Raw genomic sequence first — 53,332 nt, forward strand, 5'->3', positions numbered from 1 at the left:
ACTGCAAAAGCCAGACGTGATCTGGGCTGTGTCTACGCCGCTCACCACGCCTTGGGTGGCCGCACGGGTAGCGCGACTGCGTGGGGTGCCGTGGGTGTTTGAGGTACAGGATCTGTGGCCGAGCTTTCCGATTGCCATGGGCGCCGTGAAAGGCAGCTGGATAAAACAACGGCTGTACAGGATGGAAAAGAAGCTATATCACAGCGCCAGCCATATCATCACACTCTCTCCTGACATGACGGAGTATGTAGTGAGCCTGGGTATAAGCCGCTCAAAAATCACGACGAACTTTAATGGCACTGACCTGGATCTGGTAGCGGCCACCCATCCGGAAGAGGTGGAAGCGATGCGACGGCGGCATGCTCTTGTGGGCAAGCACGTTGTGCTGTACGCCGGCACGTATGGCCGCGCCAACGACATCCCGACGCTGCTGGCGGTAGTGGAAAAGCTGTCGGAACACCCGCACATCCACTTCGTTTTTACGGGCAGCGGCTATTATGAGCCGCAACTGCAGCAACTGTCGCAGAGGGTGCCCAACCTGCTGTTGCTCCCGCCGCAGCCCCGCACCGGGATATTCAAGTTGTTCAAGCTGGCTGACCTGTCGGTGGTCTCTTTCAACAACCTCCCTGTGCTGGATACCAACTCGCCCGCCAAGCTATACGATAGCCTGGCCTGTGGCACGCCCGTGCTGGTGACAAACACCGGCTGGACGAAAGCTTTCGTGGCGCAGCATGCTTGTGGGTGGTATACCCCCGCAGAACAGCCCGACAAAATGTGCCTGGCTATACAGGAGATACTGCAGGAGCAACACGCGCTGAAGGCCGCAGGAATACGTGGGGCCGCTATCGCCACGCAGCTTTTTGACCGGCAGCAGTTGGTGAAGCAAGTGGAAGACGTGCTTCTGAGTGCCGCACGATAAGGCTTTGCCTGCTGATTTCCTGGCGTATACCGCTGGGCTCCGTATTTCTGGCATAGCTTTGGCAGTATGCCGGAAAGCGGGGCGAAACGATTCGGCTTTTGCCCCTTTAACTGTTTTCACGCAAATTCAAAAGTCAAAGAAGATGAAAAAGACATTCGCAGCCCTGGTTTTAGGTATACTGGTAACAGGCAGCACCTTTGCCCAACAGGCACCTCAGCAAGAAAAGAAGGCCCGCACGGAGCAACACCATGGCAAACACAGACAAAGTAGCCTAAGCCCGGAAGAGCAAGCCTCCCGCCGCGCCGCCAAAATGAGCCAGGAACTTGGCTTGAACAAGTCTCAGACTAAAAAACTGCAAGCCCTCCATTTAAAGCAGATAGAACAGCGCGAGGCCATGCGTGCGGAATACAAAAACACGGATACGCAAAACAGGGCGCAGCGCAAACAGGAAATGAAGGCTGCGCAAACGCAATGGCAGGCAGAGCTCAAAGACATCCTCACTCAGAAACAGTACGCGCAGTATCAGGAGAAGCGTGAAGAAATGCGGGAAAGCCGCCGCGGGGACAGACCCGGTCGTGATGGCCACAAGAACAGGGAAAACTGGCAGCAGCAGAGAAGCTAATCCAAAGCTTATACATGCCGAAGCGCCAGCAAGCACCGTAATTTATGGCTTGCTGGCGCTTTTGCGTTTTACTAAGCGGGAATTATATATACTACCTTTCCTGGTAAAAGTATTTTGATGCCGCTAGTTCATTCAGCTTAAAGCATAAAGCTATATTTGGCGATCTGCCCAGTAAGCCCATACCACCAAAAGCCACTGCAACTGCCCGGCCCAGGCAACAGCCGTCATGTTGGTCGGGGCAGGACCAAATATATTGGCGAGGTATACCAGTACCAGAAAAGCAACCAGCACCCATAGCGCAACGGAAGCCTGTGTAGCCGCTGCACGCTTTGTGCGTAGGTATAGCCAGATGCCACCCGCAAACAGCAACCCCTCCAGTAGCACCGTGCCAGCAACAGAGTTCCAGAGGCCGAAACCCACTTTAGGGGAGTTCCCGGGGTAGAGCGGCAGGTCCGGCACGTGAACGATCAAATCCAGAAACCAGTGGCTGACCACAAGCAGGCCCAGCACCAGCGCTGCCCTGCCGTCCTTTTGCAGCCACCAATACACTAGCCCAAACAGCAGTCCCCAGCCCAGAACAGTCAGCAGGCTGTGGGAGATGGGATAATCCGTGAAATCGATCGGCGTCAGGTTGGCCGCGTCAGGCGCTACGGTGGCATGCTCCACGTTCAGGAGCAACAGGGTGGGCCAGAGCAGGTCCAGGAACTGGGCTGCTAGAAAGAGCGTGCCGAGCGAGGTTTTCGGGACTGCGGCTTTGCCTGCAAAGCCAACGGCAAAATGACCAATGAACATAGCAGTATAGAATTGATGAGGCCGTACAACAAAATAAATCATCAAAAACACAGAAGTGCCACTGTATTTATAGCCAGTGCCCGCGCGCCAGCATCTCCACAGGCTGATCGCGCGATTATTGCCTGCGATGTGGCCTAAGAGGATTTATGAAAACGAAGCACCTTTTTCTCTGTATGGCTTTGCATGGCAAGTTCAATTACCCGGATCGTGTTGCGTGCCTCCTCTGGTTTTACCGCCAGTTCCGCTGTGCCGGTTACGGCCTGGTATACATTCTCGTAAAAGCCAGTGTAGTCGCCGGTTTCGCTTTCCAGCTTGCCAGCAAAGTGCAGCCCGTGCAGCGTCGTGTTCAGCGTGCCCCAGAGTGCTTCGGGCTCTATACCCCAATCGGCGGTTCCTTTTGGTGCTTTGCCTTCTTTGAGGGCAGCCTCCTGCACATCCAGGCCATACTTCAGAAAAGAACCCCGGTCGCCGTGTAGGGTATACCGTGGCCCGGGCTCGCGCACCAGCATGCCAGCCTTCAGAATCACGCGCAGCGTAGGGTAATGCAGCATCAGTTGGAAGTTGTCAACAATCTGGCTGTTGGGGCGTTGCGTGCGGAGCTCCGCAGACACCTCTTCCGGGAGGCCAAACAGGCAGAGCGCCTGGTCGATCAGGTGCGAGCCGAGGTCGTAGAGGATGCCGGAGCCGGGAGCGCTTTCCTCTTTCCAGGTGTTGGGCTTCAGAAAATTGCGGAACCGGTCGAAGTGCGCCTCATACTCCACCACATGGCCCAGCAGGTTGCCGTCCAGTATCTTCCGGATGGTTTTGAAGTCGCTGTCCCAGCGGCGGTTTTGGTAAACGGTTAGCAGCTTGCCTTTGCTTTTGGCCAGTGCTGTGAGTTCGTCGGCTTCTGCGGAGGTAACCGTGAAAGGCTTTTCCACCACCACATGCTTGCCAGCGTTCAGCGCCTCCCTGGCCAGCGGCAGGTGCGACACATTGGGCGTAGCCAGCACCACCAGGTCAATGGCGGCATCTTCAAAAATAGCCTTTACATCCTGCACTATTTCGGCTTGCGGGTATCTTTCCTGGGCAAGGGCGATATTTTCCGGGCGGGTTTCCCTGATCTTGGCAAGGTGCAGCCCCGGCACGTTGGTAATGAAGGGCGCATGAAACACCTGCCCGGACATGCCGAAGCCGATCAAGCCTATATGTATGTTTCTTTCCATGAGAGAAATTTTAGCGTGAGGGAATATTTGCTGAAGTCAAGTTACTCATAAATTTCAGCTAAAGCAGCCCCTTCACTTGCCAAATGCCATTGATGTAGTGGTGGTGTTAAACACCTGAAACAGAATTGCCGCGCCAGGTGCTTCCTAAAGAGAGGGTAGCTGGCGCGGCAATTCTGGTATGTATAAGTTCTGGAAGTTAGCTCTTGGCAAGAAGCTAAGTGTGCGGATTTACTCTTTCAAAACCATGTCAATACATAGCACGGCGCCCAACAGAAGCACCCGCAGGTTATTATTTTCGGGCACCTGCTCGCCAATTTTCAGGATGTAATTGTCGGCGGAAGTGAAGATTTCTTTGCCGATGCCCGCCCATTTCTTGGTCACGCTGCCAAACTCGATGTTGTCTTTCACGAATTTGAAGTCCCAGCTTGTCCACTTGCCTTTCAGCGAGAACAGGAAGTTCTCATCGGCATCTAACACGCTGAACTTACCGCCAAACGAGAAGAACTTCTGCTGTAGCTTGCCCACCACGTTATCGTGCTCGTCGAGCACCTCTACCTTCGAGACAAAGAAGGTCGTGCCGCGCTTCACGCGCAGTACTTTCTCACCATCGGTGCTGCTGACCACTATATCAAACGGCGTCATGCGCTTGTAATCGGTGAAGCGGAGAATCCGGGTGAAGAAACCCAACTTTTCCTCCCGGCACATCATCAACTGCTGCTGGGTTTGCGGGTCGTATATATCGAAGTTGTTTGAAGCCTTGAACATGCCGACATGTTCCTTCACGAAGAATAAGTTGTTCTTCAGTATTGGGTGCATCGTAGGATTAAGTTTGTGTTGTTTTCGCCCACAAGCCGGTAGCTATTTGGGTTTTTAATATAATGATGCTCTAATATACTGATTTATACCTTATCTGTCGCCTGAATAAGTATAGAGTTAAGATTTTTGTAAGGCTTGAGGGAAGAGGTTGTTGTGGCGTGGTTAAACTATAGCGGTGAGTAACCATTTCAGCGCTATTCTGAGAAGCTCAAGAATAGCATCTTTTGATTTTAACGGTTTAAATAAACGCCTGCTTTAATGGCGTTTATTTTGTGTTAGAAACAGAATCTATCCAGTTTTCTATAGTCTTCAAATAATCAGGGTGCAATTTTGACCAATACGGGAAATCGCTTTCTCCAACATAGTGCATGGAATGAGAGGCACCCTCTAATAAAATGATTTTAAAATTATTATTACCTGATTTCGTAAGTGCATTAGAAATGAGCTCATGACTATTAGAAGGAATTATTTCATCCAATGTCCCTTGCAGAATAAGCACAGGTTGCTTAGTAGTTTCAAAGTACGGAATTGGACTATATAGAAGTTTTTTATCCATTTGAATTTCATCCAGATTTGGCACCCAAATATTGGAAAACCAAGATTCTGATTTTTCATTATCTAAAGCCTTTTCTAAATCTGTCCTTGATAGTTTGCCTGCTATAAATTCAAAAACCTTTCGTTGAAATGCAGTTGCGGCCTCAATTTCATTTCCGATTGCTTCTGTATTTATATTTATCCAATAGTTCAAATCACTTTTTAGTAAGCTAACGCCGGGACAACTTACGGCAATTCCAAATTTCAGATTCTCTAATTCACTTAAAATATATGGTATTTTGGTAGCCCCTTGACTACTTCCTTTTATTCCAATTTCCTTTAGTGGAATTCCAGACTTATCAGAAAAAAATTTTATAGCCTTGATATCATCTGCAGACAGTTCTTCAATTGTTGCAACTTCCCAATTGCCCTCAGAATTTCCAGTACCTCTTTTGTCGTAATGGAAAGTAGTAAATCCCATTCGTGCGAATAGTATGGCTTCTGCACGTGAGGCACTTCGGTCTGCGTTTCCAGAAGAAGTCACAATTACCAGTGCTTGACTACTTTTATTACTAGGGTACCAAATAGTTCCATCTAGGCTCAATCCATTGGACTCAAAACTAATTTCCTCACTTTTAGGAGTATTACTATTATCCAAAGATTCCTTTACTAAAGTGTAGTCGATTGTAATAGTATCAACAGAAAGTGAACCCCGAAGCTTGCTATTATTTTCAATCCATTTGTTTCTGAAGGAGTAAGTGTAAAAATCGCTTTGCAACTTAAAATTTATCGAATCACCGCTTACTTCAATATTTTGCAACGGAATTCGGTTGGCATTTTGCTCTAAACTCGTGAAGAAAACTTTAAAATTGATAGAATCACTTTCTATTTCAAAGAGTATCTTATCCGAAAAATTTCCATATTCAATTATGCCACTATAGTTTCCCTTCTTTTCACCTTCATTGGTTTCGGGGTTTCGCTTGCAAGAAAATATTGCAAATGCTATGAAGATGACAAAGATATTTTTCATATTAAATTGTTTCTAGCTAGTTGCTAACAGAAGTGGTCTACTGCTACTAGCTGCACTATGTATGGAGGTAGCATTCGCTCCTTAATTACTTGCAACTATATGAGTTAAGTTAGCAATTTCAACTCAGTTAACCACAAGCTTTACAGGAACAGATTTCTAACTAACATTACCCACCCAGCTTATTCTCAGGGTCGTCGGGGATGTTGGGGAAGTTCTTCTGGAAAAAGGCGCAGAAGTGGGTGAGGGGGCATTCCTCGCACTTGGGGCGGCGGGCCACGCAGATGTAGCGGCCATGCAGAATCAGCCAGTGGTGCGCCTTCGATACCAGGTCGTTGGGCAGGTTGGCTACCAACTGCTTCTCTACCTCCATGGGTGTTTTGGCGGTTTTTGTCACCAGACCCAGGCGCTTGCTTACCCGGAACACATGCGTGTCCACGGCCATGGCAGGCTGGTTCCAGATAACGGAGACGATGACGTTGGCGGTTTTGCGGCCAACGCCCGGCAGCTTCACCAGTTCCTCCACGGTGCTGGGCACCTCGGCGTTAAACTTTTCCACGAGCATTTTGCCCAGACCGGCCAGGTGCTTGGCTTTGTTGTTGGGGTAAGAGATGCTTTTTATATAGGGAAAAATCTCTTCTGGAGTGGCAGTAGCCAGATGCTCGGGCGTGGGGTAGGCCTCCAGCAGGGCAGGGGTCACCATGTTCACGCGCTTGTCTGTGCACTGGGCGCTCAGCACCACCGCCAGAATCAGCTCGTAAGGGTTGGTATACACCAGCTCGGTTTCCGGCTCCGGGAAGTGCTGCGTGAAGTACTCGATCAGAAGTTTGTAACGTTCCTTCTTTTGCATAAAAAAAGTTTGCAGTCGGTTAAGACTGCAAACTTAATCTTTTTGAGTAATTTAAAATGTTATTGATGGCATGCTGGCGCGGCGCTTTCACAGCTTCATCCAGTAGCTTTTGTATCAGGAGCAGTTCCGCGCAGCTGTCGGCCAGCTCCATGTCTTGCACCAAAGCTCCTTCCAGCTGCTCATAGGCATCGTCTGCCAAATCATCATACACATACTGGATAAGCTCATTCTGAGTAGAGGTTTTTATCATACGCTATGTTATTGTGTTGCATCTTCTTCCGCAGGTTGATCAGCGCGTAGCGCATCCGCCCCAGGGCCGTGTTAATGCTCACACCAGTGGCGTCCGCTATCTCCTGAAAGCTCATTTCGGCGTAATGCCGCATCATAAGCACCTCACGCTGCGTCTGGGGCAGCGTCTGGATTAGCTCGCGCAAACGGGCATGCGTGTCCTCTTTTATCTGGAGCGACTCTGCCGAGTCCTCTGAAAAAGACATGTTGTTGAACACGTTGCTGCCGTCTTCCAGCGTGATCATCGGGCTACGCTTCTCTTTCCGGAAATGGTCGATTGCCAGGTTATGGGCAATGCGGCAAATCCAGGAAGAAAACTTGCCTTCCTCGTTATACCGTCCGCTTTTCATGGTATGGATCGCTTTGATAAACGTATCCTGCAACAGATCTTCGGCCGTGTACGAGTCCTTAACTATAAGAAATATGGTTGTGTAAACTTTGTTCTTGTGTCTGTTTACTAGCTGCTCAAACGCACTCTCTTTACCTGCGATATAAAGCGAAACTAAAGCAGAGTCGCTTATAAGGGTGGTGGTTGTATTCATGTTAAAGCTACATTAAGTTAACGTAGAGCTTTATATCATATTGTAGCGTTTACTAGATTGAACAAGTTTTTTCAGAATTGTAAATCAAATGTATAGAATGCGTTTTGATTGTGCAAGCATCCCTTTTGCAATCGCTTAAAAAATATACGGCTGTTATACCGCAGGTCCTGCCTTTGTCGTTGTGCGTGCCCGCTGCGTCAGGAAACGCGCTGCTTGCCAAGGAAGCCAAAGCAGAAATCATACCTTTTTGGTCTTTCGCGTCTATCTACGTGTAAATGAATTACTTGGATTGTGCTATCCGGCTGCGTAATTTATTTTCCGCAACAGCGTAACGCCCATTATCCAAGGCCCTCCTGCCAGCATATCCCACTTCCGGTAAATAGCCGCTAGTCCGGGTGCGAACGCTTTTATATAGTGTTAATAATATATAAATATAGGCCAGGGCAATAAAGACCTTCGCAGGCATGGAGCGTCTCGTAGAGGGATAAATTAAAAAAAACCTTAGGCTGGTATACCCGCTATCTTCTGCTATACCCTTTAATGCGGTTCAGGATAAGCAGCAGGCGGCGGTTAATCTCGCGCTCCTCAACAAGCGAGCACTGCGCAGATATGTGCGCCGGCTTCTTGAGTTTTTCCTCCACGTTTTTCAGGTGTTCGAGGTAGCATTCTACGGTGGTGCACGACACGTTCTTCAGCGCGTCCTCTTCGGCGTAGTGCTCTTTTTTGTATTTCAGGTTGATGGCTTTCGCTATCTCCGTGTTAATCAGTTTTGTAACCGCCTGGTCGGTGGTAATTTCGTGCTGGCACACCTTGCGTTCGATGTTCTCCAGCAAGTTTCGGATATCAAGTAATTCCATATGTGAGTTTTTAAGGGTCTGGAAAAATATGTAGCCTCCCGCTCCGAAGTTACACAGCAACATCGGACCCATTTTAGGATGCCTGGATTGTTTACAGAATGGTACCAGAGGCAACTGTTGGTATAACCCTGACGCAGCAATGAGGTTATGCTAACGCATGCCCGAAGGCACCAGAAAGAATAGGATTAGCTTGGTTAAAGTAAAATTTTAAAGTAAATAGTTATACTATAGCGGTTGATTACTGGTTGCATTTTTGCGATTTTTTATTATGTTTTTTAAGTTATCGAAGTAGCTCAGGGTATCACAAAGACGCCTCCACACTTTTCAGACGGCATTTTGAAGGGTATGAAGCAAGTCGGGGAAATTCATCGCCACAAGGCGGAATCGGTACGGAAGCCTGCTGTTATGTATTGGTTTTGCCGTACCTTCGCGGCCAGAACCTAAACAAACAGGGTAGTATGAAAGAGGCGGCGCGTGCCCAGACAGATCCGTTCGCTGTGCTCCGGTTACCAGAGTTTCGGCTATACGTCATAGCCCGGCTGTGCATCACGCTGGCCATGCAGATTCAGGCCGTGATTGTGGGGTGGCAGGTATATGACCTCACCCAGGATCCGCTCTCGCTGGGGCTTATCGGGTTGGCCGAGGCGATTCCGTCTATCGTGGTGTCGCTGTTTGCAGGGTATCTGGCCGATATGGTGTCGCGCAAGCAGATTATCGTGGTGGTGGTTACAGCGCTGCTCCTGTGTTCGGGGGCCTTGCTGTTTTTTACGCTCGATACGAGCCGTGTGCTGGAGCTGTACGGGGTGCTGCCCATCTTCGGGGTAATCTTCGTGAGCGGCATTGCCCGAGGCTTTATGGGGCCTGCCGTGTTTGCATTTATGCCCCAACTGGTGGCCAGCAAATTGCTCTACGCCAACGCCATCACCTGGAGCACCACCACCTGGCAGGCTGCCTCGCTGGTAGGGCCCGCGCTGGGCGGGCTTATCTACGGCTTTGCCGGCATTACGGCGGCCTATACCACGGATGTCTCGCTGGTGCTGCTCTCGCTCATCGCCTTTTCGTTTATCGGTGCCAAGCCGCTGCCCGTCAACAGCAACCCGCAAAACATGCTGGACAGCCTGCGGTCGGGCATTCGGTTTGTGTTCGGCCATCAGATCATCCTGAGCGCCATCTCCCTCGACCTGTTTGCCGTGCTGTTCGGCGGGGCGGTGGCGCTGCTCCCGATCTTCGCCTCCGACATTCTGCAGACCGGCCCGCAGGGGCTCGGATTTCTGCGCGCCGCGCCGGCGGTAGGCTCTGTGCTGATGGCCGTTATCCTGGCCTATAGGCCCATCCTGGCGAACGCTGGCAAGAAGATGCTGTGGTGTGTGGCGGGGTTCGGGGCCTGTATCGTGCTGTTCGGGCTTTCCACCAGTTTCTGGTTTTCGCTGGTGCTGCTGGCCCTGAGCGGCGCTTTCGACAGCATCAGCGTCATCATCCGCTCCACCCTCATCCATACCCTTACCCCCGAGTACATGAAAGGCCGCGTCTCGTCGGTAAACAATATTTTTGTGGGGTCGTCCAACGAGATCGGTGCCTTTGAGTCGGGGTTAACGGCCAGGCTGATGGGTGTGGTGCCTGCCGTGCTGTTTGGCGGCGTCATGACGCTGGTGGTGGTGGGGATAACGGCCCTGAAGGCCGACAAACTGCGCGCGCTGAGCATGCACCCCGAGGAGGAGGCCGAACTGGTATAGCGGAAGGCAAAGCACACTGCTTTGTCTGGAAGGACCATGCTTTGCCTGTGCGCGTGGCGTTGCTTCGCGCATGTGAAAGTGTTTGTGCAGAATAACCCACCCCTACCCCTCCCAAGAGGGGAGTTATACTAACTGAAAGGCAAGGCTATATGCACTCATCAATTGATAATGGTATAAAATTTATCATTAGGGCTTGGAATTGCCCATTCAGAAAACTGGCGAAGCATTTTTATCGCCCCATAGTGCTACTATGCAGCTCAAAAAACGCCTCGCCAGCATCCAATCTGAATATCATTTGCTGTCAAAAACGAAGTTTAGCTATGCGTTTACTTGGTTGGTTCGGCCTTTACCGCTTCAGCCTTTGGCGCTTCGGCTTTTGTCTCAGCTTTTGGCTGAGGTGTCGCTTGCTGTGGCCCTTTGCTAGCTTTGTGCGGACGGCGGTTGCCATACGTGCCCTTTGTTATCTTTCCTTTTCTCGATTTGATATCCCCTTTTCCCATAAATCTGTTTGTTGTTTGGTTGTATAACTACCTGTCTGTACGGCGAATCCACGATAGCAGATGACGCTTTTGCTCAAGCAGTTATTTTCTTAGCCACATGACCTGCCACGGTGCCGCCTCACAGCTGGGTGGGGCAGGTCAGGCGCCAGCACGTTGGCTTCGGGCAGTGTTTTGACCCATGCGCGCAACTGCCGCGCCATGTGCAACAAAGACCTTCAATTTGAGGTTATCTATTCGTATCTTTACAAATTAACTTAAAGAGAGAAAATGGCTTGCGGCGATACAACAGCTTCCCGCAAGCCGATTCATATATGGCACACATCCCCGATTATAACCTCGACGAACTCGACGCCCGCCAGAACATTATCATCAAAGGGGCGAGAGTACATAATCTGAAAAACCTGAGCGTTGCCCTGCCGCGCAACAAGTTCATCGTGATCACGGGCCTGTCCGGCTCCGGCAAGTCCTCGCTGGCGTTTGATACCCTGTATGCCGAAGGCCAGCGCATGTACGTGGAAAGCCTGAGCTCCTACGCCCGCCAGTTCCTGGGGCGTATGGACAAGCCGGATGTAGACTATATCAAGGGCATCAGCCCGGCCATCGCCATCGAACAGAAGGTGAGCATCAAGAACAACCGCTCCACCGTGGGCACCAGCACCGAGATATACGACTACCTGAAGCTGCTCTACGCCCGCATTGGCAAAACATACTCCCCGGTTTCGGGCGAGGTGGTGCAGAAAGACTCTGTGGCGGACGTGGTGGACTTTATCTTCTCGCTGGAGGATGAGGCCCGTGTGATGATCCTGGCGCCATTGCTCCTGCACACGGAACGCAGCCTGGCCAAGGAACTCGACCTGTTGCTGCAGAAAGGCTATTCCCGCATCTATGCCGACGGTGAGGTATACTTTATCGAGGAGCTGCTGGAGCAGAAAAAGCCGAAGCTTGGCCAGGACATCTACATCCTCGTTGACCGTGCGGTGATATATAAATCGGATGAGGATTTGCAGTTCCGCATCGCCGACTCGGTGCAGACCGCTTTCTTCGAGGGCCACGGCGAGTGCCGCGTGCTGTTCGGCAACGGCGAAGAGCATGTGTTCTCCGATAAGTTTGAGCTGGATGGCATCGTGTTCGAGGAGCCCTCGGTTAACTTCTTCAGCTTTAACAACCCCTATGGCGCCTGCCAGACCTGCGAGGGTTTTGGCAGCGTGCTCGGCATCGACCCGGACCTGGTGATACCCGACAAGAGCCTGACCGTGTATGAGGGGGCTATTGCCCCGTGGCGCTCCGACAAGATGAATGAGTGGCTACAACCCCTTATCAAGAACGGCATCCGCTTTGACTTTCCGATACATCGGCCTTACAATGAGCTGACCGAAGCCGAGCAGGAACTGCTCTGGAAGGGTAACAAATACTTCTCTGGCCTGAACAAGTTCTTCAAGGAGATACAGGGCCAGACCCACAAGATACAGTACCGCGTGATGCTGTCGCGCTACCGTGGCCGCACCACCTGTCCCGACTGCAAAGGCTCGCGCCTGCGCAAAGACGCCGGGTATGTGAAGGTGAATGGCAAAAGCATCACCGACCTGGTGCTGATGCCCCTCACACAGGTACAGCCTTTCTTCCGCAACCTGGAGCTGTCGGAGCACGACCGCAACGTGGCCGACCGCCTGGTGACCGAGGTTGCTAACCGCCTCAGCTACCTGGAGCGCGTGGGCCTGGGCTACCTCACGCTAAACCGCCTCTCCAATACCCTGTCGGGTGGCGAGAGCCAGCGCATCAACCTGGCCACCTCGCTGGGCAGTGCCCTGGTCGGGTCTATGTATATCCTGGATGAGCCGAGCATCGGCCTGCACCCAAAAGATTCGGAGCAACTGATCGGGGTGCTGCGCACGCTGCAGCAACTGGGCAATACCGTAATTGTGGTGGAGCACGAGGAGGAAATGATGAAAGCCGCCGACCAACTCATCGATATTGGCCCTGAGGCTGGTTCGGGTGGTGGCCACCTGATGTTCCAGGGCACCTTCGAGGAAATGACCAGGAGCGAGGATACCTATACCGCCAAATACCTCAGCGGCAGGATGGAGGTGCCCGTGCCGACGCACCGCCGCAAGTGGCGCAACGCCATCGAGGTGATCGGTGCCCGCGAGAACAACCTCAAAAACCTGAGCGTGAAGTTTCCGCTTGAGGTGATGACGGTGGTGACGGGTGTGAGCGGCTCCGGAAAATCAACGCTGGTGAAGAAGATACTGGCCCCGGCCATGCAGAAGCTCCACGGCAGTTCCTCCGAAGCCACCGGTAAGTTCGACAAACTGGCCGGCGACTACGGCAAGATAGACCACGTGGAGTTCGTGGACCAAAACCCGATCGGCAAGTCGTCGCGCTCCAACCCGGTGACGTATGTGAAAGCCTACGACGCTATCCGGACGCTGTACGCAGATCAGCCGCTGGCCAAGTCTCGTGGGTTTAAGCCTTCGCACTTCTCATTCAACATCGAGGGGGGGCGCTGCGAGGTATGCCAGGGCGAGGGTCAGGTAAAGATAGAGATGCAGTTTATGGCCGACATCTACCTGACCTGCGAGAGTTGCCACGGGCATCGCTTTAAGCAGGACGTGCTCGATATCAAGTTTCAGGAGAAGAACATCTCCGAAGTGCTGAACATGACCATCGCCGACAGCATCGAGTTCTTTGCGGGCCAGTCGAAAATATCCGAGCGCCTGAAGCCGCTCGACGATGTTGGCCTGGGCTATATCCGTTTGGGGCAGTCGAGCAACACTTTGTCGGGTGGAGAGGCGCAACGCGTAAAACTGGCCTCGTTCCTGACCAAGGGCGCAACCTCGCACCACGAGAACATCCTGTTCATTTTTGATGAGCCAAGCACGGGTCTGCACTTCCACGACATCAGCAAATTGCTGACTTCCATCAACGCGCTCATCGAGAACGGCAACACCGTCGTGATCATCGAGCACAACATGGACATCATCAAATCGGCGGATTGGATCATCGACCTCGGCCCGGAAGGCGGCACCAACGGCGGCCACCTGCTGTACGAAGGCACGCCGGAAGATATGGTGAAGTTGGAAGGGAATGATACTGCCCGGTTCCTGAGAGGGAAGGTATAAAGAGTAGAAACTAAGGTATAAAAGCCGCCGTGACAGCTGTTGCGGCGGCTTTTTGCTTGTGGCGATGTGGCAGGGTATCCAACCACCCCCTGCCCCCTCCTTTTCTAAGGAGGGGAGTCTGTTTTAGCGTTATCAAACTCATTTTTTTATAGCGACGGATTCTTTACATGGCTTCACATAGACATTAAGAAATTTGTTGTCAGGCTAGAGAAGTGAGAACAAAATTCCCCTCCTTGGACAAGCGAGAACGCGAGTTCGAAGCTTGCGAGCGTAGCTCTGAGGGGTTAGGGGTGGTTGGACCCGGCAACTTCAAATCAAACAAGTTTACTAGAAACACAGTGTAACTTAACGTTGGCAAATTGGAAACAGGGGGCAGCAGAACATTGCATAATACTAGAACCACTCCGTATAAATTGTTAAATTGCCATTCCTGGGGCCAAATGCCCGAAACTGAATAGTATAGTTATCAACACCAAACACATAAAACATGAGAAAGAAGATTGTTGCAGGCAACTGGAAAATGAACAAGACTTACGAGGAGGCGCTTACGCTGGCATCGGAGATCGACAATATGGTGAAAGACGAAGCAAGCGGCGAGGTGACCGTGATCGTGACACCTCCTTTCCCATACCTGCAAAGCGTGGGCAAACTGGTACAGGGCAACGACAAAATGCACCTGGCGGCGCAGAACGTGAGCGAGCACGAAAGCGGCGCGTATACCGGCGAGGTGTCGGCGGCGATGCTGAAGTCGGTGGGCGTGGAGTATGTGCTGGTGGGCCATAGCGAGCGCCGCCTCTACCACCACGAGGATGCCCAGACGCTGTACAAGAAAATGAAACTGGCGATTGCCCAGGGCCTGAAGCCGATCTTCTGCTGCGGCGAGTCGCTGGAGGAGCGCGATGCAGAACGCCACTTTGAGTTTGTGGGCCAGCAACTGCACGACAGCCTTTCATACCTGAGCAACGAGGAGTTCGACCAGGTCGTAGTGGCCTACGAGCCGATCTGGGCGATTGGCACGGGCCGCACGGCCAGCAGCCAGCAGGCTCAGGAAATGCACGCTTACATCCGGGAGCAACTCTCGAAGCTGTTTGATGCCGAGGCGGCTTTCAACACCAGCATCCTGTACGGCGGAAGCTGTAACCCAGGCAATGCCCAGGAACTGTTTGCGCAGGAAGATGTGGACGGCGGCCTGATCGGCGGCGCCTCGCTCAAGTCTAGAGACTTTGCCGATATCATCAAATCATTCTAAATAAGAGGTATAAAATAGAGGAGGCTGCGGGTGCTGTGCATCGGCAGCCTTTTTTTATTCGTGACTTGCAGGCTGGGTATCCTGGAGACAGGGGGCTTTGAGGGAGTGGTGAGCGAAAAGTACCAGTTGGCCGAATAGCCGATGCCCTTTCACGGCAGCGAAACCAGCTGTCTGATCCGCTTCTCTCCTGATTTTTTTCAGGGACCAACCCCCCCTCCGGCGGTATAACTGCCTCAGATATTGCACGAAACGAACATAAAAAAAGCCGACGATGTAAAATTGGCGGCTTTTTTGTTTAACTTATCTCTATCTTTGAATAAATAGCTTCCTGAATATTAAAATGCAGATATTATTTATAAGTTGGCTGGCACTTTTCCCTTTTCTGAAGGCCCCGGCACCCATGCCTGCGGCGGCAACTGAGCTGAGCCTCGGGAAAAGCTACTGCCATATATACGGCGCGGTATACCTGGAGCGGAACCAGATGTATAAAAACAGGACGTCCGCCACGGTGTTCCTGAACGAGGATGAGGCCTTTGCCAATCTGGTGGTGTTTCGGGAGAGCAACAAGCTGTTTGCCGACGGCCCGGCCATCTGGTACCTTACCCCCAACAAGGCCTTCGCCAACCACATCCTCTACGTGACGGACCAGCGCCATCTGGCCGATTTTACTGTTCATTTTACTGACGTGCGCTCCGCAGCCGTTTGTCGCGATTAACTATACCCATGGATTTTATAGAAGTAACCCTACACGTGGACGCAGCTTTTGCGGACATCATGACCGCTGAGCTCGGAGAGCTCGGCTTCGACGCTTTTGTGGAGACAGAAGAAGGCTTCAGCGCCTACATCGAAGAAGACCAGTTTAATGAGGAGGCCCTGAAGGAAACGATTCAGCGCTACGCCGAACTGGTGCAGGTAACCTACACCGTGCAGACCATCAAGCGCCAGAACTGGAACGAGGAATGGGAGCGCAATTTTGAGCCCCTGTTTATCGGCGGGCAGGTGTCTGTGCGGGCCTCGTTCCATACCAGGCCGGGGCAAGCGAAGTACGATATCGTGATCAACCCGAAGATGTCGTTTGGTACGGGCCACCACGAAACCACCACTCTGATGATCGAGAATCAGCTGACGCTGGACCACCAGGGCAAGCGCGTGCTGGACATGGGTTGCGGCACCGGCATCCTGGCCATCATGGCCGGAGAGTTGGGCGCGACCGAGATCGTGGCGGTGGAGATTGAGGACTGGACCGTGGAGAACGCCCGCGAGAACGCCGCCCTCAACAACTATGGCCGTATCGACGTGCGCCTGGGCGGTGCCGAAACGATTGCAGGCGAGCATCCTTTCGACATTATCCTGGCCAACATCAACCGCAACGTGCTCCTGGACGACATGCCTGCCTACACCGCCGTGCTGAAACCGGAAGGCTGGCTGCTGCTAAGCGGCTTTTATACCGAAGACTTGCCGGTTATCCGGGATAGAGCTCAGGAACTGGGCTTGCTTTACCAGACGCACCGAACGAAAAACAACTGGGTGTCCGCCCTTTTCAAAGCCCGGTAGTACCTTTCAAAACGAGCATCTATGAAACAACTTTTACCCCTTATATTATTATTTGTGGTGTTAACGGCCCATGCCCAGTCCAAGCTGTCGGATAAAACCGGCGAGTTTGTGGGCGATGTGCGCCAACTCTTGTCGGCAGGCAAGGTGGCCAATGCGGAGCAACTGTCCGCTGACCTGGAGAGCATCTGGAACAGCGGGAGACTGACCTCCCGGCAGCAGCAGCAGGTGATGGACATTAGCCAGCGCATGTACCGCAAGCGCATGACCAGCGCCCGCTTCGGCGAGTTTTTTACCATGCTCACGGCGGGCCTCAACAACCAGCGCATGCGCCCCGACCAGCTGGACAAAATGCTGGAGGTGACAGAGAAAGTGGTGCAACAGGAAAGCCAAAAGCAACTGGATCTGTTTCTGGCCACCAGCAGCCTATACCTCAGCAGCAACCGCCTGTTTCAGAGCAGCTCATACACAATGCGCGCTGTAGGCGGCACTTTCAGTTTTGAGTATGCGGGAGCGAGTAAAGCCGCTGCCGATGAGACTGCCAGCGACGCTGCCTGGGGCGACACCTCCTGGGACGATGCCACAGAGGACACTGAGACCGAGGTAGAAGACGATGGTTGGGGAACTGTGCCCGTGGCTCCCAAAAAAGAAGACAAGCAAAAGGCTGCGCAGGCCCTCCGGGAAAAAAGAAAGCGCCTCTTCGTGCCGGAGCCCCCAAAAGTGTCGGGGCCGGTGCTGCGCCTGGAGAAAGCAGATCTGGTGTTCGTGACGCTCTGGGACTCTGTCGCGATCCAGAACACGGAGGGACAGCTGATGCTGGCCACTAACGTGCTGGCGGGCAAAGGCGGAATGTTTAAATGGGAGGTGAAGGGTGCGCCCGTTTCGGCGGAGTTGCACCAGTATACCCTGAATATCGCCTATGCGGGCTTTAAGGCTCCCGATGCCTCCGTTACCTATGCCGCCGCGCTGGCCGCACCGGTGCAGGGGGCGCTGGAGTGGATGAGCAGCAGGCGGAAAAGCGGCAACTACCCATACCCCAGGTTCGTCTCCTTTACCAACGATGCGCAGGTGAATAGCCTGGGCAATAACATAAGGTATAAGGGCGGACTCTCGCTTGTAGGGAACGTGGTGGGCAGCAAACCGCAGGATGGCAGTGTGTCTGAGATCACGGTTTCGGAGGGCGGAGAGCGCAAGTTCCGTTCTCAAGCACAAAGCTATACCTTTCAGGACTCGCTGCTGCTGGCCACCCGCGCCAGCGTGGCTATCTACCAGCAAGGCGACTCGCTCACGCATCCTGCCATGCAGTTGCAGTTCGCTAAAAACACGCAGGAACTGACGCTGACAAGAAGCAAGGGGGCATATGAGAACATGCCCTTTTACGACAATTTCCATCAGGTAGAACTGTCGGCCGAGCGCCTGCAGTGGAACCTCAACGAGCCCAACATCGAGTTCTCTATCCTGAACACCAAGACGCTGGTTCCCATGCAGGTAGAGTCTGTCGATTACTTCTCCAACGAGCGGTACCAGCGGCTGGTGGGCGTGGCCCCTTTTCATCCCCTCCAGCTCCTGGTGGGGTATGCCGTGCGGGCCCGGAAGAACGATTTTTATACAGTGGATGTGGCCAAAGCCACCAAAATACAGGAAGGGGCCATCAAAGAGGCGGCCCAGACGCTCGCATATCAGGGGTATATACACTACGAGGCGGCCTCCGGCTATGTGGAGCTGAAACCGAAGGCGCTGCATTACGTGGCTGCCTCGCGCAACGCCAAAGACTATGACCACCTGGTGATCCGGTCGGTAGTGCCGTCGGGGCGCAACGCTACCCTGGACCTCAGCACCAACAGGCTCACGGTGCGGGGGGTGGAGAAGGTCGTTTTCAACACCGACACGGCCAGCGTGTACATACTGCCAAAGCGCAACGAGGTCCATATCCTCAAGAACCGGGGCATCGCCTTCGACGGGCACGTGTACGCCAGCCACCTGTCCATCGGAGGCAACGACTTTACCTTTAACTACGACGACTATACCATCGACCTGGCCAAGATAGACACGGTGGCGCTGGTAGCGGAGAACCGCCGTGGGGGGCCAGGCAAGGGCACAGACCACGTCCTGACAGGCAGCGCCGAGAGCATCGCTGGAAAGCTATATATCAACAAGCCAAACAACAAATCAGGTAACAAGTTCTTCTCCGAATACCCCAAGTTCGACGCGGTGTCCGGGGCGCAGATCGCCTTCGCGAAGCCCGGTATGGCTGGCACTGCCTTCGACAGCACGGTTTACTTCGAGATGCCGCCCTTTAAGCTCGATAGCCTCAACTCCAGAAAGGGGAGAATCGGTTTTGACGGCACCTTCAACTCCGGGGGTATTTTCCCGCCGATCAAGACGAAGATGGTGATGATGCCTGACGAAACGCTCGGGTTCAGTTACTACCCGGGGCCCAAGGGGCTCCCAGCCTATGGCGGCAAAGGAATGGTATACGATACCATCATGCTGAGCTCCGCCGGTATCCAGAGTAAAGGCATGATCAAGTACCTGGGAGCCACCGTAACCGCGCCGCTTTATACCTATTACCAGGAGGGCGTGTCGGCCACGGGGGGAGTGAAGGTGAAGATAGCCGAATCCCCGGAGGCCGCTGGCGACCTGCCGGACCTGGCACTGACCGGAGGCAGCCTGAGCTGGCGGCCACAGGCAGACACGATGTACCTGCAATCCGGTGCGGAGCCAGTGCAACTCTACCAGGGCAGCTTTGCCCTGAAGGGCGGAGTCAAGCTGTCGCCGGGCGGCATGTATGGCAGCGGGGTTTTAGACAATCCCATGGCCAGCTTTTCGTCCAGAGCGCTGCAGTTCCGGCAGAAACACATCACCGGAAGCCATGCCCAGCTGCTGGTAAAGTCTGATGAGGAGGGGCGCCCGGCAGTAAAGGCCCAGGGGGTGACCTTCGCCTATGACATGGCAAAGGGCAGCGTGGACTTTGAGAGTGAGCAGAAGGGTATGACCAGCATCGAGTTCCCGAAAGCACAGTACAAAACATCGCTGAGCAGTGCCCACTGGGACATGAAACAGCAGAAAGTCAGGCTGCAGGCCGATGCGGATGGCGGCAAAAACTGGTTCTACTCGTTGCACCCGGCGCAGGACGGGCTGCGGTTTATGGCCTCCACCGGAGAGTATGACCTGAAAACCAACCACCTGCTGGCAAGCGGGGTGCCCTATATCGCAGTCGCGGATGTGCATGTGGTGCCGGACAGCGGCCGCGTGGCTGTAGGGGCCGATGCCTCGCTCCAGACACTGCACAACGCGCGCGTGCTGGCCGACTCAGCGCAGCAATTCCACAAACTTCACCAAGGCAACATCGACATTCTCTCCCGGACAAAGTTGAAAGGAGACGCCCTGCTGGCATACCACAACGCGGCCGACGCGGCTTTCCAACTGCCGCTCACCGATTTTACCTACGCCAAACCTGAGGACCAGAAAAAAGCGGGCCCCGCCTACACGGCAGCCGTGGCCACTATCGCCGAAGACAAGTCTTTTTACATCTTCCCGCGGGCGCTGTACCGGGGCAAGGTTACCATGAGGGCTCCCATGCAGTATCTGGACTTTGACGGTGAGCTTAAGCTGAACTTTACCGGCAACCCCGAGGCCTCAGGCTGGTTCCCCTATAAAAAGGACACGCTGAACCCCGGCAATATCCGTATCCCGATCATCAACCCCAAAGCCGCCGACGGCACGCCGTTGCACACGGGCATACATGGGGCATCTGCCACAGGCAAGTTTTACAGCACCTTCGTTTCCGAAAAGCAAGCCGCCGACGACCTGGATCTGTTTGAGGTAGACGGGCTGCTGTCGTACAACAAAGACGAGCGCGAGTTTAAGATAGGCCGCGAGGCCCGCGCATACGGCGACGCCTACGAGGGCAATGTGCTGCGCTACAATGAAGCCAACAACACGGTCGGTTTTCAGGGGAAACTGAACTTGCTGAAGCCGGTGAAAGACTTCGCTGTGGAAGCCTCGGGGAGCGGCACCGCCCTCGCCGACAGCAACCGCTACGAGCTGGACGCCTTCCTGGCCTTTGACCTGTCAGTACCCGAAAAGGCGCTTCAGGCCATGGCGGCTACCCTGCGCGGAAACGCCGTGGGTGGCCCGGGTGCCGCAGAGGCCAGCCAGGAAATGCGCTATAAACTGGGTGCGCTGTTCGGCGACAGACTGGTGCAGGAGTACGTGCAAAAGTCGGCTGCCGGGTATGTGCCCCTGCCGGAGCTTTCCCGCAAGCTGGTGCGCAGCCTGGTACTGAGCGACGTGAAACTGAAATGGTCGGACGCGCAGCGCGCCTGGCACAGCGAGGGGAGCATCAGCCTGTCCAACATCCTGAAAGAGGACATCAACGCACCGCTGGACGGCTACCTGGAGCTACGGCAGGACATGAGCGGGCTGCCAGCCATGACCCTGTACCTGCAGGCCGACCCGTATACCTGGTACTACTTCAGCTTCTTCGAGAACGGTATGACGATGGCCTCTTCAGACGGGAAGTTCAACGGCGCGGTGGCTTCCAAGTCGAAAGTAAGCCGCGGCACCGCCACAGGGTATGGGGTATATGCTGGCGAGACGATCGAGAAAAACCAGTTTGTCGAGCACTTCCGCACCACATACCTCAGCGGGGAAGACGGCTTTAAAGTAGCCTCGGAGCAGGTAGTGCCGCAGTCCACGGGCAACTTCGATTTTCTGGAGGAACAGCCCAGGAAAGACAAGAAGAAGTCGCGGCGGCAGGACAGAAAAGAGGCCGAGGCGGAAGAGGCAGGGGTAGGTATGAACAACCAGGACCAGTAAACCTAGCGTATAGGAGTAGGGAAGAGGTTAATTTGGCCTCAAACCTTACTTTTATATATCTTTGAGCGTTTTTTTGCCTCCCCTTCGGGGCGCGGGCAAACCTTCAGCGTAACTAGCATACCCATGGAACTACTATTGATAGCGATTCTCAGTCTGGCAGCCTACTTAATTGGCTCTATCTCATCTGCTGTCTGGATCGGGAAAGCCTACTATGGCATCGACATCAGGCAGCACGGAAGCGGCAATTCCGGCGCCACCAACACCTTTCGGGTGTTGGGCAAGAAGCCGGGCACGGTGGTGATGCTCATCGATATCTTCAAAGGCTGGACGGCTACTTCCCTGGCGGGCTTTCTCATCATCTTCAACGCCATCGAGCCAGCCAACCTGGTGGTATACCAGCTTGTTTTCGGCGCGTTGGGGGTGCTTGGTCATATATTTCCGGTGTATGAGCGCTTTAAAGGCGGCAAGGGGGTGGCCACGCTGCTGGGTATGATGCTGGCGATAGAGCCAGTGGTGGCCCTGATGTGCATCGCCATTTTCGTGCTCGTGCTGTTTACCTCAAAGTATGTGTCGCTGGGGTCGATGCTGGCGGCGCTGGCTTTCCCGGTTTTGCTGCTCCTGCCCCGCTTCCACCCCGAAAACCCGATTCTGATTATCTTCGGCTTTATCCTGTTTGCGGTGGTGGCCCTCACGCACCGGAAAAACATCCATCGCCTGATAGCCGGAGAGGAGAGCAAGGCCAACATCAGCCTGGGCCGAAAGCGCTAACAGCGAAGCACGCGCGCCTGAAACGATCTTCCCAAAGCCATCCTGCCCCCACGCGGATGGTTTTTTATCTTAACTTCAACACACTTCCTAACACCTTCAGAACTATGAATAAATACATCAACGACAACAAAGACCGCTTTATAAACGAGCTGTTGGACATGCTGCGCATCCCCTCGGTGAGCGCCGACCCGAAGTTTAAGGGCGATGTGCTGCGCACGGCGGAGTTTGTGAAACAGCGCCTAATCGAGGCCGGTGCCGACCATGTGGAGCTGTGCGAGACAGCCGGAAACCCGATTGTCTACGGCGAGAAAATCATAGACCCGAGTTTGCCGACCGTGCTGGTATACGGTCACTACGATGTGCAGCCGGCAGACCCTTACGAGCTGTGGACCTCGCCGCCGTTTGAGCCCGTGATAAAAGACGGCAAGATATACGCGCGCGGTGCCTGCGACGACAAAGGGCAGATGTACATGCACGTGAAAGCCTTCGAAACGATGGTGCAGACCGGTAACCTGGCCTGCAACGCCAAATTCATGATTGAGGGCGAAGAAGAGGTGGGCTCTGCAAACCTGGGCATCTTCGTGAAAGAGAATAAGGAGAAGCTGAAAAGCGATGTGATCCTGATCTCGGACACGGGCATGCTGGGCAACGACACGCCGTCCATCACCACGGGACTGCGGGGTTTGAGCTACGTGGAGGTGGAGGTAACCGGCCCGAACCGCGACCTGCACTCTGGGCTATACGGCGGCGCGGTGGCCAACCCGATCAATATCCTTTGCCAGATGATCGCCTCGCTGCACGATGAGCACAATCATATCACGATCCCTGGGTTTTACGACAACGTGGACGAGCTGAGCAAAGAGGAGCGCGCAGAAATGGCCCGCGCCCCTTTCGACCTCGACAGGTATAAAAAGGCGCTGGACTTGACCGACGTGCACGGCGAGGAAGGGTATGTGACCATGGAACGAAACTCCATTCGCCCTACGCTGGATGTGAACGGCATCTGGGGAGGCTATACCGGCGAGGGGGCCAAAACCGTGATCGCCTCCAAGGCGCACGCCAAGATCTCGATGCGACTGGTGCCGCACCAGAGTTCTGAGGAAATAACCGAGAAATTTAAGAAGCACTTCGAAAGCATCGCCCCTGCCAGCGTGAAGGTAACCGTGAAGCCGCACCACGGTGGCGAGCCGGTGGTTACGCCAACAGACTCTATCGCCTACCGGGCTGCCGCCAAAGCCTATGAAGAAACATTTGGCGTGAAGCCCGTGCCGGTGCGCAGCGGCGGTTCCATACCCATTGTGGCCATGTTTAAGTCGGAGCTCGGGCTGGATTCGGTGCTCATGGGCTTTGGCCTGGACTCGGATGCCATCCACTCCCCGAACGAGCATTTCGGGATTTTCAACTACATGAAAGGCATCGAGACCATTCCGCTGTTTTACAGGCATTTTGCCGAGATGCAGCAGTAGCCACCAACTACACAACAGTCTGGTAAAAAAGCGGCCCGGTGGAGCATATCCACCGGGCCGCTGGCATTAGCGCCGCATCATCTCAATCGTGTTGGGCGGTTGCAGCAGGTACCCCACGCTCAGCCTGAAGTCTAGGTTTTTCTGGTCGAGGTCTTTGGTGACCGAGCGGAAGCCGCCGGTGTTGCGGAAGCTCATGAACAAGCCGTTGTCCAGCATAATGCCCAGCCCCACGGTATAACCATAGTCGAAGCGCTGCAGCCGGTCGGAGGTATAAAACGCGGGTGGCGACGTGCCGGAGGTGCTTACCTCGAAGGTGTTGTTGGTTGCCAGCAGATAGCCCGCGTAAGGTCCGGCCTCAGCAAACAATCCGCCTTTTTGCAGTTTGAACAGCAAGGGGAGCTCCAGGTAGTGCAGCCGCAGATCTCCCGTCACCTCATCGTTCTGGTTAAAAGAGTAGTCTTCATACACAAAGCCCTTTTGGGCATACAGCAGCTCGGCCTGCACGGCTATCCTCGACACGAACTCGTAGCTCACAATGCCACCGGCATGATACACGCCCAGGTAGTTTGTGTAATCAGACGAGCCGTCTGTGCCATGCGGGCTGGCAAAGCCAACGCCGCCTTTCGCCCCGAAGCGGGCATATTGCGCCTCTGCCATAAGCAGTGGGGCCAGCAGGAGAGTTAGAGATAGCACGAGTGTTTTCATAGGGATATAGCGATAGGTATAAGCTTGTTTACTCTGGCATGCGGTAAATAGTTTGTGGCGACAATAGGGTATATGAGCATGTTTAAACTTCATCTTTTGGGCTGCAAATTGCTCATTAAGGAACCTGACTTTGCCTTTTTATCACCCCATAGCGCTGCTATGCGGCTCAAAAAACGCTTCGCCAGAACCCTTCCTGAACAATTTTCGCTTCCAAAAACGAAATTTAAACATGCTATAAAAAAAGCCAGCCCTGCCCAAAGGGCAAGGCTGGCTTGGTATCTTCGTGTTTACTGTGGGCTGTTAGCGGCCGAATGTGAAACCGACAGTTGCCATGATGGTCGAGTGACGGGCTCCGGTCAGGTCACCCTCGAAGTACTCCTCTGGGTTTTTGTCCACAAAGTCTGTCAGGCTGCCATTATAACGCACGCCCAGCGTGATGCCGCTGCTGGTGGCAAACCCCAGGCCGGCTGCATAACCGATCTCGAACCGCTTAAAGCCGTCGATGTCGCGGTCTGTTGTGGTGGAAGAGTAGGGCTCACCGTTCAACGACTCTTTGATCTTGTTGTTGACGCTGAGCAGGTATGACGCCTGCGGACCCGCTTCAAAGTAAATCGGGCCGGCTTTGATTTTTGCCAGCACCGGCAGGTCAAGGTAGTTGTAGTTCATCTCGCCTTTGCGCTCCAGCGTGCCCAGTGGCGAGCTTATTTCGGAGTCCTGGTACTTAAAGCCTTTGTTCGAGTAGAGCAATTCTGGCTGGATGAAGAAAAAATTCTCGACAACCGGAATGCCATAGGTAAGCCCTGCGTGAAAGCCGACTTTGTTCTCGTACCTGGACTCATTTTTCAGGTCGCCTTCGAGGTTCGAAAAGTTAGCGCCGCCTCTGATTCCCAAACCAGATTGAGCCTGTGCCGCCACTAAAGAGGCCAGCACGAATGCAAATGAGAATAATAGCTTTTTCATAAGTTTACGTGTGTTGTTCTGCATACCCTGCAAACGCACGGCATACAGGTAAATTGAAAATTAGAGGTTAAAAATTTGTGATGTTGCACATGCAAGCCCTATTGAGCCGCCCGGTAAACGCGCGCCATTTTCCGGTGTTCAGGGGGCTGTGTCTGCAGCTTGCGGAGGACATTACAACAAGTAGGCCAAAATATAAAAATGGCCTATATAGTAACTGCAATTCTGTGAAACATCGTTTTGGGAGGGCAGAAAGTAACCCAGTGGAAGCAAAAGAAGCCCGACGCTAGCCGGGCTTCTTCATTTCATAGATTTAGATTGTACTAAGGCAAACCGCTTCTTATCTGCTTGGCAGCATATACCCTACCGTCAGCATAAACACGTCGTTGCGTCTGTCAGAAACACTCGCATCATCGTTCAGCTTTGAAACATCGCCGTTGTAGCGCACGCCAATGCTAAGCCCCAGTGGGGTAGAGGCAAGGCCGATACCTGCTGCATAGCCAAAGCTGGTGGCTTTGTAAAAATCAAGGTCATCCACAACGTTGTTTCCGCCTTCCTCAATATCGCCGCCAATCCGGAACGATACCTGCGGGCCAGCCTCAAAATAGAGGGGGCCAGCATTTACTTTGGCCAGCACCGGCACGTCGATATAGCTTAGCTTTATCTTGCGGTTGTCGTCCTTCGACTCAGCGCCTTTTTTAGAGAATAGTACTTCCGGCTGCAGCGAGAGGAAGTTATCGGAGGTCAGGGCAATCTGCGAGGTGATACCCGCATGAAAGCCAAACATTCTGTCTGAATAGTCGGTAGGGTCATCGCCAGTCAGGCCAGAGTAGTTGGCACCTACGCGCACACCGAATCGTGGCGTCTGCGCCTGGGCAGCTACCACTGTAGTTAAGATAAAAGCAAAAAGCAAAAGTGTCTTCTTCATAAGGTCATTTTTAGTGAAAACTTGTGTTCATCGGGACCTAGGGCAGAACCATAGGCGTCCAATGTAAGGCTATTACGCAGCATCTGGAGAAAGGTATAGGTCGAAAAGCTTATTTTGGTGACAGTGGGACACAATCTGGTTAACCGCAGTCCAGGCTAAAGGAAAAAACACCCTATATAGTATACAAGCTATGGCTTATGCTAAGGAGGTATAAACCAAACGGTTCCGTTTTAAAGTTTTTGACCCTTGAGATGCTGGCGCTTTATGGAAAAGGCCTTGTAAAAAGTTCAATTTTAGTTTCTGTGCTTATCGCCAGTAGCCACTCGACAGCCTGTATTTCTTTAAGAAACCTATAGACTAAAGCCATGTGCCCGGTATAACTTTGGAGAGATTAAGCCTTGCAGACGGTAGGGAGAGGGTGGCTAAAAAGCAAGAGACAGTGTCATTAAAGCACAAGGAGCAGCAATAATTAATTTTAAGTGTTAAAGTAACACTGCATGTTGCAAATTATAAACGTGTTTTATACATTTAATGAAGTATGATGCTAGGCTGTTATATATCAGAGTATTGCAGGGTGACAAAGCTTTAGATGCTAAGATCGAAAAATTTGTTGTCTGTACTTTTAATCTCTTACGCAATTAATGTCTCTCTAAATTTAATGAAACGATTATGAAAAAGAACCTTTACAGAATTCCGGCGCTTTGCCTTTTGTTTGTCTTTATGCTGTCGTCCCGGCTATATGCACTGGACGGGAATTACGGCTCACATGACCCCGGGGCGCTTATCAAAGACGGTAATAAATACTGGATGTTCACCACCGGGGCGGGTATATACGCTGCCTATTCAGAAGACCTGATTACCTGGACGCCGGGCCCACAGACCATATTTCCGATCGGTACCTGGCCCGCATGGATCAATCAGGCTGTGCCTGGGTTTAACGGCGATTTCTGGGCACCGGAATGCGTATTTCTGAACGGCCGCTATTACCTCTATTATTCCTGCTCCACCTTTGGCTCCACCAGGTCAGCGATCGGTGTGGCCTCCAGCCCTACACTGGACCAGAACTCCCCTAATTATCAATGGACAGACCATGGGCAGGTGGTTGCCTCAACCGTGAGCTCTGACGTGAACGCAATCGACCCGGCCATCTTCAAAGACACGAATGGCAAGGTATACATGACGTATGGCTCTTTTTCGGCAGGCATAGGTGTAGTGGAGCTTGAGCCGACTACAGGGAAATTAAAGGCAGGAGCGGCGATCGCAAAAGTGGCAGGAGGCAACGGTGCTTCCTGGGAGGCGCCTTACCTTTTTAAGGAAGGCCAGTATTACTACATGATCGTGAACAGAGGATTTTGCTGCAGAGGATCTAACAGTACCTACTATCTGGTGATGGGACGCTCAACCAGCGTGAACGGCCCCTATGTGGACAAGGCAGGCGTAAACCTGAAAAGCGGGGGAGGCACGACCATTCTTGGGTCTTCGGGGAAGTATGTGGGGCCGGGACACTTTGGTTTGCTGCGCGAGAATGGGTATAACTTCGTGTCCTTGCACTACTATGACAAGGATGACAACGGGAACGCGAAACTGGATATAGCGAACTTAGGATTTGATGCGGCTGGCTGGCCCTTTCTCACCCGGGACTGGGTAGCGGCCGGAAGGTATAAGGTAAAAAACCAAAACAGTCAGCTCGTCTGGGACTCGTGGGGGTGTACCGGCAAACTGGGCGAGCGGCTGGCACAGGGCAGTTGGGCAAGCCTCACATGCCAGCAGTGGGATTTTACCCCGGTCGGTAACGGCGTATACACCATCAAGTCGGCCCAAAGCGGCCTCGCCCTCAGCCTGACCCCAGCCGCAGCAGGCACATGCAACACAGCCTGGGGCACGAAACTGGAACTGGCCACGCCGCAGAGTATCGACTGCCAGAAGTTTAAGATTGAGAGGGCCATTGATGGGGCCTGTGTTTTCAGGTCGCTGGCAAACAATGCGATCGTAGAGGTGCCCTACGCTTCTACAGCATCGGGCACCGAACTCGCGGTTTGGGGAAACACCGGATGCAGGTGCCAGCGCTGGTACATCGAAAACCCACTGCAGGCTGCGGCTGCCGCTCCTTTAAATACGGTGGTAAAGCCAGAAGCCAATAGCCTGATGGCATACCCCAACCCGGCCACGAGCCAGTCTTCCATCGCATTCTCTCTAAAGCAGGGAGGCGCATATCGCCTGCTGCTCTACGACACAAGCGGAAAGCTGCTTGAGATTTTAGACAGCGGCCTATTGCCAGCAAACGGACAGGGGCAGCACACATTAGAAGCTGGGAAATATGCTCAAGGTATGTATCTGCTTCAATTGGTAACCGGCACTGAAGTAGTCAGCCACCGCATTATCGTACGGAAATAGTTCGCTGCCATAGGCACAGTACGGTATAAAAACAGCAACAGCCCTCGCAGTCATGAGGGCTGTTGCTGTTTTATACCGATTTGCAAACTCAACTGCCTGTGCTATGCGGCAGCCGCATAGGATGGAAAGGTATGGTTTTTAGTCCTGTCAGCTTCCGGCCCAGCCTTCGCGGTCGAGGCTGCGGTACTGTATGGCTTCGGCCAGATGTTCTATTTTGATGGCCTCACTATCTGCAAGGTCCGCAATGGTTCGGCTCACTTTCAGGATGCGGTCGTAGGCGCGGGCAGAGAGGCCCAGCCGCTCCATGGCCGTCTTCAGCAGGGTGCGACCGGCCTCATTTATCTGGCATACTTCCTTCACCATCTGCGAGGGCATCATGGCGTTGGAGTGCACCTGGGGCATGTCCTTGAATCGCTCAGTCTGCAGCCTGCGGGCAACTTCCACGCGCTCGCGCACCGTGGCGCTGTCTTCGGCCTTGCGCGTGGCCGTCATTTCGTCAAACGTGACGGGCGTCACCTCCACGTGCAGGTCGATGCGGTCCAGCAACGGGCCGCTTACCTTGTTCAGGTAGCGCTGCACCACGCCGGGCCCGCACACGCAATCTTTCTCCGGATGATTATAATAGCCACAGGGGCAGGGGTTCATACTGGCCACCAGCATAAAGTTGGCCGGAAAATCGAGGGTGGTTTTGGCGCGGGAGATCGTGACGCGGCGTTCTTCGAGCGGCTGCCGCATCACCTCCAGCACCGTGCGCTTAAACTCCGGCAGCTCATCCAGAAACAGCACGCCGTTGTGCGCCAGCGAAATCTCGCCGGGCTGCGGAATGCCGCCGCCCCCTACCAGGGCTACATCGGATATGGTATGGTGCGGCGAGCGGTATGGGCGGGTGGTCAGGAGAGAGGCCGCCTCGCCGAGCTTGCCGGCCACCGAGTGGATTTTGGTCGTTTCCAGCGCCTCGTGCATTGAGAGGGGCGGCAGGATAGAGGGAAGGCGCTTGGCCAGCATCGTTTTGCCAGCGCCCGGTGGGCCGATCATAATCACGTTGTGGCCACCGGCGGCGGCAATTTCCAGGGCCCGCTTGATGTTTTCCTGCCCCTGCACATCGGCAAAGTCAGCCGCATACAGGTCCACCGTTCCCTGAAACACTTCCCGGGTGTTGATCACCACCGGCGGGATCTCGCGCTTCCCGTCCAGAAACTCAATGGCCTCTAAAATCGTGGTCACCCCGATCACGTCCAGATTGTTCACGATGGCCGCCTCTACAGCGTTCTGAGCTGGCAGTATAATCCCCTTAAAGCCTTCTTTGCGGGCTTGGATGGCAATCGGCAGCACCCCTTTCAGGGGGCGCAGCGACCCGTCGAGCGACAGCTCGCCCATAATCATGTACTCCGACACTCTGGCGAGTCCCATCTGCCCGGAAGCTGCCAGGATTCCCATGGCAATGGTCAGGTCGTAGGCCGAGCCCTCTTTACGGATATCGGCGGGGGCCATGTTGATGACGATCTTCTGGCGCGGGATTTTATACCCATACTGCTTCAGCGCAGACTCGATCCGCTGCTCACCTTCTTTCACGGCGTTATCAGGCAAACCAACCAGGAAATATTTGGTGCCGGCACTCACGTTTACCTCGATGGTAATGGTATAGGCGTTCACGCCCTGCACGGCGCTGCCAAAAGTTTTGATGAGCATTTGTTCGGGATGAATTCTTTTTTTAGTGTAATTTGAAGGGCCAACATCCGGCCGGAAAACAAAGTTCTAAAATTGCACTAAATATAAAGAAAGGAATTTTGTTTTTGCTTTTTGGTTGAACTATTAGCCTGCATAAGCTGAAGACTTTAAAGGAAGAGTGGAGAAGCGGAGAGATGATATATATTTTTAGAAGTAGTGTTTTGAACAAAGCCATACCCTTATGCAGCCCAAAAAGGAAGTAGCGCCTGCCCCCGCGCCAACCCAAAAGAGTACGCTGGTTATTTTCAACCAGGCGCAGAACAAGGTGCGTGAACAGCTCATGCACGGGCAGCCACTGTCGGAGGTGCTCGAAACCCTGATCAAGGCGTTGCAGCAAGTGCACATGGGTATGAAAGGGGCCATTCTGTCGGTAAACCAGGAAACGCAGACTCTCCATTCCGCGTGCGCCTCCGACCTGCCCAAGTCTTACACAGACCAGATTGAGGGATTGAAGGTGCGCCTTGGCGAAGGTTCGTGCGGGTCGGCGGCGTTTCTGAAGGAGCGCGTGATCGTGGAGAACATCGCGGCAGACAGTCGGTGGGGCGAGTTTCATATTGCACTGGACTATGGCTTGCGCGCCTGCTGGTCAGAGCCGATCCTATCGTCGGACAGAGCGAAAGTGCTGGGGACCTTTGCCATGTACTACGACACCGTGAAGACGCCTTTGGCAGAGGAGATTGAGCTGCTGGAACTAGCCGCGGGCCTGGCGGGCACGGCCATGGAGTGGCATCAGGTACTGAACGAGCGGAAGCTGCTGGAGAGCAACCTGCGGGAGGTAAACAGCGATTTGCTGGGGCTGAACAGAGACCTGGACAAACGCGTGCAAGACCGCACCACAGCGCTGGAGTATCAGAACAGGATCAACAAAACCATTACAGACAATGCCACCGCTGCCCTGTTTATGATGAATGAGAATGGCTACTGTACCTTCATGAACCCCGCCGCTGTTGCCATGATCGGGTTTACGATGGAGGAGGTAAAGGAAAAGCCATTGCACGACCTGATACACCATACCCACCCGGACGGCACCCACTACCCGATGGCCGAGTGCCCCATAGACCGTGCCCTGCCCCAGGACAGCTCTGTGCGGGCGCATGAGGATGTGTTCATCCGAAAGGACGGGACGTTTTTCCCGGTGCTGTGCGCGGCAAGCCCGATAAAAGAGAACGGTGTGCCTGTGGGCACCGTGGTTGAGGTGCGCGACGTGACCAGGGAGAAGCAAGCCCAGCAGGAGATTGTCGAAAGCGCGGAGCGTTTCAAGATGCTGCTGGAGGCCATGCCGCAATTGTCGTGGACGGCCAACGCAGCTGGCGAACTGGATTATATCAACGATCGCTGGATAAGCGACTATAGCCATGAAGACCCCCAAATCTATGGCTTTGGCGCGACATGGATGAAGTCCGTGCACCCCGACGACGTGGCACACGTGGACAAGGCCTGGGCACACGCTGTGGCAACCGGCCAGAATTACGAGACAGTGTTCCGGATACGGCAGCTCGATGGCGTGCACCGCTGGCACCTTGTGCGGGCACTCCCGCTCCGCGACCGGCAGGGCAAGGTGATGAAGTGGTTTGGCACAAGCACCGACATTCATGAGCAGCGCCTGGCCATGGAGCACCTGGCGCAAACCCAGGCGCAATTAGAGCAGGCCAACGGAGAGCTGAGCCAGAAAAACCAGGAGCTGACCCGCACCAACGCAGACCTGGATAACTTTATCTATACCGCCTCGCACGACCTTCGCGCCCCGATCATCAACCTGGAAGGGCTACTGGTGGCACTGGAAGAGGAGCTGGGGGAGCCGACAGAAAACATCCGGCCGTTGCTGGGCATGATGGACAGGGCGATTGTACGTTTCAAGAAAACGATCGAAGACCTGACGGACATCTCAAAGACACAGCGAAACACGGACGAAGTCTCCGAGATCATTGACCTGCCCGAGCTGCTGGATGAGGTAAAGGAAAGTGTGTGCGAACTGATCAGGAAAGAGGCCGCCACCATAACAAGCGACTTCTCGGATATGAACACGATAAGGTTCTCCCAGAAGAATCTGCGCAGCATACTCTACAACCTGGTAAGCAACGCGATAAAATACCGTTCCCCGGAAAGGCCGGCTATGGTAAAAGTAAGCGCGGTGAAAGTGCACGATCAGGTGCGGCTGCGGGTGCAAGACAACGGGCTGGGGGTAAACATGAGCTATGCAGACCAGTTGTTCGGGATGTTCAAGCGCCTCCACGACCATGTAGAGGGATCGGGTGTAGGACTATACATCGTGAAGCGGATCGTGGAAAATGCCAATGGCCGTATTGAGGTGCAAAGCGAGATAGGCGCAGGCACCACCATTGATGTATACCTGCCGCTGTAGCTAAAATCCTAACCAGTAATTTCTGATACCTGTTAGAAACGGACTGCTTTTGCAATACTACAGAGACAAGCAAAAAGAGCCTCCCTGCTTTTATACCCTAAAAGTAGGGAGGCTCTTTAATTAGGTGCAATAAAGCTATTGCAGCCGCGTCATGTCCGGGTGTATCGGGAGGTATGTGCCCGTCACGTCTTCGCCGGGCTGATGCACGGTGATGGCGCTGCACACGCTGTCGGGCACCGTCACCTCAAAGGCAATGCCCTGCGGCTGCGCATCATACACATATACCTTTTGCTGTTGGGCGTTGGTATAATAGGCAAGCGGCTGCAGTTGCCCATACCCCTGCCTGATTTCGGGTAAGGAGTTGCCTGTGCCGATACCGCTGGCAGTCCGGAACCGCGGCGAGGTAACCTGCACCTGTTGCACCTTCGGCGGCGTGTCTTGGCCGTCAAAGTTATTGACGGTATACACGGCCACATACTGGCGCGGCCCGCTGTTGCCCTTGCTCACCCAGAACAATAGCGCCTTCCCCATCGCTGCGTCTCCGCTGTCTGCCTCGCCCAACGTGTTGTTGAGCTGTTCAGCCGTCATCCCTAACTGTACCTGGCCGATACGCTCACCGGCTATAATCAGAAAGGCGCTGTCGGGAGCGGCAGGCGCTGCGGGTACGGTAGCGGCAGTGTCCGCTGTAGCGACAGGGTTAGCCTCTGCCGGGCTGCTGTTGTCGTGGGGTTGGCAGGAGAGCAGGCTGAAGATGAGTATAAGGTATAGCGGGTATTTCATACGGGAGATGGCTGGGGAATAGTAGCCCAGCCAACCTGTATACGCAGCTGTGCCGCGCACCGACCTCACAGCGTCTGCAAGACCTGTGAGTGTCTGAGGCAATAGGCCGTTCCGATGCAAAAGAGACGCAGAATAGTGCGCCTTTACTTCCAGATCTATGCGCTTCTCCTGCACGAGTCTGACCTGGCAAAGGCTGTTGCGAAACGACACTCACAGGTCTTGCAGACACTGTGAGGTCTTGTCTGGGGATGGCCTTCGAACCTAGGTCAGCTTTTGCTCCAGCAGCAGGATCAGGATGTGGATTACCTTGATATGAATCTCCTGCACCCGGTCGGCATAGCCAAAGTGCGGCACGCGGATCTCCGCATCGCAAAGCGGAGCCAGTTTGCCGCCGTCTTTGCCCGTCAGGCCCACCACTTTCATACCCCTGGCTTTGGCCGCTTCAGCCGCTTTCAGCACGTTGCCGGAGTTGCCGCTGGTGCTGATGGCCAGCAGCACGTCGGCGGGGTTGCCCAGCGCCTCTACGTAGCGCGAGAACACGGCATCATACCCGTAGTCGTTGCTGACGCAGCTCATGTGGCTGGCATCCGAAATGGCGATGGCGGGCAGGGCGCGGCGGTCGTTGCGGTAGCGGCCGGTCAGCTCTTCGGCAAAGTGCATAGCATCGCACATCGAGCCGCCGTTGCCGCAGCTCAGTATCTTGCCCCCGTTTTGGATGGCGCTGGCCATGGTGTTGGCCGCCTGCTCAATGGCCGAAATGTTATGTTCGTCTTTCAAAAAGGCCGTCAGCACATCTTGTGCCTGTGTCAGTTCTGTGAGTATGGTTGTTGTAGCTGTCATGTATGGTATGTGCGTGGCGAACGCCGCCGCTTATGCGTTGTGGGGTAACAGTTATGCTAAGCTGTGAGTTGCATTTGGGTGAGCCGGGCATACAGGCCGCTGTGCTGCTGCAGTTCCTCGTGCGTGCCGCGCTCCACAATACGGCCCTGCTGCAGCACCAGAATCTCGTCGGCATGCTGGATGGTGCTGAGGCGATGCGCAATTACCACCGAGGTTCTGTTGCGCATCAGGTTCGTGAGCGCCTCCTGCACCAGCTTCTCCGATTCGGTGTCGAGGGCCGAGGTGGCCTCGTCCAGGATCAGGATCGGCGGGTTTTTGAGGATGGCGCGCGCAATGCTCAGGCGCTGCCGCTGGCCCCCGGACAGCTTCCCGCCCCGGTCGCCGATCACGGTTTGGTAGCCGTCTTCGGTATGGACGATGAACTCGTGGGCATTCGCGATTTTGGCGGCGGCAATCACTTCGGCTTCCGTGGCGTCGGTTTTGTTAAAGGCGATGTTGTTGAAAATGGTGTCGTTGAAGAGAATCGACTCCTGCGTCACCACCCCGATCTTGTCGCGCACCGACTCCATGGTATACTCCCGGATATCGTGCCCGTCTATATATATGGCGCCCGCTGTTGGGTCGTAAAAGCGCGGCAGCAGATCGGCCAGCGTGGACTTGCCTCCGCCCGATGGGCCCACTAACGCGATGGTCTTTCCTTTTTCTATGGTAAAGTTGATGTCCTGCAGCACGGGTTTGCCGCCATACCCAAAACCGACCTGACTAAACTCAATCTTCTCAGTGAAAGCAGGCAGCACTTTGGCGTCTGGCTTGTTCACAATCTGCGGCTTTGTGTCAATCACCTGCAGCACCCGCTCCCCCGATACCAGTCCGCGTTGAATGTTGCTGAACGACGAAGACATGGCCTTGGCCGGCACCAGCACCTGCGAGAACAGGATGATATAGGTAATGAACTCCGCCGGCGTCAGCTCCGACTGCTGGTTCAGCACCATGTTGCCACCGTAATACAGCAGGCCCGCCACCACCGTCACGCCCATAAACTCGGAGAGGGGAGAGGCCAGGTCGCGTTTGTTGGCAATGGAGCGCTGGATGTGCGCATACCGGCTGTTCTGCTGATGGAACTTGTCGAGGATGAACGGCTCGGCGTTAAAGGCCTTTATCACGCGCATGCCGCTCAATGTCTCATCAATAATCGTCAGGATGAAGCTGAGAGAGTCCTGGCCCTGCTTGGCGCGACGCTTCAAACGCTTGGAGATACCCGCGATGATACCACCCGATATCGGCAGCAGCAGCAGCGTGAACAGCGTGAGTTCTACTGACATCGTGAACAGGATAATAAAGAAGGCGATGATGGAAATCGGCTCGCGCACCACCGTCGTCAGCGTGCTCACTACCGAGCTCTCCACCTCCTGGATGTCCACGGTGAGGCGCGTCATCAGGTCGCCTTTGCGCTCGTTGGAGAAGTAGCCCAGTTGCAGCTCCGTGATGCGCTGGTAAATGGTCTGGCGCATGTTGCGCACCACGTGCGCCCGCAATGCCCCCACAATCCGGAAGGCCAGGTAGCGGAACAGGTTGGCCAGGAAAACGGAGGCTACCACCAGCAGGCACACAAACAGCAACGCGCCCTCGCGCCCCTCCTGCTGTATCACCTGCCCGAAATAGTAGTTGAAGAAATCCTTGAAAAACTCGATGTTGAGGCTGAACTCCGGGCGCGTGGCCGTCATAGCGGCGGCTTCCTCGGGGCTCACCTCGCCAAAAAGCACATTCAGCAAGGGTATGATCAGGGTGAAGTTGAAGAGGCCAAAGATGATGCCCAGGATGGTATAAAGTGAGTACAGCGGTACAAACCGGCTATAGGGTTTGGCAAACTGCAGAATGCGAAGGTAGGTCTTCATGATGGTATAAAATGTGGCCGCCATGCCTGCCGCACCTTGTCTTGTGGGCAAAGCGCGGCAGTTTCAGGTCTTTTATACATAGGCCCCTGCATTGGTGCTGCCGCGATGGCTGCCGCAAAGATACTTATTAAAAGGCAGAAAAGAGAAGGGGCAGAAATTGCCTTCCTGCCCCTTCTCTTTTCCAAATGCAAGCTCGCACCAGCGACGGTGAGTCATTCATATAAGTGCTGGCCCTTAAAACTCATGCAGGCGCTGCGGAATGTTCCAGCGGAAGGCGAAGGACGTGAAGTAGGTGTTGCTGTCGAAGGTGTTGATCTCCGCATCAGCGCGGCGCACCACCTGCTTCAGGTCCAGGAACACGTTGTGGCGAAGCTGGAACGAGGCCGTCAGGTCCAGGTATACCTGGTTGGTGGCCACGCCCTGCGCGATCTCGTTGCCGTAATCAGACACGCGGCTGGTGTAAGGGAGCAGCACGTTGCCGCCATAGTTGAGCGTGTCGGTGTCCTGGCCATAGCGGGTGGCAATGGCTTTGGCCGTCAGGTTGAGGCGGGGGATAGGCTGGTAGCGCACAATTCCGATCAGCTCGTACAGGTTGGCCCCGATAGGGTGCGCCAGCGGCTGGTTGTAGTGCTGGTAATTGGTATAAATGTCCTTGTGCTGGTAGGTATAAGGCCGGATGAGGTTCACCTCGCCCTGCAGGTCCAGGTTGCTCAAGCCGAAGGCGTCGATGTATTTCGCCCCGACCTGGCCCGCCTGCTTGTTGCCCCACCAACCGTCGCTGGCCTTCACCTCCTTCAGCAGAAACTCATCCAGCATCAGCTGGCCGTATACCTGCACGCGGTTGCGAATGTTCCAGCGGAAGTCGGCCCCCAGCATGGCGTTGTCGTCGCTGCCGAGCGCCTGCTCGATGCTGCGGTAAAAAATGATCGGGTTGAGGTACTGCAGCTCGAATTTGCCTTTGCCGCGGGAGAAAACCACCTGCTCAAACAGGCCCACGTTGATGTTGTCGGTGATGTTGATGCCCAGGCGGTGCAGGGCCATATACTTTTTGGGAAGCAGTTGGTCGTTGCGGCGCCTCGACTCCGCGATCAGCTCCTGGAACAGGTTCATGTAGTGCAGCTTCCAGACGCGCGTGTTCAGCTTCAGGAAGAAGGCCGGCGGGGCGTAGTCGGAGTAAACGAGGGAGCGGTAGCCGTCGCCGATCACATGGCGGTCGTGGCCCAGCTGTATCTCCACGTGGTCGCTCAGGGCGTAGTTGAGGTACCCGCGCGCCGTGATAAAATCATACCCATCCTCCTTAAACTGCTTCCAGTACACCTCGTGCGGCACCACGTCGTCGCGCTCAATGCGGTCGACGACGTAGCCCGGGAAGCGCGCCTGGTTCTCGCCGATGAAGGCGTAGTAGCCGAAGCGCCCGTCGATGGAGCCCTCTACCTGCACCCCGCGCGTGTTCACGTAGCGCACGCCGTCTGTCTGGTTGTCCAGGCCCACTTCCAGGTGCAGCACCGGGTTCACGCGCAGCGTAAAGTTGTCGTTCCGGAAATGGTAGAGGTCGGTTGTGTTCTGGTAGAAATGCCGCAGGAAAGGGCGCTGGCTTTTGTTATTGTCCTGATTGGTATAGCTCCAGTTGTCGTTGAGCAGGTACTGGGCGTTAAACTGGTCTACGGCCGTGCGGGCGTTGCGGGCGCTGATCTCGGCCAGGTCGGCCACATCGGCGCGGCCATAGGGCTGCACGGCGGTTTGCAGCTGCGGCACCTGGTCGCCGTACTTTATCTGGTAGCGGTCTATCCAGTGGTATACGTCAGGGCTATAGGGCACATACACATCCTGCGCCTGCACCGCGGAACCGGCGGTAACAAGCAGGCTCAGCGCACAAAGTACACGTCTCATGGGCATCAGCAATTAGAGCGAAATCAAGTTAAGAATGTGCGAATGTACTCTTTTGCAGCCTGAATGTTCCGGAAAGCAGCGCGAATTTTATACTTTAGCGGGAACATCCATTCCAAAACCACCCGATGCTGCGTTACCTGCCCCACCAGCAGATAGACCCGATTGCCTGGGACGCCTGCCTGCAGGCGTCGGGGGAGCGGATGCTGTATGGCTTCGCGTGGTATCTGGATGCTGTGTGCGGCCGCTGGGATGCGGTGGTGGAGGAACGGGAGGGGCGCTACGTGTCGGTGTTTCCGTTGCCGCTGAGCAGGCGCTTTGGGCAGCGCGTGGTGCAGCAGCCCTATTTCACGCAGCAGCTGGGCCTGTTCACCACGCCCGAAAGCTCCATCCGCGCTGTGGCAGACTATCTGGCGCTCATCCCGGAAAGGTATAAACAGGTATACCTCCAACTGAACACGGGCAATGTAGCAGCTGCCGGAAACGGGTTTGGCCTACAGGAGCGGCATACCTATCACCTCTGTTTGCAGCCACCTTACCAGCAGCTACACCAGGCCTATAGCACCAACCACAAACGCAACCTGAAGAAGGCCCGGAAAGCCAACCTGCAGGTTCTTGCCCTCGATGGTATCGATGTGCTCATCCAACTCTTTAAAAACACAAAGGGCAGGGAGCTGCGCGAGATGAAACCCAAGCACTATACCCTGCTGGAGCGCCTGTACAGTGCCCTGCGGCGGCACGGGGTGGCAGAGCTGCGGCAGGTAGTGGGGCCAGACGGCGAGGTACGGGCGGCGGCCCTGCTGGTGCAGCAGCCCGATAAAGTCATCTTCCTTTTCGGGGCGTCTTCGGAGGCGGGGAAGCGAAGCGGGGCAATGGCCTTTCTGCTGGATTCCTGCATCCGGCGGTATGCCGGCACTGCCCGCACCCTCGACTTTGAGGGGAGCATGGTGCCATCGGTGGCGAAATTTTACGCGGGCTTTGGTGGAACGCCGCAGCCATACGTATCTTTAGCACGACATTATACTCCCTGGTACCTCTCATGGAAAAAAGTAAGCTTCACATCCTGACCGACACGCCCTCGCTGGCAAATCATTTTATTGCCGAGCTGCGCGATGTGCACGTGCATGGCGACAGCATGCGCTTCCGCCGGAACCTGGAGCGGCTGGGGGAGTTGCTGGCCTACGAGATATCAAAAACGCTGCCGTATACCCCTGCCACGCTCACGACGCCGCTGGCCGACACGCAGGCGATGCTGCTGGCCGAGCAGCCGGTGCTGGCCACCATTCTGCGGGCCGGGCTGCCGCTTTACAACGGCATGCTGCATTATTTTGATAAGGCCTACAGCACGTTTGTGGGCGCTTATCGGGTAGAGGAGGAGAACACCGCCCTGGAAATAAACATGGATTACCTCGCCTCCACCAACCTGCACGACAAAATCCTGATTCTGGCGGACCCGATGCTGGCCACGGGCCGCTCGCTGGTAAAGGCGTATAAGGGGATGCTGCGCCACGGAGAGCCCAAGCAGGTACACATTGCCGCCGCCATTGCCGCCCCCGAAGGCCTGGCGCACGTGCAACAGGAAATGCCGGAGGCCATTATCTGGCTCGGCGCCCTCGACGACCATCTGAATGGGCGCTCCTACATCGTGCCTGGCCTCGGCGACGCCGGCGACCTTGCCTTCGGCCCGAAGGTATAGCTGAACTAATAGCCGAAGCGGCCTGTTACACGGGAGCCTTCTGCCAGGCGCTCATTCTTCTGTTAAGCCAGTTATTTTATTGGTATTGTCATAAATCATGCAAGTGCCGACTGCGTATATACTAAGCTGGAGGTTACTGTTTACAATAGCATACAATTTTAAATCATGTTTGTGGAAGTGATAAAATATCTGTCGGTCTACCTGATCAGCATGGTGAAGTTTTTCGGAGGGCCGGTTACAGGTATTTCGCTCGGCCTGTCTTACATCGAGACGGTGCTGCTGACGATGGCAGGCATGATGACGAGCGTCGTGATTTTCTCTCTGATCGGTAACGTGGCCTCCCAGTGGCTGTCTCGCCGGCGCAAGTCGCGACAGAAACCCATATTTTGTGCAAAGAACCGCCGTATTGTGCGGGTCTGGAAACGTTTCGGCGTTTCGGGGGTAGCCTTCCTCACACCAATCCTGCTCACGCCTATATTCGGAACCATTGTAGCCGCTTTGCTGGGCGCTCCCCGGCGGCACATCTATATGCATATGCTCTGGAGCTCGCTGTTCTGGAGCCTGACCCTTACCTTTATGGTGTTTGAGTTCGGGCATCTGGCCTCCAGGTTCTTTTAGCGAGACAGACTATTTATACATGAAAAAAGGAAGCTGTACAGCTTCCTTTTTTCATGTATATCCCTGTATGGTATGGTACTCTGATGAGAACAAACCTTACTTCCGCTTGCTGCCTTTCTTCTTGGTCTTCTGCCAGAAAGAGGCCTTTGGGTCGCCTTTGCTTTTCTTCGGCTTGCCCTTCGGTATCCCTTTTTTCTCATGGAAAGCGCCCTTGAAGTCCGGGTTGTCCTGGCGTTTCTGGTGGTCGATGGCCTTCGCGATCTCCTGCTGCTCCTCAAATGGCGTTTTAAACACTTCCACCGTCGTTGGCATCGGCAACTGCGGGATCTGCATCCGGATCAGTTTTTCTATTTTGCGGATGTGGTACATCTCCGCCTCGTTAGCTAAGGTGATGGCGGCGCCCTCCTGCTCGGCCCGGCCCGTGCGCCCGATGCGGTGCACATAGTCCTCGTACACAAACGGCACGTCAAAGTTAATCACGTGGCTCACCATGGTCACGTCGATGCCGCGGGCAGCCACATCGGTAGCCACCAGAAATCGGATATCGCCGCCTTTAAAGGCCTCCATCGAGTTGATGCGGGTGTTCTGGCCCTTGTTGCCATGTATGGCCCGCACCTCGCCGTACTCGCGGTGCTCCAGAAACTTCGACACGCTCTCCGCGTTTTTCTTGCTTCGGGTGAAGATGATGACGCGGTTCAGACTCTCGGCGTCCTGTATTAGGTGCTCCAGCAGCTCAATTTTGGTGCGGAGGTTGGGTACTTGATATAACACCTGGCTCACTTTGTCCACGGTGGTAGCCTGCGGCGTTACCTCAACCCGCGTCGGGAACTCTAGAAACTCCTCCGACAGTTCCACTACCTTCTCAGGCATGGTGGCAGAGAACAAAAGGTTCTGGCGCTTGCGCGGAATCACCTCAAGTAGCTGGCGGATCTGCGGCATAAAGCCCATGTCCATCATCTTGTCTGCCTCGTCCAGTATCAGCGTCTTCAGGTCTTTCAGGATCAAGTCGCCTTTCAGGTAGAGTTCCATGAGGCGCTTGGGCGTGGCTACCAGTATGTCGATGCCCTTGCCGATGTTCTCGATCTGCGTTTTAGGGCCAAGTCCGCCGTAGATGGCGGTATGGCGCAGGTCGGTATACCTGGCCAGCAGGGTAATGTGTTCCTCTATCTGCATCACCAGCTCGCGGGTAGGCGCAATAATGAGCGCGCGCGGGTGCTGGCCCTGTGCATACTTCACCTTCATGAGCAGCGGCAACAGGAAAGCAGCGGTTTTGCCGGTACCGGTCTGGGCGATGCCCAAAATATCCTGACCTGCCATAACAAGGGGTATGGCTTGCAGCTGGATGGGTGTGGGCTTGGTATAGCCGGCTTCTTCAATGGCGTTCAGCAACTGTTTGTTCAGCTTAAAATCCTCGAACGTGGTTATTTCTTTCTCTGCTTCTTCGGCCATGGGAATCAAAATTATACTTCGTGTTGATCTACAAAAGTACGGCTTTTTTGTGGTTGCGGGATAACTCTCGGGTTATAGGGCAGTAAAAGAGCCCTATAACCCTTATATTAGCCGCTGTATAATCGGCATAACACGTGCTGAAGTGGCTTAGACAAATACATTCTATGAAATCCATCCTGATCAAAAACGCGCAACTTGTAAACGAAGGAAGTATCACCACGGCCGATGTGCTGGTAAAAGACGGTCGCATTGCGCAGATAGGGCAGGGCCTCACCGCCGAGGCCGACGAAACCATCGACGCGACTGGCCTGCACCTGCTGCCCGGCGTGATCGATGACCAGGTGCATTTCCGGGAGCCGGGCCTGACGCACAAGGCAAACATAGAAACAGAAGCCCGCGCGGGCGTGGCGGGCGGCACCACCTCCTTTATGGAGATGCCCAACACCGTGCCGAACGCCACCACGCAGGAGCTGCTTCAGGACAAGTATGACATCGCCGCAGAAACCTCGCTCGCCAATTACTCCTTCTATATGGGGGCCACCAACGATAACCTGGCCGAGGTGATGCTCACCAACCCGAACACCGTTTGCGGCATCAAGATTTTTATGGGCTCCTCCACGGGCAACATGTTGGTGGACAACGAGGAAACGCTGGAGCAGATTTTCTCCAGGGCAAAACTGCCGATTGCCGTGCACTGCGAGGACGAGCAAACCATCCGCGACAACATGGCTATTTATGAGGAGAAGTACGGAGAGGATATTCCCATAAAGTGCCACCCGGAGATTCGGAACGAGGCGGCTTGCTTCAAGTCGTCTTTTATGGCCGTGAAACTGGCCGAGAAACATAACACGCGCTTGCACATCCTGCACATCTCCACCGAAGAAGAGCTGAAACTGTTCCGCAACGACATCCCGCTGGCGGAGAAGCGCATCACGGCGGAGCTTTGCGTGCATCACATGTGGTTCGACAAGGACGATTACGATAAATACGGAACACTAATAAAGTGTAACCCGGCCATAAAAGAGCATCGCCACAAAGAAGGTCTGCTGAAAGGCCTTCTGGAAGACAAATTGGATGTGATCGCCACGGACCATGCCCCGCATACCTGGGACGAGAAGCAGGGCAAGTATAAAAAAGCGCCGTCTGGGGTGCCGCTGATCCAGCATTCGCTGCAAATGATGCTGGAGTTTGTAAAGCAGGGCAAGCTGACACTGGAGAAGGTGGTAGAGAAAATGGCGCACGCGCCAGCCATCCTGTTCAACGTGCGCGAGCGCGGCTATATCCGGGAGGGTTACTGGGCCGACCTGGTGCTGGTGGACCTGAACAAGCCCTATACCGTGACCAAAGAGAATACTTATTACAAGTGCAACTGGTCGCCGTTTGAGGGCCATACCTTCAGCAGCAGCATTACCCATACCATCGTATCCGGGCATCTGGCTTTTGCAAACGGTGCTTTCGACGAAAGCAAAAAAGGGGAGAGAATGCTTTTTGACAGGTAAGGTGGAAGCCTAAACTTCTTGCCAGTTTGTCAAACGCAGTCTGCTGTTGCTGCTGTTTCGGATTTCTAAATCCGAAATTTTTCCTGAAGCGGATTTCCTAATCCGCGTTTGCAGGACCACGGGGATTAGGAAATCCCCACCAGAAAGCTTCCGGGCTAAGAAGCCCGGAAGAGCAGTGTAGAGACGCATCTGCCAAAATGGACTATGGCGCTGTTCCCATTGCTTGCAGCAGAACTGGTCTATATCCTAAGCTGTTACCTTAAATCCCATGCGCGGCTAAGAAAATTTTGACCAAATATGCGTCAGGGTATTGCATTGTACGGTTTCATCCGTATATTTGCACACTCAAACGAGAATACGGTGGTTGTAGCTCAGTCGGTTAGAGCACCAGATTGTGATTCTGGGGGTCGTGGGTTCGAGCCCCATCTTCCACCCCAAGCCCTTGAAGCAAACCTTCAAGGGCTTTTTGTTTTAGGTTGATTGTTAAAGGATTGCAACGTTTAAGAGTTGGCAGGTATAAAAGCCAATACCTTTTCTTGCACCTTTCATTATTCAGTCATTCAAAATTCAGTCATTCAAAATTTAAAAATATGAGCTTAACAGTAGTCGGTTCGATGGCGTTTGACGCGCTGGAAACCCCCTTCGGGAAAACAGATAAAATTGTAGGCGGTGCGGCAACCTATATCTCTTTGTCGGCTTCTTATTTTGTAAAGCCTGTAAACGTGGTGTCTGTGGTAGGCGGCGACTTCGACCAGGACCATATCCAGCTGATGCACCAGCTCGACATCAACACCGAGGGCGTGCAGGTGAAAGAGAACGAGAAGTCTTTCTTCTGGTCTGGCCGCTACTTTAACGACATGAACAGCCGCGAAACACTGGTGACGGAGCTGAATGTGCTGGGCGATTTCGACCCGATCATTCCGGCAAGCTACCAGGGATGCGAGTACCTGATGCTGGGCAATTTGGCCCCACAGGTGCAGCGCACCGTGATCGAGCGCCTGACTGAGCGCCCGAAGCTGGTGGTGATGGACACCATGAACTTCTGGATGGACATTGCCCTGGACGAGCTGAAGCAGACCCTGAAGCTGGTGGATGTGCTGTCGATCAACGATGAGGAGGCACGCCAGCTAAGCGGTGAATATTCTTTGGTGAAAGCCGCCAAGGTGATCATGGAAATGGGGCCGCAGTGCCTGATCATCAAAAAAGGAGAGCACGGCGCCCTGCTGTTCCATGAGGAGAAGGTGTTCTTCGCGCCAGCGTTGCCACTGGAGGAAGTGTTTGACCCAACCGGCGCCGGCGATACGTTTGCGGGCGGTTTTATCGGTTACCTTGCCAGCACCGGCGACACCAGCTTCGACAACATGAAACGCGCCGTGATCTATGGCTCTGCGCTGGCATCGTTCTGCGTGGAGAAATTCGGGACGGAGCGCCTGAAAACCCTGACACAAGATGAGATCGAGAACCGCGTACAGCAGTTTGTGAACCTGGTGCAATTTGACGCTGAGCTGCGCTAAATCAGCAGTAGGAAACGGTATAATGGAAAGGGAGGCTTCGGCTTCCCTTTTTTGTTTTGCGGGAATCGCTGGCTCGTTCGGATGGGGGTATAAGTGCCCTGGTTTCAGCCTCTGCACCCGCATGGTATATATAAAAATTTGAATTCTGAATGCCTGAGTTTTTCTAAAATGAATTGCACTGAATTGTAACAAAAACAAGTCGAGCAAGGTAAAACTACCTATAAACTAATGAGGAGATTGGATTATGAGCATCAAGAACAAAGACAGCAAGGACATAGATGAATTAAGCAAGAATAACCCTAACGAGGTGGACCCTAAAAAGCCTATGGGCAATATCGATGATAACCCGCCTCGCAATGTGCTAAATGATAGCGATACCAAAGTTCAGAACCCGAATCGCAACTTAGCGAAGGGTGGCAACAACACGCCGAACGACAAATAGCACCACTACCACACACAGAATAAAAGCTATGAAAACGAAAAGGGAAGGGGACCGATCAGGTCCTTTTCCCTTTTTTGTTATGCCCGGGGGTGTGGCGAAGGTGGTAAATCCTTATCTTTCGTTTCGTCCATTCACCATTGCATGTACCAAACCAACATCTGTATACTGGGGGCAGGCCCGGGCGGCGCAACGGCCGCGCTGCACCTGGCCAACAAAGGCATTCCATCCCTTCTGATCGACAAGGCCACTTTCCCGCGCGACAAAGTGTGCGGCGATGCCCTGAGCGGCAAGGTGGTGAATGAGCTACGCCGCATTTCCCCGGACCTGCCCGCGCTGTTTAGCCAGCACGAGGAGCAGCTGCCTTCGTGGGGAATCCATTTCATATCGCCGGGAGGGCAGAAGCTGAGTGTGCCGTTTAAGTATAACTATACTCCCGAGCAAGACACGCCGGCAGGCTATATCTCCAAGCGCATCCATTTCGATAATTTCCTGGTAGACCAGGTGCGCCAACGCCCCGAAGTACAGCTGCTGGAAGGCATAGACATCGCCAAGCATGAGCGGCAGGCAGACGGCAGTTTTATCCTGTCGGGGAAAGGCGGGGAGCCGCTGGTGCACACGAAACTCCTGCTGGTGGCTAACGGGGCGCAGTCGGGGTTTACGCGCCATGTGGCGAAACTGGAGCAGGAACCAGCGCATTTCTGTGCGGGCCTGCGGGCCTATTATCAAAATGTGGCGGGGCTGGATAAGGATAACTTCATCGAGCTGCATTTTTTCAAAGACTTCCTTCCGGGCTACTTCTGGATCTTCCCGTTGCCAAACGGCCATGCCAATGTGGGGGTGGGCATGCTGAGCAGCGTTGTGCGCAAGAAGAAAGTGAACCTGAAGAAAGAGATGCTGCGGATGATCGAAACGCACCCTGAACTGCAGCAGCGCTTTGCCAACGCCGAGTTGGTTGACGACATTAAAGGGTATGGCCTACCGCTGGGCTCAAAGAAAAGAAGCATCTCCGGCGATAATTACATGCTGCTGGGCGATGCCGGAGCCCTGATCGACCCGTTTACCGGCGAGGGCATCAGCAATGCCATGATCAGTGGCCGTTGGGCAGCCGAGCAGGCGGCGCAGTGCCTGCAACAGGAGAACTTCTCCGCAGCTTTCCTGAAGGGGTATGACGCTGCCGTGTATAACCGCCTCTGGAAAGAGCTGAAGCTGAGCCGGAAAATGCAGCAGTTGCTGGACTATCCGTGGCTCTTTAACCAGATTGCCTCCAAAGCATCTAAAAACAAGGCCCTCGCCGAAACCATCTCCTGCATGTTCAACGACCTCGACCTCCGCGAGCGCCTCAAACAGCCGTCGTTTTACTTCAAACTGCTTTTTAATTAGAGACACAAGACATTAACTAGAGACACAAGATATTAGACACAAGACGTTAGATTTTTTTTTATTTCGATTACTCTTGAGGGAAGAGCTGAAGCGAGACTGCGCAGCTGTGAGAAATCTGGAAGAATGTCCTAGGTATAAAATCACTCAGATTTCCCGAGGGGCGAGATGACAGTATAATTATGAAAGTCTTGTGTCTAACGTCTACAATCTAGCGTCCTTTTAAAAAAATCTAACGTCCTTCTCTAAAACTCTTGCTTCAGCCAAAGCTGGAAATTCTGTTTCTGGGCTGCTGTGGCATCGGGTCGCTTCCCGATCGAGTATTTGTTGTAATGGCTTTTGCCATCTGCTTGCAGGGTGACGGTGCGCAGCTTTTTCTCCCGGAACAGCGTGAGTTCTACTGCCTCGGGCCGGAGCATAAGCAGTTGCTGCAGGTTGTTCTCCAGTTTGCGGTCGTTCAGGGCTATTAGCTCATCGTCTATACGCAGCAGTTGGCTGGCCGGAGCGTCCGGGGCCACCGCTGTTACTTTGGTGGGTTGGTCCTGGGAAATCTTAAAGCCATACCTGCCTTCGTACAGCAATGGGTTTTCCTGCTTCTGCAGGGTGCAGCCCACAAAGTGCAGGGCTTCGTCCAATGCGGGCTCCAAGGGTGCGGTACCATTAATATAGTCATCGAAGTAGGTTTGGAACGATTGCCCAGCCACCTCATCCACCAGTTGGGCATAGTCCTGCTCGGTATACCCGATTCCTTTCTTGCCAAATTTCTCCCACATGTTGCGCATCACCGTGTCCAGCGAAGCGCTGTTGTTGGTTGCCTCGCGCAGTTGCAGGTCCAGGAGCAGGGCCGTGAGCGCGCCTTTGACGTAGATGGATACCTTTCGGTCCGGTATGCCGGGCTTATACCCATCCAGCCAAAGGTCGAAAGAAGAGTCGGCGACGGAGAGATGGTGGCGGCCATGGTCTGCGTAATAGCGCTGCAGCGTGGTGCTCAGTTCTGCAAAGTATGCTTCAGTGGTGAAGAACCCACTTCGGGCAAGCATATAGTCGCCGTAATAGGTCGTGATTCCCTCGGCCACATACCCCGTCCGGAAGTAGTTTTCCTGTGCAAAGTCATACGGCTGCATCTCTTTGGGGCGTATCTTCTTGATGTTCCAGGTATGGAACAGCTCATGCGAACTAACCCCGATAAACTCTTTGTACAGGCTCGGTTGCATCAGCAGTTCGCCCGGCCCCAGCGTGATGACAGTGGAGTGGCTGTGTTCCACGCCGTGGAAGAAGCGGTAGGGCAGTATCTCGTTCAGGTAGTGGTACTCCGGCACCGGGAAGTCTCCGAATACCTCCAGTTGCTCACTGGTGAAGCCGGCAAAGTCCTGCGCTATCTTTTCCCAGTCCGGTTGGCAGTCGCCTTGCAGCCATACATGAAAGGGAATGCCAGCCACCTCAACCGTTTGCTTCTGCAGGCTGCCGCTGGCGATAAACGGACTGTCGGCCAGGGCGTCAAAATTGTCGGCTTCCAGCACGTGCTTCTCCTTTTGGGGCAGGCCGCAGGCGATGGTCCAGTGTCGGGGTATGGCTAGCTGCATTAGGCAGGGCTCCAGTTCGCGCCCCTCCACGGCCATCAGGCAGTTGATGGGGTTGAGGTATAACTGCTCCTCGTCCAGCCACGAGCCGCCGGCATCCATCTGCCGCACAAAAAAGCTGTAGCGGATTTCCACGGTTTCGGCATCCTTTGCCTGCACCAGCCACCTGTCTTTGGTTACCTTCCGGATCGGGAGCGGCTGGCCGTTGGCATTGGCGGTGACATCGCGCAGTTTCTGGGCAAAGTGCTGCAACTCGTAGCGGCCGGGGCGCCAGGCGGGCAGCTGCAGGTATAGCTCGGGTTCCGTGTTATAGGGTATGGTAATCGTGATGTCGACAAAGTGCGTGAGCGGGTTGCTGAAGGAAATGCGGTAGTTTATCATGCCGGAGAGGTGCGTTGAATCAATTAAATTGTATGCTTTAACCCCCGTGACGCGTGCAGGAGGGCAATTGATGGAGTTTTTTGCAGAATGTTAGCCAATAGGATTGCTAATTTACAAAAGGTTCCCTAATTTTGCAGGCCATAATAAAACCATTGGCAGACGATGAAAAGAACATTCCAGCCTTCTCAGAGAAAAAGAAGAAACAAGCACGGTTTCAGATCAAGAATGGAGACCGCTAACGGTAGAAGAGTATTGGCCAGCAGAAGAGCCAAAGGCAGAAAGAGAATATCTGTTTCTGACGAAAAAAGACATAAGGCGGCTTAATTCCTAACAAGGGATAGCTGCGCTAATTGTCGTTTCCGCTGATGCAGATGCCAGCTGACGAGCCTCAAGCAGAGCAGCCGTTTTCTCATACATTTTCGAAAGAAGAACGCTTGTGTAGTAAGCGCCTCATCGCGCTACTGTTCAGCAAGGGTTCTTCTTTTAATTTGTATCCGTTGCGCTTCGTGTATCACACGCCGCAAGATGCGCCGCCTGCCCAAACGCAGGTGCTCATTTCTGTATCCAAGCGCTATTTTAAGCGCGCCACCGATCGTAACCGCCTCAAGCGGCAAATACGGGAGGCGTATCGCCTAAACAAGCAAGTGCTTTGCCAAAACCCGGCGCAGGCCCCCCATCTGCTGGGCATCCTTTATATTGGCAAAGAAAAAAAACCCTTTGATTCTATCCAGAAAAAACTAATTTCAGGTTTGGAGCGTTGTTTGACTAAGTAGTCTTGCTGCGGCCCACCTAACCCTGAAATTATGTATAAGAAGTCTATAGCCGGCCTCCTGATCGGCATGCTGGCCTTAGGCCTGTTTTCCTTTAAGACAGAGTCTGAGCGCTACTTCGAAATTGCCAAAAACCTCGATGTTTTCGCCACGCTATTCAAAGAGGTAAACACCTACTACGTGGACGATGTGCCCCCGGCGCAAATGATGCGTTCCGGTATAGACGCGATGCTCAGGTCGCTCGACCCCTACACCAACTACATTCCTGAAGACGACATAGAGGACTTCCGCACCATGACCACCGGGCAGTATGGCGGCATTGGCGCGATCATCGGCAATCGAAACGGAAAGGTGGTGGTGCAGATGCCATACGAGAACTCGCCGGCGCAAAAGGCGGGACTTGTAATCGGCGACGAGATTCTGAAGGTGGATGGCGTGGCCGTTTCCGGCAAGTCTACCTCGGATGTGAGCAAACTGCTGAAAGGGCAGGCCAACTCGCCCCTTAAACTGGAGGTTCGCAGCTATGGCCAGTCGAAGTCCCGGTCAGTAGAGATCACCCGCTCCAACATCATGGTCGACAATGTGCCCTATTATGGTATGGTGGACGATAAGATCGGGTATTTCCAACTCTCCGGCTTCACCGTGGACGCCTCGAAAGAAGTAAGGGCGGCTGTGCAGAAGCTGAAGGAGATGGGTGCCCAGAAAATCATTTTCGACCTGCGCGACAACCCCGGTGGCTTGCTGCACGAAGCCGTGAACATCTCGAACGTGTTTGTGGATAGGGGAAAAGACATTGTGAGCACCAAGGGCAAAGTGACTGAGTGGAACAAGACCTACAAGTCGCTGGATGAGCCGTTGGACAAAGAAATGCCCCTCGTGATTCTGACCAGCTCGCGCAGCGCCTCGGCCTCAGAGATTGTGGCCGGCGTAATGCAGGATTACGACCGTGCCGTGCTGGTAGGGGAGCGCACTTTTGGCAAAGGGCTCGTGCAGGCCACGCGCCCGCTTTCCTATAACTCCCAACTCAAAGTAACCACAGCCAAGTACTATATCCCGAGCGGACGCTGCATCCAGGCAATAGATTACGCGCACCGCAACGAGGACGGCAGTGTGGGCAAGATCCCGGATTCTTTGCGCGTCGCTTTTAAAACCGCAAACGGACGGGTGGTGTACGATGGCGGCGGTGTGAGCCCCGATGTAACTGTAGAAAGACAGGAGTATGCTGACATTACGCGAGCTATTGCCGCAAAAGGGCATTTCTTTGAGTATGCCAACAAGTATAAGGCGGAGCATCCCACCATTCCGGCAGCAACCAAGTTCGAGCTCACTGACGATGAGTACCAAACGTTCGTCACTTTCCTGGCCAACAAAGACGTATCCTACAGCACAGGTATAGAAAGTGAGCTGGAGGACGTGGCGGAACGTGCCAAGGAGGGCAAGCACTACGACGACATCAAGGCAGAGCTCGAAGCGATTAAGAAAAAGGTTTCGCACAACAAGGCAAACGATATGGGGCGCTTTAAGCCAGAAATCAGGGAAGTGCTGGAGGCCGAGATCGCCTCGCGCTACTACCTGCAGAAAGGCTATGTAGAGGCCACCTTCGATGATGACCCAACCATACTGGCCGCCAAGCAGGTGCTGAACGACCCGCAAAAATATAACGCCTATTTAAAAGCAAAATAGCAAAGGCAACAAGGCAAAAGAGGGTGATGCAGTTCCTGTGTCACCCTCTTTTGCTTTCAGGTCGGCTTCACCGATTGCTATTTTGCTTCCTTCCCGGTTTCCGCTAATTTTGTAGCGGACTTATTTATACCCTCATGCCGCTGTTACTTGCCCTCGAAACGTCTACCACCGTATGTTCCATCGCCTTGTTTAAAGGGCAGCTGCTGCTGGGTGCTTCCGAACTGCAAATAGAAAAGTCGCACTCCTCGCATATCACCGTCATGGTTTCGCAGTTGGTGGAGAACTGTGGCGCGACCTTGCAGGACCTCAGTGCTGTGGCCGTTTCCGGGGGGCCTGGCTCTTATACCGGCTTGCGCATCGGCACTTCCACGGCGAAGGGCCTGTGTTTTTCGCTGGATATTCCGTTACTGGAGGTGTCAACGCTGTATGGCCTAGCCTTGCAGGTGATCGCCGCTACGCCAAATCCGGAGCGGTACCTGTTCTGCCCGATGCTGGATGCGCGCCGCATGGAGGTTTATACCTGTTTGCTCAACAGCGAACTGCAGGAAGTGAGCCCCATTGAGCCCATCGTGCTCGATGCGCAGACCTTTGCAAACAAGTTAGCCACACAGCCGGTTATCTTTTTTGGAAGCGGGGCGCAGAAGTTCAGAGAACTGGTAGGTGGCAACCCGAACGCGCTGTTTGTGGATAATATCCTGCCCTCGGCAAAAACTATCGGGATGCTGGCCTTTAATAAGTATGTGCAAAAGACCTTTGAGGATGTGGCGTATTATGAACCCTTCTATTTAAAGGATGTTTATATAACAGGTGCAGGCAGAAAGCACTAGATAAAATTAAAACTATGTCGGAGTTAATAAATAAAGTAGCGCAAAGCGCGCTGGTTACCCTAAACCTGGAGGAACTGTTGCATCCAGGTGAGCGTGTGGTATATGACATAAAGGAAAACCTGTTCCACGGGCTCATTTTAAAGGAGAAAGACTTTCGGGCTTTTGTAAAGGAGAACGATTGGTCTGCATATGATGGCAAAAATGTGGCGATCATCTGCAGCGCCGATGCCATTGTGCCTACCTGGGCCTATATGCTGCTGGGCTCAAAACTGCAGAATCATGCGAACTACTATGTGTTCGGAGACCTGGAGGCCTTGGAGCAAGCCTTAATGCAAGAGGCCATCGCGAAGGTAGACCCCGAGGAATACCGCGATGCAAAAGTGGTGATAAAAGGCTGCGGCAGCATTCCTGTCCCTACCTACGCATATGTCGAGATTATGCGGAAGCTGCTCCCGGTTACCAGTAGCCTGATGTATGGGGAGCCATGTAGCACGGTACCGCTATATAAGAAGCCAAAAGCAGTATAAACAGCAAGAGGAGGAAGGTAGACTTTCTGCTCTTTCTGTTTAAGGGGGTATAGTATATAAGAGATATAAGAAGTAGCAAAGCGGATTCAGGGAATCTGTTTTTTTAGTTTATAAACGTGCCATGCTTATATGATCACAGTCAGCAAAAGGTTTAAAGCACATCTGAATCATTGCGAGCAGGTATGATTGTATAGCAATAGAAGCTTTTTCAAACAGTTTGGAATGCCCAACCGGGAGAGCTAAGGGGTGAAAAGCCTGTAGAGTTGAATCGGCCTCTAAAAATATTTAAGCCGTTTGATTCAGGAAATCAGCCACTTACTGCTTTCCCTGCCCTTTTCACTCAATTTATTTGCAGGCGCCGCTTGCAAGCCGGCGTTTTTCCCCTACTTTTGCATCCCGGTTCAGCAGGAACGTCGGGGATTGAGGGTGAGAGGAGGGGCAGGGAGCTTTAAAAATAACTTATCGCCTGCCGCTTGTTTGATCGGGAAAGGGGCTTACCTTTGCACCCCGCTACAGAAGGAAGCCCGCTTCGCAACACAGGGTTTACACCCTGATCGCCCCGAAAAAAACTTTCTTTTATTGCTTGCGGAAAGGGAAAAGGTTGTTACCTTTGCATCCCGCTTGGGAAAGAGAGACTATCAGGGCAAGAGGCGCTGAAAATAAAGTTGAGAAAACATTTGCAAACTGAGTGAGACATTCACTACCTTTGCAGCCCGCAAAAGAGCGAACGGCTCCGGCGGAAACACAACCACACTCCAGTATGGGTGTCAGACGAAGGAAGTAGTTCTTCGGCAAGTTCTTTGAGAGATTGATTGAGACAGAAATTTAAGGTAA

42 protein-coding genes, 1 tRNA gene and 1 pseudogene (1 of these 44 running past the window's edge) are annotated in these 53,332 nt (G+C 53.9%); 25 read left to right on the forward strand and 19 right to left on the reverse strand.

The genetic code is table 11. The features are described from left to right. Both MKJ04_RS08070 and MKJ04_RS08075 read left to right on the forward strand, forming a co-directional pair. Positions 1–919, forward strand: partial view of a glycosyltransferase family 4 protein gene (locus MKJ04_RS08070; RefSeq protein WP_241641080.1) — the 3' portion only. The gene continues 278 nt to the left of window position 1, outside the view; the window shows 919 of its 1,197 coding nt (coding positions 279–1,197); its start codon lies off the left edge, out of view; the stop codon is at positions 917–919. A 142-nt stretch (positions 920–1,061) separates the two neighbouring features. Beyond that, positions 1,062–1,541: a DUF4890 domain-containing protein gene (locus MKJ04_RS08075; RefSeq protein ID WP_241641081.1), complete on the forward strand. Its 480-nt coding sequence runs from the start codon at positions 1,062–1,064 to the stop codon at positions 1,539–1,541. Between the two features lie 150 nt (positions 1,542–1,691). Here the strand turns inward: MKJ04_RS08075 and MKJ04_RS08080 are convergent, their stop codons facing one another. The 8 genes from MKJ04_RS08080 to MKJ04_RS08115 all read right to left on the reverse strand — a co-directional run bounded on the left by MKJ04_RS08080 (position 1,692) and on the right by MKJ04_RS08115 (position 8,452). Next, a complete protein-coding gene (locus MKJ04_RS08080) occupies positions 1,692–2,333 on the reverse strand; it encodes a hypothetical protein (RefSeq protein WP_241641082.1) in 642 nt (213 codons plus the stop codon). Between the two features lie 134 nt (positions 2,334–2,467). Then, on the reverse strand, positions 2,468–3,538 hold the full coding sequence (locus MKJ04_RS08085) for an oxidoreductase (protein WP_241641083.1): 1,071 nt from the start codon (positions 3,536–3,538) through the stop codon (positions 2,468–2,470). 228 nt (positions 3,539–3,766) lie between these two features. Next, entirely contained in the window at positions 3,767–4,354 is a 588-nt protein-coding gene (locus MKJ04_RS08090; RefSeq protein WP_241641084.1) for a phospholipid scramblase-related protein, read from the reverse strand. 265 nt (positions 4,355–4,619) lie between these two features. Next, positions 4,620–5,918 (reverse strand): alpha/beta hydrolase family protein, encoded by a 1,299-nt coding sequence (locus MKJ04_RS08095; RefSeq protein ID WP_241641085.1) that lies wholly within the window; start codon positions 5,916–5,918, stop codon positions 4,620–4,622. Between the two features lie 166 nt (positions 5,919–6,084). Next, a complete protein-coding gene (gene nth / locus MKJ04_RS08100) occupies positions 6,085–6,765 on the reverse strand; it encodes an endonuclease III (protein WP_241641086.1) in 681 nt (226 codons plus the stop codon). Positions 6,766–6,784: 19 nt separating this feature from the next. Further along, a complete protein-coding gene (locus tag MKJ04_RS08105) occupies positions 6,785–7,015 on the reverse strand; it encodes a hypothetical protein (protein ID WP_241641087.1) in 231 nt (76 codons plus the stop codon). After that, positions 6,990–7,595: an RNA polymerase sigma factor gene (locus MKJ04_RS08110; RefSeq protein WP_241641088.1), complete on the reverse strand. Its 606-nt coding sequence runs from the start codon at positions 7,593–7,595 to the stop codon at positions 6,990–6,992. The genes MKJ04_RS08105 and MKJ04_RS08110 overlap by 26 nt, the downstream gene beginning before the upstream one ends. Positions 7,596–8,113: 518 nt before the next feature. Beyond that, positions 8,114–8,452 (reverse strand): hypothetical protein, encoded by a 339-nt coding sequence (locus tag MKJ04_RS08115; protein ID WP_241641089.1) that lies wholly within the window; start codon positions 8,450–8,452, stop codon positions 8,114–8,116. Positions 8,453–8,910: 458 nt separating this feature from the next. Here MKJ04_RS08115 and MKJ04_RS08120 point away from each other — a divergent pair, with 458 nt between their 5' ends. Next, entirely contained in the window at positions 8,911–10,185 is a 1,275-nt protein-coding gene (locus MKJ04_RS08120; RefSeq protein ID WP_241641090.1) for an MFS transporter, read from the forward strand. Positions 10,186–10,511: 326 nt separating this feature from the next. On the opposite strand, the gene MKJ04_RS08125 is transcribed toward MKJ04_RS08120, so the two are convergent. Further along, positions 10,512–10,685, reverse strand: a complete 174-nt coding sequence (locus tag MKJ04_RS08125) for a 30S ribosomal protein THX (RefSeq protein WP_241641091.1) — start codon at positions 10,683–10,685, stop codon at positions 10,512–10,514. 311 nt (positions 10,686–10,996) lie between these two features. On the opposite strand from MKJ04_RS08125, the gene uvrA reads away from it, so the two are divergent. The 7 genes from uvrA (at position 10,997) to MKJ04_RS08160 (ending at position 23,659) form a co-directional block, all read left to right on the forward strand. Beyond that, positions 10,997–13,804, forward strand: a complete 2,808-nt coding sequence (uvrA, locus tag MKJ04_RS08130) for an excinuclease ABC subunit UvrA (protein ID WP_241641092.1) — start codon at positions 10,997–10,999, stop codon at positions 13,802–13,804. A gap of 487 nt (positions 13,805–14,291) precedes the next feature. Then, the gene (gene tpiA / locus MKJ04_RS08135) at positions 14,292–15,053 is read left to right on the forward strand and encodes a triose-phosphate isomerase (protein ID WP_241641093.1); all 762 of its coding nucleotides are present in this window, start codon (positions 14,292–14,294) and stop codon (positions 15,051–15,053) included. A 340-nt stretch (positions 15,054–15,393) separates the two neighbouring features. Then, the gene (locus tag MKJ04_RS08140; RefSeq protein WP_241641094.1) at positions 15,394–15,768 is read left to right on the forward strand and encodes a hypothetical protein; all 375 of its coding nucleotides are present in this window, start codon (positions 15,394–15,396) and stop codon (positions 15,766–15,768) included. A gap of 8 nt (positions 15,769–15,776) precedes the next feature. After that, positions 15,777–16,607 (forward strand): 50S ribosomal protein L11 methyltransferase, encoded by an 831-nt coding sequence (gene prmA, locus MKJ04_RS08145; protein WP_241641095.1) that lies wholly within the window; start codon positions 15,777–15,779, stop codon positions 16,605–16,607. Between the two features lie 21 nt (positions 16,608–16,628). Further along, on the forward strand, positions 16,629–21,425 hold the full coding sequence (locus tag MKJ04_RS08150) for a hypothetical protein (RefSeq protein WP_241641096.1): 4,797 nt from the start codon (positions 16,629–16,631) through the stop codon (positions 21,423–21,425). A gap of 123 nt (positions 21,426–21,548) precedes the next feature. Next, positions 21,549–22,193, forward strand: a complete 645-nt coding sequence (plsY, locus tag MKJ04_RS08155; RefSeq protein ID WP_241641097.1) for a glycerol-3-phosphate 1-O-acyltransferase PlsY — start codon at positions 21,549–21,551, stop codon at positions 22,191–22,193. Between the two features lie 104 nt (positions 22,194–22,297). Continuing rightward, positions 22,298–23,659: a dipeptidase gene (locus tag MKJ04_RS08160; RefSeq protein WP_241641098.1), complete on the forward strand. Its 1,362-nt coding sequence runs from the start codon at positions 22,298–22,300 to the stop codon at positions 23,657–23,659. A gap of 66 nt (positions 23,660–23,725) precedes the next feature. Here MKJ04_RS08160 and MKJ04_RS08165 read toward each other — a convergent pair whose 3' ends face one another. From MKJ04_RS08165 to MKJ04_RS08175, 3 genes are all read right to left on the reverse strand, one after another. Beyond that, positions 23,726–24,364: a porin family protein gene (locus tag MKJ04_RS08165; protein ID WP_241641099.1), complete on the reverse strand. Its 639-nt coding sequence runs from the start codon at positions 24,362–24,364 to the stop codon at positions 23,726–23,728. 300 nt (positions 24,365–24,664) lie between these two features. Further along, complete coding sequence (locus tag MKJ04_RS08170) at positions 24,665–25,324, reverse strand: porin family protein (protein WP_241641100.1); 660 nt, start codon at positions 25,322–25,324, stop codon at positions 24,665–24,667. A gap of 337 nt (positions 25,325–25,661) precedes the next feature. Further along, a complete protein-coding gene (locus MKJ04_RS08175) occupies positions 25,662–26,249 on the reverse strand; it encodes a porin family protein (RefSeq protein WP_241641101.1) in 588 nt (195 codons plus the stop codon). Between the two features lie 669 nt (positions 26,250–26,918). Here MKJ04_RS08175 and MKJ04_RS08180 point away from each other — a divergent pair. Beyond that, a complete protein-coding gene (locus MKJ04_RS08180) occupies positions 26,919–28,643 on the forward strand; it encodes a family 43 glycosylhydrolase (protein WP_241641102.1) in 1,725 nt (574 codons plus the stop codon). Between the two features lie 147 nt (positions 28,644–28,790). Here MKJ04_RS08180 and MKJ04_RS08185 read toward each other — a convergent pair. After that, positions 28,791–30,362: pseudogene (locus MKJ04_RS08185) on the reverse strand (YifB family Mg chelatase-like AAA ATPase); the annotation flags it as partial. Positions 30,363–30,552: 190 nt separating this feature from the next. On the opposite strand from MKJ04_RS08185, the gene MKJ04_RS08190 reads away from it, so the two are divergent. After that, positions 30,553–32,733: a PAS domain S-box protein gene (locus MKJ04_RS08190; RefSeq protein ID WP_241641104.1), complete on the forward strand. Its 2,181-nt coding sequence runs from the start codon at positions 30,553–30,555 to the stop codon at positions 32,731–32,733. A gap of 135 nt (positions 32,734–32,868) precedes the next feature. Here MKJ04_RS08190 and MKJ04_RS08195 read toward each other — a convergent pair whose 3' ends face one another. The 4 genes from MKJ04_RS08195 to MKJ04_RS08210 form a co-directional block, all read right to left on the reverse strand. Beyond that, positions 32,869–33,723 carry a hypothetical protein gene (locus MKJ04_RS08195; RefSeq protein ID WP_241641105.1) on the reverse strand — a complete coding sequence of 285 codons (855 nt, stop codon included), beginning with the start codon at positions 33,721–33,723 and terminating at the stop codon, positions 32,869–32,871. A gap of 51 nt (positions 33,724–33,774) precedes the next feature. Next, positions 33,775–34,353, reverse strand: a complete 579-nt coding sequence (gene lpcA / locus MKJ04_RS08200) for a D-sedoheptulose 7-phosphate isomerase (protein ID WP_241641106.1) — start codon at positions 34,351–34,353, stop codon at positions 33,775–33,777. A 56-nt stretch (positions 34,354–34,409) separates the two neighbouring features. Beyond that, positions 34,410–36,248 carry an ABC transporter ATP-binding protein gene (locus MKJ04_RS08205; RefSeq protein WP_241641123.1) on the reverse strand — a complete coding sequence of 613 codons (1,839 nt, stop codon included), beginning with the start codon at positions 36,246–36,248 and terminating at the stop codon, positions 34,410–34,412. A gap of 234 nt (positions 36,249–36,482) precedes the next feature. After that, positions 36,483–38,138, reverse strand: coding sequence for a hypothetical protein (locus tag MKJ04_RS08210; protein WP_241641107.1), 1,656 nt, complete (start codon positions 38,136–38,138; stop codon positions 36,483–36,485). Positions 38,139–38,263: 125 nt separating this feature from the next. Between MKJ04_RS08210 and MKJ04_RS08215 the strand changes: the two genes are divergently transcribed. From MKJ04_RS08215 to MKJ04_RS08225, 3 genes are all read left to right on the forward strand, one after another. Further along, positions 38,264–39,202 (forward strand): GNAT family N-acetyltransferase, encoded by a 939-nt coding sequence (locus tag MKJ04_RS08215; protein ID WP_241641108.1) that lies wholly within the window; start codon positions 38,264–38,266, stop codon positions 39,200–39,202. Beyond that, positions 39,175–39,831 (forward strand): uracil phosphoribosyltransferase, encoded by a 657-nt coding sequence (gene upp / locus MKJ04_RS08220; protein WP_241641109.1) that lies wholly within the window; start codon positions 39,175–39,177, stop codon positions 39,829–39,831. Before MKJ04_RS08215 ends, upp begins: the two co-directional genes overlap by 28 nt. Positions 39,832–40,002: 171 nt before the next feature. Continuing rightward, positions 40,003–40,449, forward strand: a complete 447-nt coding sequence (locus tag MKJ04_RS08225) for a hypothetical protein (protein ID WP_241641110.1) — start codon at positions 40,003–40,005, stop codon at positions 40,447–40,449. 96 nt (positions 40,450–40,545) lie between these two features. Here the strand turns inward: MKJ04_RS08225 and MKJ04_RS08230 are convergent, their stop codons facing one another. Then, positions 40,546–41,898 carry a DEAD/DEAH box helicase gene (locus MKJ04_RS08230; RefSeq protein ID WP_241641111.1) on the reverse strand — a complete coding sequence of 451 codons (1,353 nt, stop codon included), beginning with the start codon at positions 41,896–41,898 and terminating at the stop codon, positions 40,546–40,548. 164 nt (positions 41,899–42,062) lie between these two features. On the opposite strand from MKJ04_RS08230, the gene MKJ04_RS08235 reads away from it, so the two are divergent. The 5 genes from MKJ04_RS08235 to MKJ04_RS08255 all read left to right on the forward strand — a co-directional run bounded on the left by MKJ04_RS08235 (position 42,063) and on the right by MKJ04_RS08255 (position 46,733). Next, a complete protein-coding gene (locus tag MKJ04_RS08235) occupies positions 42,063–43,397 on the forward strand; it encodes a dihydroorotase (RefSeq protein WP_241641112.1) in 1,335 nt (444 codons plus the stop codon). A 360-nt stretch (positions 43,398–43,757) separates the two neighbouring features. Next, positions 43,758–43,834 (forward strand) — tRNA-His (locus tag MKJ04_RS08240). A 153-nt stretch (positions 43,835–43,987) separates the two neighbouring features. After that, complete coding sequence (locus MKJ04_RS08245) at positions 43,988–44,911, forward strand: PfkB family carbohydrate kinase (protein WP_241641113.1); 924 nt, start codon at positions 43,988–43,990, stop codon at positions 44,909–44,911. A 244-nt stretch (positions 44,912–45,155) separates the two neighbouring features. After that, entirely contained in the window at positions 45,156–45,353 is a 198-nt protein-coding gene (locus MKJ04_RS08250; RefSeq protein WP_241641114.1) for a hypothetical protein, read from the forward strand. 141 nt (positions 45,354–45,494) lie between these two features. Beyond that, positions 45,495–46,733, forward strand: a complete 1,239-nt coding sequence (locus MKJ04_RS08255) for an NAD(P)/FAD-dependent oxidoreductase (RefSeq protein ID WP_241641115.1) — start codon at positions 45,495–45,497, stop codon at positions 46,731–46,733. Between the two features lie 242 nt (positions 46,734–46,975). Here the strand turns inward: MKJ04_RS08255 and MKJ04_RS08260 are convergent, their stop codons facing one another. Then, entirely contained in the window at positions 46,976–48,691 is a 1,716-nt protein-coding gene (locus MKJ04_RS08260) for a M61 family metallopeptidase (RefSeq protein ID WP_241641116.1), read from the reverse strand. A gap of 162 nt (positions 48,692–48,853) precedes the next feature. Between MKJ04_RS08260 and rpmH the strand changes: the two genes are divergently transcribed. The 5 genes from rpmH to MKJ04_RS08285 all read left to right on the forward strand — a co-directional run bounded on the left by rpmH (position 48,854) and on the right by MKJ04_RS08285 (position 52,498). After that, complete coding sequence (rpmH, locus tag MKJ04_RS08265) at positions 48,854–49,015, forward strand: 50S ribosomal protein L34 (RefSeq protein WP_115566561.1); 162 nt, start codon at positions 48,854–48,856, stop codon at positions 49,013–49,015. 47 nt (positions 49,016–49,062) lie between these two features. Next, on the forward strand, positions 49,063–49,464 hold the full coding sequence (locus MKJ04_RS08270) for a ribonuclease P protein component (RefSeq protein WP_241641117.1): 402 nt from the start codon (positions 49,063–49,065) through the stop codon (positions 49,462–49,464). Positions 49,465–49,494: 30 nt separating this feature from the next. Continuing rightward, positions 49,495–51,144, forward strand: coding sequence for a S41 family peptidase (locus tag MKJ04_RS08275; protein WP_241641118.1), 1,650 nt, complete (start codon positions 49,495–49,497; stop codon positions 51,142–51,144). Between the two features lie 134 nt (positions 51,145–51,278). Then, positions 51,279–51,971 (forward strand): tRNA (adenosine(37)-N6)-threonylcarbamoyltransferase complex dimerization subunit type 1 TsaB, encoded by a 693-nt coding sequence (gene tsaB, locus MKJ04_RS08280; protein WP_241641119.1) that lies wholly within the window; start codon positions 51,279–51,281, stop codon positions 51,969–51,971. Between the two features lie 14 nt (positions 51,972–51,985). Then, positions 51,986–52,498 carry a DUF2480 family protein gene (locus MKJ04_RS08285; protein ID WP_241641120.1) on the forward strand — a complete coding sequence of 171 codons (513 nt, stop codon included), beginning with the start codon at positions 51,986–51,988 and terminating at the stop codon, positions 52,496–52,498. Positions 52,499–53,332: the final 834 nt, after the last annotated feature.

The organism is Pontibacter sp. E15-1 (assembly GCF_022601975.1).
GTDB lineage: Bacteria > Bacteroidota > Bacteroidia > Cytophagales > Hymenobacteraceae > Pontibacter.

Excerpts from the sequence above, each read along its gene's own strand:
- MKJ04_RS08075 (WP_241641081.1), top strand. The coding sequence starts at position 1,062 with ATGAAAAAGACATTCGCAGCCCTGGTTTTAGGTATACTGGTAACAGGC.
- MKJ04_RS08250 (WP_241641114.1), top strand. The coding sequence starts at position 45,156 with ATGAGCATCAAGAACAAAGACAGCAAGGACATAGATGAATTAAGCAAG.
- MKJ04_RS08245 (WP_241641113.1), top strand. The coding sequence starts at position 43,988 with ATGAGCTTAACAGTAGTCGGTTCGATGGCGTTTGACGCGCTGGAAACC.
- tsaB (WP_241641119.1), top strand. The coding sequence starts at position 51,279 with ATGCCGCTGTTACTTGCCCTCGAAACGTCTACCACCGTATGTTCCATC.
- MKJ04_RS08230 (WP_241641111.1), bottom strand. The coding sequence starts at position 41,898 with ATGGCCGAAGAAGCAGAGAAAGAAATAACCACGTTCGAGGATTTTAAG.
- MKJ04_RS08235 (WP_241641112.1), top strand. The coding sequence starts at position 42,063 with ATGAAATCCATCCTGATCAAAAACGCGCAACTTGTAAACGAAGGAAGT.
- plsY (WP_241641097.1), top strand. The coding sequence starts at position 21,549 with ATGGAACTACTATTGATAGCGATTCTCAGTCTGGCAGCCTACTTAATT.
- MKJ04_RS08150 (WP_241641096.1), top strand. The coding sequence starts at position 16,629 with ATGAAACAACTTTTACCCCTTATATTATTATTTGTGGTGTTAACGGCC.
- MKJ04_RS08205 (WP_241641123.1), bottom strand. The coding sequence starts at position 36,248 with ATGAAGACCTACCTTCGCATTCTGCAGTTTGCCAAACCCTATAGCCGG.
- MKJ04_RS08090 (WP_241641084.1), bottom strand. The coding sequence starts at position 4,354 with ATGCACCCAATACTGAAGAACAACTTATTCTTCGTGAAGGAACATGTC.
- MKJ04_RS08080 (WP_241641082.1), bottom strand. The coding sequence starts at position 2,333 with ATGTTCATTGGTCATTTTGCCGTTGGCTTTGCAGGCAAAGCCGCAGTC.
- MKJ04_RS08105 (WP_241641087.1), bottom strand. The coding sequence starts at position 7,015 with ATGATAAAAACCTCTACTCAGAATGAGCTTATCCAGTATGTGTATGAT.
- prmA (WP_241641095.1), top strand. The coding sequence starts at position 15,777 with ATGGATTTTATAGAAGTAACCCTACACGTGGACGCAGCTTTTGCGGAC.
- MKJ04_RS08210 (WP_241641107.1), bottom strand. The coding sequence starts at position 38,138 with ATGAGACGTGTACTTTGTGCGCTGAGCCTGCTTGTTACCGCCGGTTCC.
- MKJ04_RS08260 (WP_241641116.1), bottom strand. The coding sequence starts at position 48,691 with ATGATAAACTACCGCATTTCCTTCAGCAACCCGCTCACGCACTTTGTC.
- MKJ04_RS08215 (WP_241641108.1), top strand. The coding sequence starts at position 38,264 with ATGCTGCGTTACCTGCCCCACCAGCAGATAGACCCGATTGCCTGGGAC.
- MKJ04_RS08270 (WP_241641117.1), top strand. The coding sequence starts at position 49,063 with ATGCCAGCTGACGAGCCTCAAGCAGAGCAGCCGTTTTCTCATACATTT.
- MKJ04_RS08125 (WP_241641091.1), bottom strand. The coding sequence starts at position 10,685 with ATGGGAAAAGGGGATATCAAATCGAGAAAAGGAAAGATAACAAAGGGC.
- MKJ04_RS08275 (WP_241641118.1), top strand. The coding sequence starts at position 49,495 with ATGTATAAGAAGTCTATAGCCGGCCTCCTGATCGGCATGCTGGCCTTA.
- MKJ04_RS08140 (WP_241641094.1), top strand. The coding sequence starts at position 15,394 with ATGCAGATATTATTTATAAGTTGGCTGGCACTTTTCCCTTTTCTGAAG.
- tpiA (WP_241641093.1), top strand. The coding sequence starts at position 14,292 with ATGAGAAAGAAGATTGTTGCAGGCAACTGGAAAATGAACAAGACTTAC.
- MKJ04_RS08085 (WP_241641083.1), bottom strand. The coding sequence starts at position 3,538 with ATGGAAAGAAACATACATATAGGCTTGATCGGCTTCGGCATGTCCGGG.
- MKJ04_RS08175 (WP_241641101.1), bottom strand. The coding sequence starts at position 26,249 with ATGAAGAAGACACTTTTGCTTTTTGCTTTTATCTTAACTACAGTGGTA.
- MKJ04_RS08115 (WP_241641089.1), bottom strand. The coding sequence starts at position 8,452 with ATGGAATTACTTGATATCCGAAACTTGCTGGAGAACATCGAACGCAAG.
- MKJ04_RS08095 (WP_241641085.1), bottom strand. The coding sequence starts at position 5,918 with ATGAAAAATATCTTTGTCATCTTCATAGCATTTGCAATATTTTCTTGC.
- MKJ04_RS08110 (WP_241641088.1), bottom strand. The coding sequence starts at position 7,595 with ATGAATACAACCACCACCCTTATAAGCGACTCTGCTTTAGTTTCGCTT.
- MKJ04_RS08165 (WP_241641099.1), bottom strand. The coding sequence starts at position 24,364 with ATGAAAACACTCGTGCTATCTCTAACTCTCCTGCTGGCCCCACTGCTT.
- upp (WP_241641109.1), top strand. The coding sequence starts at position 39,175 with ATGGAAAAAAGTAAGCTTCACATCCTGACCGACACGCCCTCGCTGGCA.
- MKJ04_RS08160 (WP_241641098.1), top strand. The coding sequence starts at position 22,298 with ATGAATAAATACATCAACGACAACAAAGACCGCTTTATAAACGAGCTG.
- MKJ04_RS08170 (WP_241641100.1), bottom strand. The coding sequence starts at position 25,324 with ATGAAAAAGCTATTATTCTCATTTGCATTCGTGCTGGCCTCTTTAGTG.
- MKJ04_RS08255 (WP_241641115.1), top strand. The coding sequence starts at position 45,495 with ATGTACCAAACCAACATCTGTATACTGGGGGCAGGCCCGGGCGGCGCA.
- nth (WP_241641086.1), bottom strand. The coding sequence starts at position 6,765 with ATGCAAAAGAAGGAACGTTACAAACTTCTGATCGAGTACTTCACGCAG.
- lpcA (WP_241641106.1), bottom strand. The coding sequence starts at position 34,353 with ATGACAGCTACAACAACCATACTCACAGAACTGACACAGGCACAAGAT.
- MKJ04_RS08285 (WP_241641120.1), top strand. The coding sequence starts at position 51,986 with ATGTCGGAGTTAATAAATAAAGTAGCGCAAAGCGCGCTGGTTACCCTA.
- MKJ04_RS08120 (WP_241641090.1), top strand. The coding sequence starts at position 8,911 with ATGAAAGAGGCGGCGCGTGCCCAGACAGATCCGTTCGCTGTGCTCCGG.
- rpmH (WP_115566561.1), top strand. The coding sequence starts at position 48,854 with ATGAAAAGAACATTCCAGCCTTCTCAGAGAAAAAGAAGAAACAAGCAC.
- uvrA (WP_241641092.1), top strand. The coding sequence starts at position 10,997 with ATGGCACACATCCCCGATTATAACCTCGACGAACTCGACGCCCGCCAG.
- MKJ04_RS08190 (WP_241641104.1), top strand. The coding sequence starts at position 30,553 with ATGCAGCCCAAAAAGGAAGTAGCGCCTGCCCCCGCGCCAACCCAAAAG.
- MKJ04_RS08180 (WP_241641102.1), top strand. The coding sequence starts at position 26,919 with ATGAAAAAGAACCTTTACAGAATTCCGGCGCTTTGCCTTTTGTTTGTC.